The sequence below is a fragment of the Flavobacterium shii genome (assembly GCF_025847235.1).
Classification (GTDB): domain Bacteria; phylum Bacteroidota; class Bacteroidia; order Flavobacteriales; family Flavobacteriaceae; genus Flavobacterium; species Flavobacterium shii.
The window spans coordinates 1-57,671 of record NZ_JAOZEW010000017.1 but is presented as its reverse complement, the minus strand read 5'-3'; the positions used below and the strand labels follow the sequence as shown (position 1 = coordinate 57,671).

Sequence of the window (57,671 nt, the reverse complement as noted above, 5' to 3'; positions counted from 1 at the left end):
CTATTGGGAGTGCTTGTACTAGTAAGTTTCCAATAGTTTTAAGCAGGCTATTTTCTTTTTTACTCAGTTGAATTAGTTTAAGTCCAACTTCGTCCATTCTAACAATAACTGCAACAATACCGTAAACTCCAATTGTTGCAATTAATGCGATTATCGAAACCACAATAATCTGTGATGAAATTGGTTTCCCTATTACGGTTCCCAATGCAATAATTACTATTTCTACAGATAAAATAAAATCAGTTACAATTGCTGATTTTACTTTACCTTTTTCAGCTTCCAGAATTTCTTCTTCAGTAAATGTTTGTAATGCGAGTCCCTCCGATGCTTCATGTTTGTGAGGAAATATAAATTCGTATATTTTCTCTGCACCTTCATAGGCTAGAAAAAGTCCTCCAAGTACCAGAATTACAACAATAGCAATAGGAAAAAAAGCACTTAATAAGAATGCTATCGGTAAAATGATTACTTTATTAAGAAGCGAACCTTTACTGATTGCCCACAATACAGGAAGTTCTCGAGATGAAGCAAATCCCGAAGCTTTCTCAGCATTAACAGCCAAATCATCTCCTAAAATCCCTGCCGTTTTTTTTGCTGCAACTTTACTCATTACTGCAACATCATCCATCATTGCTGCAATATCATCTAATAGTACGAAAAAACCTGATGCCATTTATAATTGTTTTTTAAGAACGCGTTAATTCTTGGTAATGTGCTCCAAAATTAATCGACGTGTTTTGTTATTTTACGCGAATCTAATACTTTTTGATTAAATCTCTTTCTACTAATTTTATCAAATTTGTATTTTTGTTTTAAACATAAAAAAAACACCAGCCTTGCGACTGGTGCTTTATAAATAATAACTTTATTTTTAAAAAATTGATCATGAGTTAATCGGTCACAACATTATTTCCCTTACTTACTAAAATTTCTTTATCTATAATCCCCTGTCCTACAGGAGGAGCGGGTGGATTTTGACCTCCCAATCCAATATATTTCCCTCCTGCAGGGGAAATATTTAGCATTGTACCTAAAAGCAAATTAATTTGAGAACTTGGAAGTGCATTTCTATCAAAGGCAAGAGTAGTTGTGTAATTATAAACTGAAGATAAAACAGGTAAATCAATAGAAGTAAGAATGGCATTATTACTAAAATAAATGCTTTTGCATGTAGTCAACAAAGGAAGAAAAATAGATGTTAAAGAAGAATTACTAGAGATATTAGTTTGAGCCCCATATAATACTTTCAAAACAGGAAATGAAACTGAACTTAATTTTTTATTATCCTCTATAGTAAACTGACTATATACTTCGCCCAAATTACTTAAATTTATTGCAAATAAATTTAAATTACCGCCTATATTTAAGATTACCAACTTTTTTATTTGGCTTAAATCTAAAGTTGTTAAATTTGTTGTATTTAGAACGTAAATATTTTCGGTCTGAGGCCCAAACTCAGCTGCTACTTGTGCTGCTGCCTGTGCATCTGTAATATCACCAGTTATAATTATACTTGGTTTTCCTTGATTTTCACTACTTCCGGCATATAAAGCATAAGGTACACTTAAAAGCTGACTTGTACCGCTAATCGTGTAGTTGCTCCCTCCTGTTGGATCAATTTCGGTCTTAATAAAATGTGATCCCGCACCCCAATTTACACCTGCAAAAGTTCCAGTAACAGGAGTTCCACCTCCTATTTCTATTGTGGCTAATCCGTTATTGTTTGTTGTTGTTGTTTGTGTTTCTACATAAGTAGCTGTACCACTTGCTGAACCTAATAAAATACTAGTTTTTATACTTACTAAAGTACCTGTAACCAATGTTCCATCCGTTTTACGAATAACCGATTGGTAACTCATTTTCTGTGGAGTCTGTGCGAATAAAATTGTAAAAGAGCTTAATAATAGTAATGCCAGAGTAATTTTTTTCATATGTTTTCTGCTATTTGAATGTTATTTTTTTATGATTTTAAAAGTTTTTATTGTTTTGTTGCTATTATTTACTACTAGAAAATAAATTCCTTGATTTAATCCTTGCATTGGCACTCTTGTTTCCTGAGTTATTATTTTTAATTTTTTAGATACTACTTTCCCATTGATGTCAAGTAAACTACAGGATAAATCATCCCATTTATTATCAGTCACACTTAAATTAAGCATATCAATAGCAGGATTCGGGTAAGCAGTCATTACAAGATTAATCGCCGTAAGCTCATCTTTCCCTAATGTAGTTATCTCATAAGGCTGTTGGATACCTTGCAACACATATCCATCTGCCCCAGGTAAACTTGTATAAGCTATTTGTCCAATTGAATAACTCGATGTACCGCCTGCCCCTGTAGCACTTCCGCCAGCGACTACTACACTTTCTTGTGAATAACTACTCGTTATAAATGAAATACTAGTAATAAATAAAATTAAAAAAGTTTGTTGTTTTCCTTTCATATAAGTGATTTAGCCGTTGATTATTTTATTTGAATAAGGTCAAATTTTTACTCAAAAATCCAAATATATAATAATTCTTACGAAAAATATTATTCAAAAGAAGAGAATCCTAAAAATATAGACATAAAAAAAGCACCAGCCTTGCGACTGGTGCTTTCAAACTATTAAAATTAAATATTAATTAGCTTGTACTGGTGTTTGGTTTCTAAAAACCAATTGTCCATCAAAAGCATCTAATAAAATAATACTATCTGTTGTAATCTTTCCTGCCAAAATTTCTTTTGACAATTGATTTAAAACATCTCTTTGTATAACTCGTTTTACTGGTCTTGCACCAAATTGTGGATCAAATCCTTTATCCGATAAATAAGCAACTGCTTCTGGAGTTGCATCCATTGTAATTCCTTGCAAAGCCAACATTTTGGTTACACTTTTTAATTGTAAACCAACAATTTGTTTAATATTGTCCACTGTTAAAGGTGGGAACAACACAATCTCATCAATACGGTTTATAAATTCCGGACGTACTGTTTGTTTTAATAAAGCAAGCACTTCTACTTTTGCTGCCTCTGTAGCGGCTTCAATACCTCCTTTTAAATTCTCGAATTTTTCTTGTATAATCTGGCTTCCCATATTCGAAGTCATGATGATAATCGTATTTTTAAAATCGGCCAAACGCCCTTTGTTATCAGTCAATCGTCCTTCATCTAATACTTGTAATAAAATATTAAATGTATCTGGGTGCGCTTTTTCAATCTCATCTAACAAAATTACCGAATATGGTTTTCTACGTACCGCTTCTGTTAATTGTCCACCTTCATCGTATCCTACGTATCCCGGAGGTGCACCTACTAACCTACTCACACTATGACGTTCTTGATACTCACTCATATCAATTCTTGTCATGGCATTTTCATCATCAAAAAGATACTCCGCCAATGCTTTTGCAAGCTCTGTTTTACCAACCCCTGTAGTTCCTAAAAACAGGAATGTACCCACAGGTTTTTTCATGTCTTGTAAACCAGCTCTGCTTCGTCTTACAGCATCACTTACTGCTTCGATTGCTTCTTCTTGACCCACTACACGTCTGTGTAACTCATCTTCTAGATGCAATAGTTTTTCTCTTTCTGTTTGAAGCATTTTCATTACTGGAATACCTGTCCATTTTGCTACAACTTCGGCAATATCTTCTCTGGTAACTTCTTCTTTTATCAAAGAATGTCCAGATTGGTATTCATGCATTTGTTTCAATAAAACATCTAGTCTTTCTTGCGCTTCCTTAATTTTACCGTAACGAATTTCGGCTACTTTTCCGTAATCCCCATCACGCTCTGCACGATCTGCTTCATGTTTAAAGTTTTCAAGCTCTAATTTTACAGCCTGAATTCCATCTACTACATCTTTTTCAGATTTCCATTTGGCGTAGATTTCATTACGTTCTTCTTTCAAGTTAGCCAATTCCATGTGTAAAGCATTAAGCTTACTTTCTTCTTTCTCCCGTTTTATGGCCTCAATCTCAATTTCTAATTGCATTATTTTTCTATCCAAAACGTCTAATTCCTCAGGTTTTGAATTGATTTCCATACGCAATTTAGATGCAGCTTCGTCCATTAAATCAATCGCTTTATCCGGTAGGAAACGATTGGTAATATAACGTTGAGAAAGCTCTACAGCAGCAATAATTGCTTCGTCTTTTATCTGAACTTTATGATGTGTTTCATACTTTTCTTTGATTCCTCGTAAAATTGAAATCGCACTTTCGGTATCTGGCTCATCAATTATAATTTTTTGGAAACGACGTTCAAGCGCTTTATCTTTTTCAAAATATTTTTGATATTCATCCAAAGTTGTTGCACCAATCGCTCTTAATTCTCCACGAGCCAATGCTGGTTTTAGGATATTAGCCGCATCCATTGCGCCTTCTCCTCCACCCGCTCCTACAAGTGTATGAATTTCATCGATAAACAAGACGATATCACCTTCGGCAGCAGTAACTTCTTTTACTACCGATTTTAATCTTTCTTCGAATTCTCCTTTAAATTTTGCCCCAGCAATTAATGCTCCCATATCTAGTGAAAACACAATTTTATCCTTTAGGTTTTCTGGCACGTCACCATTAACGATTCTTCGTGCTAAACCTTCGGCAATTGCGGTTTTACCAACTCCGGGTTCACCAATTAACATTGGGTTATTTTTAGTTCGACGTGTTAAGATTTGTAATACACGTCTAATTTCTTCATCTCGTCCGATAACAGGATCTAATTTTCCTGAACGTGCTAATTCATTTAAGTTTTTAGCATATTTATTTAATGAGTTATATGTTTCTTCGGCAGATGCAGAAGTTACACGTTCTCCTTTACGTAATTCATCAATAGCTGCTTTTAAGCCTTTGTTTGTTACTCCTTGATCTTTTAAGATTTGAGCAACTTTGCTTTTTGAATCAAAAATTGCAAGCATTAAATGTTCGATTGAAACATATTCATCGTTCATTTTTTGTGCAATAATTTCTGCTTCGTTCAATGCTTTGTTTGCATCTCTGGAAAGCATTACATCTCCTCCCGAAACTTTCGGAAAGCTTTGAATTGTGCTATCTAGAATTTGAAGAAATAAAGGCACATTTACATTGAGTTTTTTCAAAATAAATGGTGCTACATTTTCATCAACTTCAAAAATAGCCTTGAAGATGTGTTCATTCTCTATTTGCTGTTGGCCATTTTTTTGAGCCAATTGCTGAGAGAGCTGAATTGCTTCTTGCGATTTGATTGTAAATTTATTTATGTTCATCTTTATTTGATTTATGATTTATGATTCTATTTTAATAAGTAACTTTGTTTATTATTTCTCAAATTATATTCCACAACAATAAAACAGACAAAATGACGCTAAAAACTTGATTTTTATCATTTTTAAATGTCAAAAAGTCATAAATAACGACAAAACATGAATTTTCTATCATCCCTATTTGGAGATTCTGATAAAAATGAATCATCAGAAACCAAAATAAACTGGATTCCATTAACAAGTTTAGACCAATTAGACGAAATCGTAACGGAGTCTAAAGATAAGCCAATTCTTATATTTAAACACAGTACTAGATGTAGTATTAGCAGAATGGCGCTAAAAGGATTTGAGAAAGAATTTGATTTAGACAATAAAGTTAAGGCTTATTTTCTTGATTTAATAGCACATCGTGATGTTTCAAATGAAATAGCCTCGCGTTTTAACGTTGTTCATCAATCTCCTCAATTATTGCTTATCAAAGACGGAAAATCAATATATGATGTTTCTCATAGCGATATTGATGCTGATGCATTGAAAGAAAAAGTGTAATTTTCAATAAAACTAAATGGATATCCAATCAATTTATCAAAAGACAATAATTTTTGCTGCCCATAAACATTCAGAGAATAATCAACTCATTCCTGATTCTCAACTACCCTATGTTGTTCATTTAAGCAATGTGGCAATGGAAATTTTAATTACCGCAAGTAATACTAAGGAATTTGACTTAAATTTTGCTACTCAAATTGCATTATTACATGATACATTAGAAGATACAACTACAACATTTCATGAATTAGAACTTGAATTTGGAATTGAAATAGCCGAAGGTGTTTCTGCCCTTACAAAAAATGATAATTTACCAAAAGAAGAAAAAATGCTTGATAGTTTGAACCGAATTTCATCTCAAAGAAAAGAAGTTTGGGCTGTAAAATTAGCAGATAGGATAACTAACTTACAAAAGCCTCCTAAAACTTGGGATAGTCTTAAAAAAAGAAAATACAAAAATGAAGCTGAAGTTATTTTAGAAAAGTTAAAAGGAGCAAATCAATATTTGGAAAATCGTTTGCAAGTAAAAATACAAGAATATGAATCATATATTCATTAAAACATTCCTGACTTAGTTAGGAATATTTCAATTATTTATCCGGTATTTGTTTTTAATTAAAAACTCCCTCCTGAACCTCCTCCACTAAAATCACCTCCACCAAACTCCATTGGTGATTCTTCGGGTTTTATTTCGGGTTTTAAATTAAATGTTGAAGCAATAATTAGTGCTTCGGCATTGAGTAATGAATTAGAGCTATCTATACGATCTGGTTTAAATGTTATTCCTTTTTCATTATCTCTTATCTTTCTTATCGCAAAATAAGTAAATGCAAAAAGTAATAATCCTCCAAAAGTCAAAGCTACTTCTGTTGGTAAAACATGATGATACGTTCTAAAAGTAAAAATCGAAAAACAAAAAGATAAAAAACCTATCCAAAGCAAGATTCTATCTTTATTACGTAATCCAAAAAACAAATAGAGAACTGGAACTATAAACGTAAAAATCCAAAAGATTACTCCAAATGGAATTTCTGGACTTATTTCATAATAGCCACCAGATAAACTGGCAGAAAGCTCTCTTACAACCAAATAATTCCCCGAAAAATAAAATAATATTAAACTGAAATTTTTCATCAGGAGAATTCCTTTATAATAAAAAGGCTCTGTCAAATTTTTAAGAAGCGTTCTACCAATATAATACATTCCAATTGCATAAATCATTAATACAAATGGCAGGAAAACACTACCTGACTCGATATAATTAAAGGTAACGAATCCTAATGTTGCAGTCAATGACAAACAAAAAATCAATACCGAAGATAAATGTACATAACGCAAATACAGTAAAAAGGAAACTATCGTTACAGCAATCATGCTAGCAAGTATATCTCCATTGCTTACATTTAAAATATTAGTTGTAAAAGATATGGCAATAGCTATTGCCAATGTTAATTGTGCTCCTAATACAAAAGCATCGTCTAAGCCGTACCCATAATATTTTTGTTGTGCTAAAAACTCTGTACCTGCAAACCCAACTATTGCAAAAAAATAAACTAAAACAATATAAAAATCACTGGAAGCAGCGCTTAGTCCTAATAAAGATATCACTCCACAAATAGATGAATATAAAAAAACACCTAATAGGAAGAAACCAATCCGAATTAATATATTATCATGGCTTTTAAGAACCGGTAATTCTTTAGAAATAGTATCTAATTGTTCTTTAGTTATAAAATTGGCTTTTTGTAAACTCTCTGCCTCATTAACCAAAAAAATATTCTTCAATAAATTCTTATCGTATACTATCATTTGCTTTTTGTTTATTGAAATTTTTAATTAATTTAATAAGTAAAATTATAGAACCTATTATATAAAAAGGCGTTATTAACATTATTAATTCATAAAAATCAGTTGCGTTTACAAACTCCAAAAATTTAAAAACTATTATATTAATTCCAACATATCCATATAAAATTGTAAACACAAATAATGAAATTGCAGTGATCTGATAACTTACTTTGTAGAAATAATAAGTAAAAGCTCCTAAAATTATTGCAAAAACCAACCAATATCCCTGAAGTAAATTATTGATTGTAGCAATGCTTATTAAATGCAACGCATAAGTAAGGTAAATAAAATTAAAATGTGTTTTCAAATTAATTTTAGAACTATAGATTGTCCAAAGTATTAATAACCCTCCCAATACAATTGCCGAATAACTTAAGGTATCTGTGGTATAAAAATCGTTGCTAAGCAATGTTTGCGGACTTACCGAAAGACCTATATAAGCTGCTAAACCAGTTACTGCAATTGTTAACACGCTTTTATTATCAAAATAATAAGCACAAAAGAAACTTATAATCGTAGGGACCAATGTTGCTAAACCATAATGGGTACCGAAAAGCTTATACTGAAACTGAATGTAACCAATAAAAATACAACTCAAAAGTGTTGCGGTAAGAACTAAATATTGCAAGACAGGATTCTCAAAACTAGAATCTTCTTTTTGAAATCCTTTTGATTTTTTAAAACAAAAGTAAAAACAGATTACTGTTACAATTAATAGCAAAGACAAAATAGCGACATGCCCTATTGTATCAATGTTCTGATATATTAAAATTCCGATTCCTGTAGTAAATAACAGTACCGATAAATAGAGGAACAATTTCAATTCGGTATAAAGTGAAAAAATACCTAAACCTCGATATTCCTTTATTTGACTTAATTGCTCTTCTGTAATTAGACTTTTCTCAAAAAGATCTTGAGTTGTCTGTTCTTCAAAATGTCCCATACTATTACTTTATGATAACTAATTATCAAATATATGTATTTAGTATGAATTTTCTGCTTTGGACAAAGAAGGATTTATTCTAAAAAAAATGCACTATGAAATCATAGCGCATTTTCCTGAATTAATAAGAACTCTTCATCTTATCTTTTATCGCATCTAAACATAAATTATTGATGCTTCCTTCGTGTGTATGTTTTGTTTCTTTAGGCGACTTAAATGTTCCGTTTTCTAATTGCTCGGCAACTTCTTTGTATGCATCTCTAAACGGCATTCCTGCTACGACCATTTCATTTAAGGTATCTACTGTAAATAGGTAATCGTATTTTTTATCGTCTAAGATATGGTCCTTTACTGTGATGTCTTTTATAGAGAAAATCGCAATATCTAAACAAGCTTTAAGGTTTTGGATTGCTGGAAACAATCCTTCTTTTAAAAGCTGTAAATCTCTATGATATCCACTTGGTAAATTATTTGTTATCAAAGTGATTTCGTATGGTAATGCTTGGATTTTGTTGCATTTTCCACGAATCAATTCAAATACATCTGGGTTTTTCTTGTGCGGCATTATGCTTGAACCTGTTGTAAGATGTGATGGCAAACTGATAAAATCAAAATTCTGACTCATATACAAACAAACGTCCATTGCAAATTTAGACAAGGTTGCTGCTACGCTACTCATCGCGAAGGCAACTGTTTTCTCAGCTTTACCACGACTCATTTGTGCCGCTACGGCATTGTACTTTAAGGTTTCGAAACCTAGTTCTTGTGTTGTAAATGTTCTGTTTATAGGAAACGAGCTTCCGTATCCTGCAGCTGAACCTAGTGGGTTTTGATCTACAATTTTGGCTGCAGCGTTTAGCATCGTAATATCATCGATAAGGCTTTCGGCATACGCAGAAAACCACATCCCGAATGAGGACGGCATTGCTATTTGCAAATGTGTATATCCTGGCAATAATACATTTTGATGTTTCTCGGCAGATTCCATTAACAAGTCAAAAAGGCTTTTTACTTGTTCTTTTAATGCTTTTACTTCGTCTTTTAGATATAAATGCACATCGACCAAAACTTGGTCGTTACGAGAACGGGCTGTATGGATTTTCTTTCCTGCATCACCTAGTTTCACTGTTAGCAAATATTCGATTTTAGAATGTACGTCTTCAAAACTATCTTCGATTACAAAATTTCCTTTTTCGGCATCGATAATGATTTCGTTTAATGCATCTACTAACGAATTGGTTTCATCAGCAGTTAAAAGCCCAATTTGTCCCAACATTTTTGCATGTGCAATTGAACCTAATGCGTCGTATTTTGCCAGAACCAAATCTAGTTCTCTATCGTTTCCAACAGTAAATTGTTCGATTTGTTTGTCTGTTGCAATTCCTTTTTCCCAAAGTTTCATAGGTAGATTTTTAGATTTTTAGATTTTTAGACTACTTAGATTTTTAGACCTTCCTAAATCTTTATATTTCTTAGTTATGGCTAAAGCCATGTTTTTTTATTATGTTGTTTCTAGCCCCGATAGCAGTGAAAATCCTTTTATTTTTTCCTTTAAAAAATAAAAGATTGGAACGGATAGCGGGAAATAACTCCTAATTATCCTTCGACTTCGCTCAGGATGACAAGGATTATATTTTAAAGAAATCGGTTAGTATTTTGATATACAATTCGATTCCTTCTTCGATTTCGTTAATAAAAATAAATTCGTCAGCCGAGTGTGAACGCAATGTTTCTCCTGGCCCTAGTTTTAATGATTGACAACTTAAAACCGATTGATCTGAAAGTGTTGGCGAACCATAGGTAGTTCTTCCTAAAGCGATTCCTGCCTGAACTAAACCATGCTCAACCGGGATAGATGAAGCATTAAGGTGCATAGACCGTGGTGCTACTTCAGCTTTTACATTTGCTTTTACAAGTTCAAGAATTTCGGTGTTAGAATAACAGTCGGTTACGCGAATATCGACTACCAAGTCACATTCTGACGGCACTACATTATGTTGTTTTCCTGCGTTTATTTGGGTTACAGTCATTTTTACTGGCCCTAAAACATCGGATATTTTATCGTATTTATAATTTCTGAACCATTCCATTACGGGAATAGCGTTGTATAATGAGTTGTCGTCGTTTTGGTGTGCAGCGTGGCTTGCCGTTCCTTTTACTTTTACATCAAGAACTAATAATCCTTTTTCGGCTACTGCTAACTGCATTAATGTAGGTTCTCCTACGATGGCGCAATCTAATTCTGGTAAATGCTGTAAAACGCTGTTTAACCCGTTTTTTCCGCTACTTTCTTCTTCACCCGAAGCTACAATTACTAGATTATAAGGTAAGTTTTGGTTGTTGTAAAAATGTACAAATGTGGCCAATAACGAAACTAAACATCCTCCTGCATCATTACTTCCTAACCCGAATAATTTGCCATCTTTTACAATTGCTTTAAAGGGATCGTTGGTATAGGCTTGGTTTGGCTTTACTGTATCGTGGTGAGAATTCAGTAAAAGTGTTGGTTTATTTTTGTCGAAATATTTATTGAAAGCCCACACATTATTGTTCTCTCTGTTAAAAGGAATCTCGTTTTGATTGAACCAATTTTCGATTAAAAGTGCCGTTTGATCTTCTTCACTTGAAAAAGATGGGGTTTCAATCAAACTTTTTAATAATGCTATTGCTTCTTGGGTAAGCGTTTCTATATTTTTCATTTTTTTATAGGTACTGAGATACTGAGGTTCTAAGCCACAACGTTTTTTTAATTAAATCTGTAACGATTTTAATTTGCGCAAATTTCTTAAATTAATATTTAAAATGCCTTGCGTAATGCTCTTTTTTTGCCACAGATTAAAAGAATTTTCACAGATTTTTAATCCTTTTAATCCGTTAATCTGTGGCTATATCTTTTATAATGTAATCGTTGTATGCAATATACTTGAATTTTGCAACATACTATGATGCCCGATTTTTATGGCCTGAACTCCTTTAGACAAGCTATTGAAACAATTGTCTAATTTTGGAATCATTCCGGAATGAATTACTTTTTCTGCTTTTAGTTTTTCGTATAATTCAGCGTTTATTTCGGTAATAACCGAATCATCATCTTCTGAATCCGACAAAACTCCTTGTTTTTCAAAACAATAGGTAAGCGTTACATCAAAATCTTGGGATAAAGCAATCGCTAACTCACTTGCAATTGTATCGGCATTTGTGTTTAGTAATTGTCCGTTTTTATCGTGTGTAATCGCGCAAAAAACCGGTACTATGTTGTTTTCCAGCAATGTAGCCAATAAACTTGTGTTTACTTGTTTTACATCGCCCACAAAACCATAATCGATTGTTGGGTGGTTTCTTTTTGTCGATTGGATTAAGTTTCCATCGGCTCCCGAAAATCCAATTGCATTATTGTTTTTTGCCTGCAATTGTGCTACAATATTCTTATTGATTTGTCCTGCATAAATCATCACGACTACATCGAGCATTGCTGCATCGGTTATACGACGACCATCTATCATTTGCGGAACTAGACCAATACTTTCAGCCATTTTTGTAGCCGATTTTCCTCCACCGTGAATCAATATTTTATGTCCTTCTATCTTAGAAAAATCTGTTAAGAATTTCTCTAATTCTGATGGATTATCGATTATATTACCGCCAATTTTTATTAATGATACTTTCATTTTTTTTGAGGTTCTAAGACGCTAAGGTTCTGAGGTTCTAAGTGACTTAGCATCTTAGTAACTCAGAACCTTAGCAACTTAATTTATAACTTCTTAAGAATCTTTTGCAACACCAATTGTGCAGCGTATGTTCTGTTATTGGCTTGCTCGATTACAATTGAATTTTCGCTATCTAAAACTTCATCGCTTACAATTACGTTACGACGAACGGGAAGGCAATGCATGAATTTCCCGTTGTTGGTTAATGCCATTTTATCGGCAGTAACGGTCCAATTTGGGTCTGAATTGGTTACTTTACCGTAATCATTAAAGTTACTCCAGTTTTTTACATAAACAAAATCGGCATTTTCGAATGCTTTGTCTTGATCGTATTCTATTTTTGAATCTTTCGTGATTTCTGGACTTAGCTCGTATCCTTCGGGGTGTGTAATTACAAAGTCGACATTTTTTTGCATTTGCATCATTTCTACAAATGAATTAGCTACTGCTTGTGGCAATGCCTTAGGATGTGGCGCCCAAGAAAGCACTACTTTTGGTTTATGCTTGGTCTTAAACTCTTCCATAGTAATTGCGTCTGCCAATGATTGTAAAGGGTGACGAACCGCACTTTCCATATTTACAATTGGAACTGTGGCGTATTTTAAAAAGCCTGAAATAACGGTTTCGGCATAATCTTTTTCTTTATCTAATAATCCTGCAAATGCTCTAATAGCAATAATATCGCAGTATTGCGAAACTACTTCGGCAGCTTCTTTGATATGCTCTGAAGCGCCTGAGTTCATTATTGCTCCGTCCTCAAACTCTAATGTCCATCCTTCGTTGGTAAAGTTCATTACCATAACATTCATTCCTAAGTTTATAGCGGCTTTTTGAGTACTTAAACGTGTTCTTAAACTCGGGTTAAAAAATAACATTCCTAAGGTTTTGTTCTTACCTAGGTGTTGGTTTTTTAGTGGTTTTTTCTTGATTTTTAACGCACCTTTTACCCATTTTGATAATGAGTTGATATCTTGAATTGAAATATAGTTCATGTTTTTTGTTTTATATTGTTGCACATTTTGGACGCGGATTAAACTGATTCGCTATCGCGAAGACGCAGATTTACACGGATTTCATTTGTTATTAAATCTATTCTATCGGCGTTTCTGTTTTTAACAAATCTACATCCGTCGCGTTCCTCTTTGGACAATTTTTGCAATTTGAATTGAAATATAGTTCATGTTAGTTTTTATTTAAAGATTTAAAAATTATAAAATTTAAAGATTATAATTCTCAAGAATAGTAAATATTAAAAAAATCTGTGTTTATCTGTGTTTTTGCTTTAGCAAATCCGTTTCATCTGCGTTCCATCACACTATTTTAGTAAAAGGAATTTCGTTTTTTAATACTTTTAGAATAAAATTATCTTCTAATCCGTTTACAATCCACGTTTCAATATTTGCTGCTTTGGCAATTGCCGCTGCTTCAATTTTTGATTGCATACCTCCTGTTCCGTGCGACGATTTAGATTCTCCAATTTCTTTTTCTAAAAGCTGTAAATCATTTACTAAAGCTATCGTTTCTGGCACCTCATTATGTATAGATGCTTTTGTATAAATCCCGCTTGTGTTTGTGGCAATTATCAAGATATCTACATTTAATAGAACTGCCGTTAATGCTGCTAATTTATCGTTATCTCCAAACTGAATTTCGTCGGTTGCAACGGTATCATTTTCGTTGATAATCGGAATGTAATTGTTCTCGACTAAAACATTTATTGTATTTACAATATTGATTTTGGATTGTTCTTTTTCAAAATCTGAATAGGATAACAAACATTGCGAGGTCAGTAATCCTAAATCACTAAAATTCTCATGGAAAATCCGCATTAAATGTGGTTGCCCAATCGATGCCAAAGCTTGTTTTACAATAATCTCTTTGCCTTTGCTCTCTAGTTTTACAAACTGTTTTGCAGCTGCAATCGCACCAGAACTTACAATTACAAATTCGTATTTCTCATTTAAAGCTGCGATTTGCATTCCAATATCTTCAATCTTTCCTCTGGAGATATGATTGGTTTCTTTGGTTAGCGTATTGCTTCCTATTTTTAATAAAATCCTTTTTTTTGCCATGTTTTGTTTTTTTACCGCAAAGGGCGCAAGGTTCTTTTTATATTGTTTGTGTTTACAAACGTTAAGTTCGCAAAGCTATATCTGAAATCTAAAATTGCTATTCATCAATCTAAAATCAAAAAATTTACCGCAAAGGGCGCAAGGTTTTTATGTTATAAACCTTTATAAATGCTAAGTTCGCAAAGCTATATCTGAAATCAAAAATCGTTAATCGACAATCTAAGAAAGTCTAATTATCTAATTTGCCCTTCTCCGTAAATATACCACTTATTGGTAACCAGATGTTGCAAGCCTATTGGTCCCCGTTGGTGTAATTTATCTGTACTTATGGCTAATTCTCCGCCTAAGCCTAATTGTCCTCCATCGGTAAATCGAGTTGATGCATTATGATAAACAGCTGCCGCATCTATAGATTCCATAAATTCTTGAGCAACATCTTTATTTCTTGTAATTATTGCTGCCGAATGTCCGCCACAATATTTATTTATTTTTGCAATAGCATCTTGTTCGGAATCGATTGTTCCTAGTACGATTTTATAATCTAGAAATTCTTCATACCAAATATCTTCATCTTTCAGGACACTTGTATTTGCAAAGGTTTCTAATGTTTTGTCTACAATAATCTCGACTTTGGACTCTTCTAGTTCTTCTATTAAAATAGCCAAGAAACCTTCAAAATTTGGTAATTGTGAATCTATCAAAACCTTATCAACTGCATTACATGCAGAGATTTTAGACGTTTTTGCATTAAGAATCACTTTTAATGCAATATCTGTATCTGCTTCTTTATGAACGTAAACAAAATTATTTCCCCGTCCGCTTACGATTACTGGACAAGTAGCATGGGCTTTTACAAACTCAATTAATTTTTCGCCACCACGAGGTACAATTAAATCTACTTTTTGTGTTGGTTTTTCTAAGAAAGCTTGTGTTTCCTGACGATTGAAGTTTAAATATTCAACCCATTCTGTCGAAACATTATTCTCTGCTAAAGCCTGATGCCATAAACTTACAATCTTTAAATTAGATTTTAGGGCTTCTTTTCCGCCTTTTAGCAAAATTTTATTCCCAGATTTAAAGGCAATTCCACCAGCTTCGATAGTTACATCGGGTCTTGATTCGTAAATAATTAATATCGTACCAAAAGCTGCCGTTTTATTACTGACTTTAATTCCGTTTTCATGCACAAAATGAAACCTTTCCACGCCAACGGGGTCTTCTTGAGACGCCAGTTGGTTTAATGATAAAATCATTTCATCAATCTTGGCGTTATCTACTTTTAAACGTTCTTCCATCGCTAAATCTGTGCCATTGTAAGCGGCCAAATCAGCTTGATTCGTCAGAATGATTTGGTTTCTTTCCTCTTCGACAAGCTTTGCCATCGAGAGTAAAACCAAATTTCGCTTTTCAATTGATAGGTGGTGGTTCATAATTTTTGTAGTTGGTTGTTTGGTAGTTGTTATGTGTAGTTAGCAATGAAAAACTAATGTCCTAATTCTTCTAAACTTTCTTTTAATGCAACGATAAATGTATCTATATCAGATTTTTTTACTGTAAGTGGTGGCAAAATTCTCAATAGATTTTTGTTGTTGGCACTTCCTGTAAAAATATGTTTCTCAACAATAAGCTTTTTACGAAGCGGTGCAATCTCAAAATCGAATTCTACTCCAAGCATTAATCCTTTTCCTTTTACTTGTTTAATTTGAGGAACTTGCTTGATTTGCTCAAAAAAGTAAGCTGAAACTTCATTTACATTATCCTGTAATTTCAATTTTTCGATTACATCCAGAACCGCAATTCCCGCTGCACAAGATAAATGGCTTCCGCCGAAAGTAGTTCCTAATAATCCGAAACTAGCTTCAAATTCAGGCGAAATCAAAATAGCTCCTACCGGAAAACCATTCCCCATTCCTTTTGCTACCGAAATAATATCGGCTTTTATATTGTGATGTTGGTACGCAAAAAACTTTCCGCTTCTTCCGTAACCTGATTGTACTTCGTCAAGAATTAAAACTGCACCATGTTTTTTACAAGCTTTTTCTAAAGCCTGAAAAAACTCAGTTGTACCTTCATCTAAACCTCCTACTCCTTGAATTCCTTCGATAATTACACTCGAAACATCTCCTTTTGCAAGTTCTGCTTCTACTAATTCGATATTATTAAGAGGTAAAAAAGTAACTACTTGTTGCGCATTTATTGGAGCAACAATTTTTTTATTGTCTGTTACTGCAACAGCTGCAGAAGTTCTTCCGTGAAAAGAGTTATCAAAAGCAACAACTCTTGATTTTCCGTTATGAAAAGAAGCTAGTTTTAAAGCATTTTCATTAGCCTCTGCTCCTGAGCTGCATAAAAACAATTCATAATCTTCTAATCCTGAAAGTTTCCCTAATTTATCAGCTAATTCTACTTGCAAAGGATTCTGAATTGCATTAGAATAAAAACCTAAATTATCTAATTGATTTTTAAGTTTTGCTACATAATCTGGTTGTGTGTGACCGATAGAGATTACTCCATGACCACTATATAAATCTAAATACTCTATTCCTTTATCGTCTGTAATAGTACAATCTAGTGCTTTTACAGGAGTTATGTCATAAAGTGGGTATACGTTAAATAAGTTCATAGTTATCCTCCCCCTAACCCCCTCCGAAGGAGGGGAATAAAAACTTACAACGGGGGGTGTTGTTTTTATATTTATATTTTTTTTCTCACTCTCTCCCTTCCCTTTGGAGAGGGTTGGGGTGGGGATTTAAAATCCGCTTGGTTTTAAATGTAAACCTGTCGTTTCTGGTAATCCAAACATCAAATTCATATTTTGAATTGCTTGTCCAGCAGCGCCTTTGGTTAGGTTATCAATTATTGAAGTAATCAATACCCGGTTTCCACTTTTGGTTAAACTTATAATACATTTATTAGTTTGTACGACCTGTTTCATATTGATATTAGTCGTAGTAACAGTTACAAACGGCTCGTTTTTATAAAAATCTTCGTATTTAGCAACGATTTCATCTAAACTTTCTTCGATAGTCGTATATAAAGTTGCAAAAATTCCTCTTGCAAAATCTCCTCTATTCGGAATAAACAACAATTCGTTTGAATAATCAGCTTGTAATTGATTTATACTTTGATTTATCTCACCTAAATGCTGATGATCAAATGCTTTGTAATGCGACATATTGTTTGATCTCCAACTAAAATGCGTAGTTTCCGAAGGGCTAACTCCAGCTCCTGTACTTCCTGTTGTTGCATTAACATGTACATCGTTTTTTAATAACTCATTCTTTGCCAATGGCAATAATGCCAATTGAATCGCTGTTGCAAAACAACCTGGATTAGCAATAAATTGTGCTTTTTTGATAGCCGTTTTATTCAATTCTGGCAATCCATAAATGAATTCTTTTCCATCAAAATTGGCATCTTTATTTAATCTAAAATCATTTCCTAAATCAATGATCTTGGTATGACCTGCAAATTTATTTTCTTCTAGAAACGAAACTGATCTTCCGTGTCCTAAACATAAAAACAACACATTTACATCTGGATTAAGAACATCTGTAAAATCCATTTCGATATCTCCCAATAAATCATGATGCGCAACCGAAAGTGGCTTTCCTGCATTGGTTGTGCTGTAAACAAAATCAATGTTTACATTAGGGTGATACATTAATATTCTTATCAATTCTCCAGCTGTGTAGCCTGAACCGCCAATTATTCCAACATTAATCATAATCTAGGTGATTTACAGATGAAAATATATTTTGAGCATTTCCTAAAATCTTAATAAATCCTTTGGCATCATCAGATGTCCATGCATTGTTCATTTCTCCGTATTGACCAAATCCTGTATTCATTAAATCATTATCTGATTCGATTCCGTCAAGCGAAAAATGATAAGGTTTAAGAGAAACGGTTACAACTCCATTAACCGTTTTTTGTGTGTCTTGCAAAAACGTTTCGATGTTACGCATTACTGGATCCAAAAACTGACCTTCGTGAAACAACATTCCGTACCAGTTCCCTAATTGTTCTTTCCAATATTGTTGCCATTTACCAAGTGTATGTTTCTCTAATAAATGGTGCGCTTTGATGATAATTAGTGGTGCAGCAGCTTCAAAACCTACTCTTCCTTTAATACCTATAATGGTATCACCTACGTGAATATCTCTACCTATTGCGTATGCATTTGCTAATTTTTCTAGCGCTACAATATTATTTGATGGTTTATCTGTTTTACCATTTATTCCAACTAATTCTCCTTGTTCAAAATGTAAAGTCACTTTTTCTTCACCTTCTTTTTGTAATTGCGAAGGATATGCTTCACTAGGTAATGGTTTACTAGAAGTTAAAGTTTCTTTTCCTCCTACGCTTGTTCCCCAAAGCCCTTTATTAATCGAATATTGTGCTTTTTCCCAAGAATAATGAACGCCATTTTTAGATAAATAATCTACTTCTTCTTGTCTTGACAATTTTAAATCTCTAATTGGGGTAATAATTTCAATCTCTGGAGCAATTGTCTGGAAAATCAAGTCAAATCTAATTTGATCGTTTCCTGCTCCTGTACTTCCGTGTGCAATTGCTTCTGCTCCTACTTTTTTAGCATATTTTATTGCTTCTATAGCTTGAAAAACACGCTCTGCACTTACAGATAATGGATAAGTATTGTTTTTTAATACATTTCCAAAAATCAAATATTTTATAGCTTTATCATAATACTTATCTACGATGGTAAGATTTGCATGTTGTGCACTTCCTAATTCGTAAGCTCTTTCTTCAATGGCATTTAATTCTTCTTCATCAAATCCTCCTGTATTAATAAGTACAGTGTGGACTTCATATCCTTTTTCATTTTTTAAATATTTAAGGCAATACGAAGTATCTAATCCTCCGCTATAAGCTAATACAACTTTTTTCATAATTTTATTTTTTTAAGAAAAGGGCTTGTTTAATTGATTTTAATCTATTGAGTACTTTTACGTTAAAGGGATGTTTTGGCGGATCTTTCTGTTTTTCTTTTGGATCGTACAACATTCCTGTGCATAAGCACATTTTATTATCTTTACTTTTTAATATTTCATAATTCGTACAAGTTTTGCAACCTGCCCAAAAGCTTGGATCACTTGTAAGTTCTGAGAAAGGAACCGGTTTATATCCTAAATCCGAATTGATTTTCATAACAGCCAAACCAGTTGTGATACCAAATATTTTTGCATCTGGAAACTTTTCTAATGAGTAATCAAAAACTTTCGATTTGATTTTTTTGGCTAAACCTAAATTTCTATAATCAGGATGTACTATTAATCCGGAATGAGCCACAAATTTGCCATGTTGCCAGCTTTCGATATAACAAAAACCTGCAAATTTACCATCTGCCAAAGCTATCAATGCATCTCTGTTTTCCATCTTTTTCTGGATATATTCAGGAGTTCTTTTAGCAATTCCAGTACCTCTCAATAAGGCAGACGACTCTATAGTATCGCATATTTCTTGCGCATATTTATAATGTTCTTCTTGTGTTACAACAATAGAGATCTTCATTTCAATAGTTGAAGTTAGGGTTAAAAAATGAGAAATGATTTTTTTTATGAAACCCAAGAGTTACTTCCGTAAAATTAAATAAAATATACGTAAAATACTCAATATCAAAAAGATGACATTCAGATAATTTTAAACAATATATACTTTTAGGATGTATTTGTCCAATGGACAACTTAAGTGATTTCAAAACAAAAAAATGAATATAAATAAAATACGACGTAAAACTCTTTTGAATACTATAGAGATAGCATCCGTACTTCGGGAGAAGTAACAGGCAAGTTTGTCCGTGAGATAGAAGTTATATGTAAACTTATTTTATTCATTGGTGCAAATTTACATATTTTTTTTAATTACAATACATCTTTGAGCATTTGTAACATTTTTTTAATATAATGTTGTTTTTATAATCTTATCGCATTAGGACAGCAATAAATCTATATAATTTTAAACTTTTAATAAAAAATCGGCTATTTAAGTTAAACTTAAATAGCCGATTTTAATTGTTTTTATTTTAATTAGCCTTCAAAAAGACTAAAAAACTTCAACTTTATTCTGAGTTTTTAATTCAAATTAATCTTTTGTGAATTCAATTACCTGCGAATTTTCCAAAATAGTCATGTTCATTCCTGTTTTAGTAAATACAAACCTTAATCCCGCTCTCGCAGATTCAAAAGTATCAACTGCATTAACAACAGGCTGAACTGGAAATTTAGGATAGTTAGGAAGTTCCACGGTTAAAGCACCATTCTTCTCCGTAAATGTTGCCTTCAAAGGAGATTTTTTATTAGAATAAGTTCCTAAATAAGAATCCAAAACAACATCTTTTTCTATTTTACCATTAGCAGCTGTCCATACATTGTTACTTTCATTACTGTCTGGGAAAGCATGATCTGGATCAATTGTAATGCTTTCTATTTCTTCTGTAGAGTCAAATTTGAAAGACCATTCAACATTTCTTTGCCAAATTTCAACTGGTAATTTCACTCTCGAAACTTTTCCGCTTTTAGTTTTTACATCTATTACAACAGGCATTACCATTTTTTCAAAGTTTTCAATAGTAATAATTACTCCTTTTTTAGGATCATTTTTCACATATTTAATAGAGTTTATTCCTTGATCAAAACGCCAGTTATTAACAAACCAACCTCTCCAGAACCAACTTAAATCTTCTCCCGAAACATTTTCCATTGTTCTAAAGAAATCATCTGGCGTAGGATGTTTATAAGCCCAACGGTCTATATAAGTACGGAAAGCGGTATCAAAACGCTCTTTTCCTAATACTTGTTCTCTTAAAATTACTAAACCTGAACTTGGTTTGAAATAACACAACATACCAATATTAGCCTCCTTCATATTATCCGGAGAACTCATAATAGTTTCTAATTTAGGATTTGTAAATGACTCAGCCAATTTATGTAAATCCTTTGGCGCGTCTTTATATTCTCCTTTATTAAATTCGGCAGAACTCAATGAATTAATAAATGTATTGAATCCTTCATCCATCCAACCAAATAATCTTTCATTTGAACCTACAATCATAGGAAACCAGATGTGACCAAATTCATGATCTGTAACTCCCCATAAATCCTCTCCTTTTGATTCCCAACTACAAAACACAATCCCTGGGTACTCCATTCCTCCTTCATTACCAGCAACATTTGTAGCAACCGGATAAGGATACTCAAGCCATTTATTTGAATAATTTTCGATTGCCCCTTTAGTATATTCCGTAGAACGTCCCCAAGCTGCATCTCCCGCACTTTCAACAGGATAAGCAGAAAGTGCTAATGATTTTTTTCCGCTAGGTAAATTTATTCTTGCACCATCCAGAATAAATGCAGCCGAAGATGCCCAAGAAATATCACGTGCATTTTTTATTTGATAATGCCATGTTTTCTCTTCATTTACAGCAGCATTTGCAGTAGTATTAACTTCTTCGGCAGAACGAATTGTAACCGTTTTATCACTTTGAGCAGCATCTTTAAAACGTTTTTGTTGTTCTGCAGTATATACTTCCGGAGCATTTAATAATTCACCCGAAGCAACAACAAAATGATTCGCTGGAACAGTAAGTCTTACATCAAAATCACCATATTCCAAATAAAATTCCGAAGCTCCTAAATATGGATGTGTATTCCAGCCTCTTACATCATCATACACACACATACGTGGATACCACTGAGCAATCGTGAATATTTTACCATTTTTAGTTTCCAAAACCCCAGTTCTATCCGACCCTTCATTAGGAGCTATATATGAGAACTCAATTTTTATTTTGACTTTACTTCCTTTTGAAGCCAATTCTTCTGGAAGAAAAATTTGCATTCTAGTATCGGTAACAACATATTTCGCATCAACTTCAACTGATTTCTTCTTACCCAGAACAGTTACTTTTACTGATTTAATTTTATTACCACCATCAAAAACTTGTCCTTGAGCACCGTTACGACTACCTGTTAATGGCACTACAGCATTTCCTCTTGAATCTTCTTTGAATAAATTTTGATCTAGATTCAGCCAAACAAATGACATTTTATCCGGACTATTATTGGTATATGTAATCTCATCTGTACCAATAATTTCATTCGTAACCCCATTTAATTTTGCAGATATCTTATAATCTGCTCTATTTTGCCAATATTCGGCACCAGGCTGACCACTCGCAGAACGGGTTGATGTTCCGTTTTTAGAATAGAATAATGGAGAGAATGCATCATAATAATCATATTTAGAAATAGGATTAGTTGCTGCAGGAGGAACTTGTTGTGCCCATGTGGCCGAAATTCCAAACAATAAAGCCATCGATAATACGGCTCTCAAAGAGTGTTTTTTCATTTTTGTTGCTGTTTATCTAGCAAATTAATGAAAAAAAAAGCTGTTTATGAATTAAATTCAATGGATTAATACAATTTTATTAAAATATTATTAAAAAAAATCATCCGCTTTTTCGCCTATAAATTAAATTTATAAATATATTTACAACTCATTCTTAAACCACTCAAAACCTAAATTTTGACTACAATAATTTCAAATTCAAAACTTACTGCAGTAATTAAACATTCTGGAGCCGAATTATCTTCATTAAAAAACAATCAAAACAAAGAATATATCTGGGAAGGAAATCCTGATTTTTGGGGTAAACACTCCCCTATTTTATTCCCAATTGTAGGTACTTTAAAAAACAACACCTATACAGTTAATAGTCAATCCTATCATTTACCTAGACATGGATTTGCCCGAGATATGGAATTTAATTTAATTGCTAAAACAGAAGAAAGCGCTACATTTTCGATTCAATCAAATGATGATACGCTAAAAGTATATCCTTTTGAATTTGAATTACAAATAATTTATACTCTGATAGATTCTCAATTAGACATTAAATATAAGATAATCAATAACACAGAAACTAAAATACCCTTTTCCATTGGAGCCCATCCTGCTGTAGCATTACCTGGGAATTTTGAAAATTATTCTTTAGGATTTGAAAAAAAAGAAGCTCTAAAATATTTTTTGCTTGAGAATGATTTGATATCTAATCAAACAAAACAATTAGAAACAGAAAACGGTCAAATTCAGCTAAATTATGAATTATTTAAAAATGATGCTTTAATATTTAAATCATTAGAATCAAACTCACTAACAATTTTAGAGAACAATAAACCTTATGTAAAAGTAGATTTTGCAGTTTTTCCTAGTTTAGGTATCTGGACAAAAGAAAATGCACCATTTATCTGTATTGAACCTTGGTTTGGTTATTCAGACACTAATGAGAACTCAGGAAATCTTTTCGAAAAAGAAGGAATCCAGACTTTAGATGCATATCAAACCTTTAATTCTAAATTTAGCATCGAAATTCTATAATCTTATCTTGATATTTTATGTTAACATTTAATTTTTCTCCATTTCCTGAACTCGAAACGGAACGTTTACTTATAAGAAGGGTAACCAATAAAGATATAAACGAAATCATAACACTTCGTTCTAATCCGGAAACGATGAAGTATATCCCAAGACCACTCATAAAAACAGATGAGCAGGCATTGGAACATATCGCTCTAATTGATAGTAACATTGAGACCAATGAAGGGATTAATTGGGGAATAACACTAAAAGGTAATCCTAAAGTAATTGGTCTTATTGGTTATTACCGACTAAAACCCGAACATTACCGCGCCGAAATTGGTTATATGTTATTACCCGAATTTCACGGAAAAGGAATTATTCCCGAAGCGGTAAAAACTGTAATTAATTATGGCTTTAACGATATGAAATTACACTCAATCGAAGCTGTCATTGATCCTGACAATTTTGCATCTGAGAGGGTTTTACAAAAAATTGGTTTTATAAAAGAAGCTCATTTTAAAGAATCCGAATATTATGAAGGACGCTTCTTGGACAAAGTGATTTATTCATTAATAAATAAAGAGTAATTACAAAAGAACTTTAAATTTTAACTAATACTTGTTAAAATTTAAAATTGTAACAATACAAATCATCACATTCCGTTATATTTGCAGCCAAAACTAGCCACCCACACTAACTTATTGCTAGTAATTACCAGTTTTATGAAAAATTTATTTGCCTTAATCGTTCTATTATTCTCAATTCAATCCCAAAGTCAAACTTATATAAAAGCAAATGCTGCTACAGCTTTAGTAGCAATTCCAGATATTGCTGTAGAAACAAGTATTGGCAAAAATCTAACTCTTAATGTTGATTTAATGGCTTCTTTTTGGGAATCATTTAACGGAAACAACCCTATGAAGTTTGCTACTTTCACACCTGAAGTACGTTATCATTTTAATGAAAAATTCAATGGTTTCTATTTTGGAGGTCACATGGGAGCTGATATTTATGAAATCCAAAAATGGAATTACTGGGACACGAATAAATATGAAAAAGGATTCGGATTTAGATTAGGAGCTACAATAGGATATGAAAAGAAAGTAAGTGATAAATTTATGCTTGATTTTTTTGTTAGCGGAGGATGGCATCAAGGATTTTACCACGGACATTATAATGACGGAACACCTGGACGTTATGAACCAACAGTTAACTGGAACAAAAGTGGCGAATGGTTACCTTATGGTGGTGGTGTAATGATTTCGTATAAATTAAATTAATTATACAGAAAATTTAGGAAGCGATCTTATATATAAATCTTCTACTTTTTTTCTAGCCCAATCTGTTTTTCTTAAAAAAGTCAAACTCGATTTTATACTAGGATTAGAAGTAAAACATTTAACCGGAATTAATTCACTCAAAGTATCAAAACCATAATAGTCGACTAGTTTTTCGAGTATTGCTTGAAGTGTGATTCCGTGTAAAGGATTTTTATCTTGATTTTGCATTTTATATTTTTTAAAATAAATAATAAAAAGACCGTACTTTAAAAAGCACGGTCTTTTTCTTTTTACAAAATTAGTAAATCTAAATCAATCAACTTCACTACAAGTTAGAATATAAATTTAAATCCGAAAGAAAGTGGTGAGGTCAAGTTTGGATTACTTCCTCCTAAAGCCCCATTATAATAAGAATCAATATTCGCAACGTGTGCTAAACCAAAATTAGTTACAGTAGTTTTAGAACCATCTTTTCTATCTAAAGTCGTAGAAGTAAAGTTGGCCAAATCATAAGAAAACTCAACTGAGAAATATTTCGTCACAAAGAAATCAAACCCACCTGATAAAGACAATCCAAATTGGTTTACTTTTAATTCACTTTCTTTTTCTTTCCCAGTGATTATTGGTGCTGCTAATTGTCCGAAGAAATATAAAGAACCAGCAACATTCCAATATTTTCTAGCTAAAGGCTGTATAACTATTAAATTAGAATTTGCTGCAGTACCTTTATCTGAATCTGCTTTTATATTAATATATCCAAGTCCTGCTCCAACAGCAACCGAAGGAGTAATAAATTTACCCACAACTGGCATTACTAATAAATTGGTGCTTTTTACGACATCTGTTTTAGTTTGCTGGTACCCAAATTGAGAAGTAACAAACCACGCTCCTTTTAAACCTTGATTTGCTTCCTGAGCTTTTACAGTTAAACTCACTAACACAATACTAACTAATGTTAAAATTTTTTTCATTTTTTTAAGTTTTTGTTATAAATTATTTAACAAACTTAAGAGTAAGATTTTTCCTGAAAAATGATTAAAATCATAGGTTAAAAAAATTCTTTAATTATCTTTGATTTCATTAAAGTTTTTCTTTTTTATTTTACATTTGCATACTATGTTAAAAACTGTCAATATACTCAACAAGAGAGCCCGCTTCGATTACGAAATAATAGATACCTATACTGCCGGAATTGTTTTAGCTGGAACCGAAATCAAATCAATACGCCTTGGCAAAGCAAATATCACCGAAAGCTTTTGCGAATTTAGCGGGGATGAACTTTTTGCTATAAATACCTACATTGAAGAATATACATTCGGAAATCAATTTAATCATAAATCAAGAAGCGAAAGAAAATTGCTCTTGAACAAAAAAGAATTGAAAAGCCTTCAAAAAAGTGTACAGGCAAAAGGATTAACAATCATTCCTTTAAAACTGTTTACAAATGAAAAAGGACTAGCAAAATTACAAATCGGACTTTGTAAAGGGAAGAAAAACTATGACAAGCGTGAATCTTTGAAAGAACAAGATACCAAACGTGATTTGGATCGAATTAAGAAGGCTTTTTAATTTAATCCACCTCAAAGAGATATCATTTCTCATTATTTATACTTATTTTTACTACAATTAATTCTAAATTTCAAGTTATGAAAAGAATATTTGTTGTAATAATTGCTGCTTTACTATATAGTTGCGGAACCAGCTCTACAATTGTTAGTAGTTGGAGAGATCCAAAAATAACAATTAGCTCGGAAAACTTCAAGAAAGTATTAATTGTAGCTTTAGTCAAAGATGAAGAGACTCGCAGGATTACCGAAAATAGAATTGCTTCCAGTAGCCCTATCTTCCATACTTCATATCAATTTTTGAATCAAATTAATAATGATCTCACAAACGATCAAAAATTAAAGATATTAAAAGACGAAAATTATGATGGTGTCATAACAATGCGATTGGTCAGTAAAGAGAAACAAACCGATTATGTTCCCGGCACAGACACCAGCATTTATTATGGTGATTACAATGGAATTTACGCAGGAGCTTTTGGAGGATGGTACGGCTTATACGCTACCGATTTTTATTCTCCTGGTTATTATGTAGAAAACACTTATTATATTGTAGAAACTAATGTTTTCTCCTTAAAAGAGAATAAATTAATCTGGACAGGAACTACACAATCCTCTGATGTTACAGATATAGGCGTAACTGTAGATGACATTATGAGAACAGTAGTAAATGAAATGAAAAAAGACGGAACTATTCCTAAAAAATAAATTCAGTTTAAAGATCTAACCCCTAATATTAAAGACAGCATTGAATTCGTTTTGATGCTTTTTTTATTTAAAAATTAATGACTAAACTTGTCTTGACAAATAATACTTTGTTTTTTAAAATGAAAACTATACTCAAAAATGCCCGAGAACAAAAAGGCTTCAAGACTCGTGAAGTTGCTCAGCTACTGGAAATAGATCAAGCTTTAATAAGTAAGTTTGAAAGTGGTTCTCGAAAACCCACACGAGAGCAAATCGTTAAACTTGCTGCTTTACTCGAAATTGATTTTGAAAGCTTATTAATCATTTGGCTAAAAGAAAAAATAATACACGAAATTGGTCATGAAGAACTTGCTTTAAAAGCATTGCATCTTGCCGAAATTGAAATTCAGAATAATAAAAAAATAATTACTTCTGTAATTTTATCATCACTTCAAAATATCTTGGATGAGATTGAAGTTTTAAAAAACAAAACACAATCATTTCAACAATTTGAATTACACCGAATTTCTAAAATATTAGAATTGCAATTTACATACGAAAGCAATCGCATTAATGGAAACTCACTTACATTACAAGAAACAAAAGCTGTAATTAATGAAGGATTAACAATTGCAGGAAAAACTATGCGAGAGCATTTAGAAGCGGTAAATCAGCACGAAGCAATTTCATACATAAAAGATTTAACTCAAAAAAACAGCTCCATAAATGAAAAGGAATTACTAACTATTCATAGTTTAATCTTGAGAAGCATAAAACCCGATCATGCCGGAAAATATAAAAATGATCCATTAATAGCGCGCGAAATGAATTCGCTTTTTAGTTGGTTTGAAACAAATAAAAATTCATTACATCCAATAATATTAGCTTCCGAAGTTCATTTAAAATTCATAACAATTAGTCCTTTTGAAAGTGGAAACATGCAAATAGCCCATTTATTAATGAATTGGATATTATTACAAAATGGCTTTGTTTTTGCAACAATACAAGGTGATCAAGAACATAAAAATGAATATCTAACTATTTTGAAAAAAAGTCAGGATCAAAATGACAACGCTGTTTTTATAAACTATGTAGCTCAAGTAGAAAAGGAAAATTTACAACATGCAATCCAATTAGTTTCTCAATAACTACTTCGCCAAAATCTAAAACATTCATTTTTCTTACCATTAAGAGATTAAAAAAAATTAAGTTTAACGAGTTATGTATGACTCGTATACTTAAACTACTAAACTGACAAACTTTCACAGCTTTAACCGTCCAAGTTTCCCCATAGCCTTATACAATTAAATTATTTTAAACATATAAGTGATAAAAACAAATATTAAGTACACTATTAACAGTAAAACTTAAATGAACTCATATAACCTACATGGTTAACTTTTTTGCTACAATCTTAAACTTATGTAGTCTAAATATTGAACTCAATAAGTTCAATTAAAATAAAACCAAACAGACGAAGTAAATCTGAGGCATAAAAAAACCATTAAGAAATTAAGTTTTATCAAGCTTTAAAATTCTTAATTTTTCTTAATCTCTTAATGGTTCAATTCTTTGTATTTAATTTATAATACTAAAATTTAATTTTTATCTTCTAATAAAGGAACGAATCTAAACTCTCCAAACTCATGTTTTTCAAATTGTGTTTCGTTTTTACGAATTAATAACGTCATTATCTGAACGTCTTCTCCTAGCGGAATCACTAATCTTCCTCCAATTTTTAGCTGTGCCATTAATGGTTGCGGAATAAAAGGTGCTCCTGCTGTTACAATTATACTATCAAATGGAGCATAGCTAGGTAAACCTTTATAACCATCACCAAAAGAAAGATGTTTAGGACGAATTCCTAACTTCGGGAACAAAATTGATGTTGTTTTAAACAACTCATTTTGTCTTTCAACACTATATACTTTGGCTCCAAGTGTAAATAATACTGCCGTTTGATACCCCGACCCTGTACCAATTTCCAGTACTTTATGGTCTTTTTTAACTTCTAACAACTGCGATTGAAACGCAACAGTGTAAGGTTGTGAAATGGTTTGCCCCGCACCAATCGGGAAAGCTTTGTCCTGATATGCATAATCTTCAAAGCTAGAGTTCAAAAAAAGGTGTCTTGGGATTTTTTTTATCGCTTCCAAAACAGCTTTATCGGTAATTCCCTTTTGTTGCAAAGTGCTTACTAATTGATTCCGAAGTCCTTGATGTTTGGCAGTGTCTTTCAATGTTTATTATTTAATTTTTGGTAAAAATAAGAAAGTAAATAGTAATTCAAATATTGATTCTTAAATATTAAATTACTAAAACTTTAAAGCATTCACTTTCACTTTCAACAAATAAATTATATTTTTGTTAAAAATACATTCTCATGTTAAAAGTAGGAGTTTTAGGTGCTGGTCACTTAGGTAAAATACATTTACGTTTATTACAACAATCTGATAAATATGAATTAGTTGGTTTTTATGACCAAAATCAAGAAAATGCCGAGAAAATTTCCAAAGAATTCGGATACAAAAATTTCAATACAATTGCCAAATTAATACATGCTGTCGATGTAATCGACATCGTAACTCCAACACTATCACATTACAAATGCGCCAAAGTTGCTATTAAATCAGGAAAGCACATTTTTATCGAAAAACCTATTTCGAATACTGTTGAAGAAGCCGAAGAAATTATTGCTTTAGCAAAAGAATATAATGTAAAAGGGCAAGTTGGTCATGTTGAACGTTTTAATCCAGCATTTACAGCAACAAAAAACATGATTGAAAATCCGATGTTTATAGAAACACATCGTTTGGCCGAATTTAATCCGCGTGGTACAGATGTCCCTGTAGTTTTAGATTTGATGATTCATGATATTGATGCTATTTTAAGCGTTGTAAAATCCAAAGTAAAAAGTATCAATGCCAGTGGAGTTTCTGTAATTAGTGATACTCCAGACATTGCCAATGCACGAATTGAATTTGAAAATGGATGCGTTGCAAATTTAACAGCAAGCAGAATTTCGATGAAAAATATGCGTAAAACACGCTTTTTTCAAAAAGATGCTTATATTTCAGTTGACTTTTTGGAGAAAAAATGTGAAGTTGTCCGTATGAAAGATGCTCCTGAAATTCCAGGTGATTTTGATATGATTTTGCAAAATGCTGAAGGAGTAAAAAAACAAATCTATTTTACAAATCCAGATGTTGAGCAAAACAATGCAATTCTTGATGAATTAGAGTCTTTTGCACATGCTATTAATACAGATACGACACCAGTTGTAACTCTTGAACAAGCAACAGATGCATTAAGAGTAGCTTACCAAATTATTGACTGTTTCGATAAATAAAATAATCTAAAAAAATTAGCCATGAATTCACAAATTAATTTGTGAATTCATGGCTAAAATTATAAAATATAGTACTTAAATAATATGAAAACAATAGCTGTAATCGGTGCAGGAACAATGGGTAACGGAATTGCTCATACATTTGCTCAAAGTGGTTTTGTTGTAAAACTAATTGATGTTTCCGAGAAATCATTGGATAAAGGAATGGCAACCATTGCCGCTAATTTAGACAGAATGCTTGCAAAAGGAAGCATTACAGAAGAAGAAAAAGCAAAAACAATAACAAATATCATTACTTACACAGATATCAAAGATGGTGTTGTAGGTGTTGATTTAGTTGTAGAAGCTGCTACCGAAAACATCGATTTAAAACTTAATATTTTTAAGCAATTAAATGAAGCTTGTTCTCATAATACTATTTTAGCAACCAATACTTCTTCTATTTCTATCACACAAATCGGAGCTATTGTAGCACATCCAGAGCGTGTTATCGGAATGCATTTTATGAATCCAGTGCCAATTATGAAATTAGTAGAGATTATTCGTGGTTATAATACTAGCGATGAAGTTACCAAAATCATCATGGAATTATCTGAGAAATTAGGAAAAACTCCTGTTGAGGTAAATGATTATCCAGGTTTTGTTGCCAATAGAATTTTAATGCCTATGCTAAACGAGGCTATTGAAACGTTATATAATAAAGTTGCTGGTGTTTATGAAATTGATACAGTAATGAAACTAGGCATGGGACACCCAATGGGACCTTTGCAATTAGCCGATTTTATTGGTCTTGACGTATGTTTAGCTATTTTAAATGTAATGTACGACGGTTTCAAAAATCCTAAATACGCACCATGCCCTTTATTAGTAAATATGGTAAGAGCAGGAAAACTGGGAGTGAAATCCGGTGAAGGATTTTATGATTATAGTGAAAGTAAAAAAGCAGAGAAAATCTCTAAGCAATTTATCATTTCATAAAAAAAACTAAAAAAGACAATGTCTATTAAAGCAAATTTAAATACCATAAAAGCTTCTTTACCAGAACATGTAACATTGGTTGCGGTTTCTAAAACCAAACCTGTTGCTGATTTAATGGAAGCCTACGAAGCTGGTCAACGCATTTTTGGAGAAAACAAAATCCAGGAAATGACAGACAAATGGGAAGAAATGCCAAAAGACATCCAATGGCACATGATTGGTCACGTACAAACGAATAAAGTAAAATTTATGGCACCGTTTGTAAGCTTAATTCATGGCGTTGATAGTTTAAAATTATTGCAGGAAATAAATAAACAGGCCTTAAAAAATAACCGTGTTATTGATTGCCTGCTTCAAATGCACATTGCCGAAGAAGAAACAAAATTTGGTCTTGACGAAAAAGAACTCACTTCACTCCTAGCCTCAGATGAATTTTATAACATGAAAAACATTCAAATTTTAGGCTTGATGGGAATGGCAACTTTTACCGAAAATCAAAACCAGATTAAAAAAGAATTCACGCATTTAAAGTCTATTTTTGACTCTTTACAAACTACAAAAACTGTAAATTGTAACCTAAATACTATATCTATGGGAATGTCCGGAGATTATAAACTTTCAATTGAATGTGGCAGCACCATGGTTCGCATTGGAAGTAGTATATTTGGAGGAAGATAAATCCCCCTAACCCCCAAAGGGGGAATAATAAAAATAAATTTATGGAAATCAACATATTTTTTAACAATTTTAATTCCCCCTTTGGGGGCTAGGGGGATATGTACGCAATACTCGACATAGAAACAACTGGGGGACAATTTAATGAAGAAGGAATTACCGAAATTGCCATCTATAAATTTGATGGTCATGAAGTAGTTGACCAATTCATTAGCTTGGTGAATCCTGAAATTCCCATCCAGCCGTTTGTTGTAAAACTCACAGGCATTAATAATGCTATGTTGCGTTCTGCCCCAAAGTTTTTTGAAGTTGCCAAAAGAATTATAGAAATCACCACCGATTGTGTTATAGTAGCGCATAATGCATCATTTGATTATAGAATCTTACGTACCGAATTTCGTCGTTTAGGTTATGATTTCGAAGCCCGAACGCTATGTACTGTCGAACTTGCCAAAAAATTAATCCCGGAACAACCTTCATATAGTCTAGGAAAACTTGTTCGTGCACTAGGAATCCCAATGGCCGACAGACACCGTGCCAATGGAGATGCCATGGCAACTGTCAAGTTGTTCAAAATGCTACTGGAAAAAGATACCGAAAAAACCATCATAAAAGATTTCATAAAACTAGAAATCGAAAAAGGTATCGCACCAAAATTATTAGATATTGTAGCGCAGGCACCCACAAAAACAGGTGTATATTACATTCATAACGAAAACGGAACCTTAATATACATTGGCAAAAGCCGAAATATAAAAAAACGCATCAATCAGCATTTTACAGGAACAAATATCAAAAGCAAAAAAATCCAAGCCGAGGTATTTACTGTAACTTATGAAGAAACTGGAAGCGAACTTATTGCGCTTTTAAAAGAAAGCGAAGAAATAAAAGTCAACAAACCCAAATACAATCGTTCGCAGAAAAAAACTATTTTTCCACTTTCTTTATATGCCGAAAAAGATAAAAAAGGATATTTAAACTTAAAACTTCAGAAAACCGATGGACGTAAAAAAGAAATTACATCTTACGGAAGCCTACAAGAAGGAAAAAATGCCTTATTTTTTATCACCGATAAATATAAACTTTGCCAAAAACTTACTGGTTTATATGTGACCAAAAAAGAATGCTTTCAATATAAAATAAAAGAATGCGATGGCGCTTGCATCGGAGAAATCACTCCCGAAGTATACAATGCAAGGGTTCAAGATTTTATTACAGATTATAGTTTCGAAAATAAAAACATGATTTTAATAGATCGTGGCCGAACTGTAAGTGAACGTAGTGCGGTAGTAATAGAAAATGGAGTTTATATAGGTTATGTCTTTTATGACTTAAACTATCAGATTACTAATATCGAAATCCTGAAAAACATAATTATACCAATGCAAAACAATCGCGATGTCAAAAGTATAATTCAGAATTATATGAGAAAAAGCAAATCATTAAAAGTAATTCATTTTTAATACATCTTAACTTTCCGTATCTTCGTCGATATGACAAAAATCAAATCAAAATACGATATTTTTAGACAAAAAACCCAAATAATTCTTTATGGTACCAATACCTTTTTAGGACGTTTGTTTGATTTGGTGCTTTTGGGTCTTATCTTATTGAGTGTACTTTTGGTCATGATGGATACAGTGGAAGGCATTAACCATAAATACCACACTTACCTTGTCGCCTTCGAATGGATCATTACAATTTTCTTTACTATAGAGTATATTCTACGTATTATTTCGATACAGAAACCTATAAAGTATATTTTTAGCTTTTATGGCATCATCGATTTAATGGCGATATTACCTATGTATTTGTCGATATTTTTTCCTGCAACAAATATCTTAACCATCGTAAGAGTTATGCGTTTCTTTCGATTATTCAAAATTTTACATATACCGCAAATCTCGCAGCAATCCAAACAACTTCGTGAAGCGATGGATGCCAGTAAAGAAAAAATCCTCGTCTTTATCTATTTTGTTATTATAAGCGCAGTAATTATTGGCGCATTAATGTATGTAGTCGAAGGCAAAGAAAGTGGCTTTACCAGTATCCCTGTAGGAATTTATTGGGCCATCGTAACCCTGACTACCGTAGGTTATGGCGATATCTCTCCCGCTTCTCCATTCGGGCAATTTTTAGCCTCACTGGTAATGATAATGGGATACGGAATCATTGCTGTTCCTACCGGAATTGTAACAGCCGAATTTGCAAAAAGTAGCTTAAGAAGCAATTCCATCAGCACTAAAAAAACGTGTAAAAAATGCAATTCACAAGTTCACTTTGATAGTGCTAAATATTGCTATGAATGTGGTGAAATATTACCCGATAATTAATTTATGAAGCTATTTCCAGCTGTACTCTACAACTCCTCCTTATATTCATAATTTTTTTAAGGCATAAAAGGAGCTTCTAAAGTCGCTCTTTTAGACCAAAAAAATAAACAAATATAAGTCCGGGGTTTACATTCCCATCTGGGCTAAAAAATATGAAATACCTAATCACCATCGTCGGACCAACAGCCATAGGAAAAACTGCCTTAAGTATTGCTTTGGCACAACATTTCGAGTGCGAAATCATATCATGCGATAGCCGTCAGTTTTTCAAAGAAATGACAATTGGTACAGCCGTACCAAATAAAGAGGAATTAGAAGCCGCCAAGCATCATTTTATTCAAAACATATCCATTTTCGAAAACTATACAGTTGGTGATTATGAAAAAGAAGCTATAACCAAATTAGAAGAATTATTTCAAAACAACGATTATGCAATTCTAGTAGGCGGATCTGGTTTGTATGTAGACGCCGTATTAAAAGGATTTGATGAATTCCCCGAAATTGACACATCTGTACGCGAACGAGTTGCCAAAGAATACGAACAGAACGGAATTACCTATTTACAGCAACAATTAAAGGAAGCAGACACTAATTACTACGACAAACTAACTATCGAAAACCCACAAACACTACAAAATCCACAACGGATGATGCGCTTTGTCGAAGTTTGTCTGGGCACAGGAAAACCATATTCTTCTTTTCTAAACCAAAAAAAGAACAACCGAAACTTCACTCCTATCCTCATTGGTTTGGAGGCTGACAGAGCTGTAATATACAACCGAATAAACCAACGCGTAGAAATAATGCTTTCTCAAGGTTTACTGGAAGAAGCACACAGTCTCTATCCTAATAAAGCGTTAAATGCACTACAAACGGTAGGTTATAGAGAATTATTTAGTTATTTTGATGAAGAATTCAGCCTTGCATTTGCGATCGAAGAAATCAAGAAAAATACCCGACGTTTTGCAAAACGCCAATTAACTTGGTTTAAACGCAATGAAAACACAAAATGGTTTGATTATCTAACTCCAAAAAGCGAGATAATGAACTTCATTGAAAAAAATATAAAAAAATAAGATCAGGACTCATGCCAATCTCACCAAATTTCACCTCTGTATTAAGCAAAGACTGGGAAATCAATTTTACACAATGCACACCAAATGGGTATTTAAAATATACCGATATGTGCAACCTTTTACAACTAACTGCTGCAGCACACTCAGAAGTTGGAGGAATTAGTTTTTCCGATATGCAGGAATTTGACCAAGCTTGGGTTTTAAGCCGAATGCGTGTAGAAGTTACTGCTTTGCCCAAATGGCAAGATGTAGTAACTGTAAAAACATGGATCAATAGCCTCGAGAATTCTCGTTCTGTTCGTGCATTAGAAATGTACGTAAATGGTAAAAAAATAATTGGTAGCGAAACGTTCTGGGCAGTTTTTAATACAAAAGCACGCCGTCCTGAGGGATTAGCACTCCCATATGACCATTTTGAGTTATATCCCGAAAATAGAGCTACAAAAGAAGGTTTCTCTAAAATTAATATTAATCCCGAAAAAGAATCTGTTTTTGAGAAAACAGTTTATCTATCCGATTTGGATATTGTAAATCATGCCAATAATGTAAAATATCTAGAATGGTGTCTGGATCATGTAGACCCAAAACATATTCTGAATCAGGAAATAGAAAGCTTCGAAATGAATTTCCTAAAAGAGCTATCTCTAAATGATACTGTTGTAATACATGAAAGCGAAACAGAAGACAATACAACTTTCAGCATTACAAAGGGTGATAAATCTTGTTTTGCATTACAACTCAACTGGAAGAAATAAGGTTTTCAAAACTAATATTTTTTTCTACAACAACATATTATCTATCCTACCTGTTATCCTAAAATAAGAAATATTACTCCAAATAATTAGTATTTTACTTTTACTCAATCTTCATCTTTTTCAATTGCCTCCTGCTTTAGCTGGAGTAACAAAATAGGCACATAAATGGCTTTAGCCAAAATCCTTTATTATTTCGGCTAAAGCCACATTTATTGGCAATTCATTACAAAAGAATACTTTTTTTCAGGATTTTAATATTGATATTAAAATCCTGTAAGGTCATTTCCTGACCTTGCAGGATTTGATAATAATAATAATAGATATCTAACAGGTTTTTAAAACCTGTCAGGATAGCAACACGAAATCTTTAGACATAATATCAAAGCATCAGAATACCTACAAGGCCAAAAGAAACCTTGCAGGATTGGATTGTACTCGGATTACACCAGAACGCAATTAATATATCTCGTTCCACATCACCTAACCCTGATTGTAGTGAAAAGCATTTTGAAATAAAAAAAGCATTTCCTGAGTAAAAACAGCGACCAACGGAAGCTCGTTTTTAATCATTAGAAATGCCTTTTTTATAAAAAATCTTGTAACGGAAAGCAGGAATAGTTACAAAAAAAAAGCTCCGATTTCTCGAAGCTTCATTATTTATGCAGTTACTTTGTTTTTAACAACTAGTCTAAAACCTTCACCGTGAATGTTAAGAATTTCAACATCTTCGTCTGGTTTAAGATACTTTCTAAGTTTGGCAATATATACGTCCATACTTCTTGAAGTAAAGTAATTATCATCTCTCCAGATTTTTGTTAAAGCCAATTCTCTTGGCATTAAGTCATTTTCATGAAGGATTAACATTTTCAATAATTCGTTTTCTTTTGGAGATAACTTTATTGGCTCTTCATTTTCAAAAGTTAAAAATCTAAGTTTAGAATTTAAATGAAATTTACCAATGTTAAACTCAAACTGAACTTGCTCAGCTTTTGTATCAGAAGATTTTCTTTGAATAATCGCTTTGATTTTCATAAGCAATACTTCAGAATCAAATGGCTTGTTCAAATAATCATCTGCACCAGCTTTGTACCCTTTTAACACATCCTCTTTCATAGATTTTGCAGTTAAGAAGATAATAGGCACTTCACTATTTTTCTCTCTGATTTCTTTTGCTAAAGTATACCCATCCTTGTATGGCATCATGACATCAAGAATACATAGATCGTAAACATCTTTCTTGAATTTTTCAAAGCCTTCCATTCCGTTTTTTGCCAATGTAACTTCAAAGTCATTTAGCATTAAATAGTCTTTTAGAACTGCACCAAAATTAAGGTCATCTTCTACTAAAAGAATTCTTTTATTGATATTTTCCATATTTTAATTTATTAGTGGTATTTTTATTATGAAGGTACTACCTTTCCCTTTTTCGCTTTCTACATATACTTGACCATTGTGATCCTCTACTATTCTTTTTACATAAGATAAGCCTAAACCATGTCCCTTAACATTATGTAAATCACCTGTATGTTCTCTGTAAAATTTCTCAAAAACTCTTTTTTGAGCTACTTTACTCATTCCTAATCCATTATCTTTTACTTTTATAAGGATCATATCCTTAATATTCTCTGTAAAAATTTCAATTTTAGGAATGCCTGGCGAATATTTTATCGCATTTTCTAATATATTAACCAATACGTTGGTAAAATGCACTTCATTAAGTAATACTGTAGTTCTTGCAGCATCATAGTGAGTTGTAACTGTTCCTTGTCGGTCTTCTAATATTAGGCTTACGTGCTCGATTGCATCATCAATAATATCATGAATCGCCGTAGGCTCTTTATTTATATCTAATTCTCTTTTCTCTAATTTAGAGATTCTTAATACATTCTCTACCTGAGCATGCATTCTTTTATTCTCGTCCCTTATCATTTGAAGATACCTAAATACCTTCTCCTTGTCTTCGATTATCTTAGGATTTTTTATGGCATCCAAAGCCAGATTTATTGTAGCAATAGGAGTTTTAAACTCATGCGTCATATTGTTTATAAAATCTGTTTTAATCTCTGATATATGTTTCTGACGAATTAACTGATTCAATGCACTTGTATAAGCTATAATGATAATAAGCGTAAAAATGATTGACAACACAGTAATACTAACTAACTCTGAGAGTAAAAATTTCTTTTTATGAGGAAATGTTACCAATAACTCGTATTTGTTATTCCCTTCATTATCTGTGAAAATTGGTATTGTATAGGTTGCCTCTTTATCAAATTGAAATCCATCCGATTTAATTTTAGTTGCAATACCACTACTGTAAATCCCAAATTCGAACTTAGTATTTACACCATATTCTTCTAATTCTTTCTTTAACAGTTTTTGTAATTTCTCTTTAGTAACCCTTTCATTGATTGGCATTGCCGAAGCAATATCTTTAAAAAATATTTCAAACTGTGCGTTGTCTAAAACATCTAAATTCCCTGATTTTTCTATTTTAACATCCGGAATTAAACTTTGTTGCAATCCCGAATTATCAATGTTGCTGTTATTATAAACTTCCGTTACACGTTTAGAATTAAAATTTTTAAACCTTTCATTATTAAACTTCTTATCAAAGAACGAGCCATTTATATTATAATCTTCTGATATAATGCTATTTGAATATACAATGGTTTTATTTGTTCGAGGGTTTTTTTGAACATAATAGAACTCTAATAGATCATTCTTTTTAGGAACTTTTCCTGTACTATCTTTATAATGATTGTATTTATCATAAAAACTATACGCTTCTTGTTGCTGCAATTTATCTGCAACATTGCCAATAACCTGTTTAACATGAAATTTAAACTGTTCATCATTATTATTAAATGAAGAAGTAAACCAATACACCTGAACAAGAATTATCCCAATTAAGGACAAGCTCATCAATAAAACAAGAATTCTAAAAAACAATTTATTCATCGAAACAAAATTAATATTTTAACAATATACTAAATAATACATTAACCAAATATTAACATTTAAGAGTGATTTTGTTTAATATTTAAAATTTTAAGAATTTTAACAACTTCTTCCTTTGCAATTTTATGATTCAAATTAGGAATAATATAATCACTCTTAGCGATTCGTTGCTCGTCGTTCCACTGCATATTTATTCTTTTTAAAACATGTTCGCGAGTAGTTTTATCGCGATTCATTACTCTTTCTATTCTGGTTTCCAAGGGGGCAGTAACCGTAATTATTATATCACATTCTTTATAACGACCACTTTCGAATAAAATTGCGGCTTCATAAATTATATATGGTTCAACTTTATGTTCAAATATCCAATTCTCAAAATCTGCTTTTACCGCAGGATGAACAATTGCATTAAGCAATGCCAATTTATCTGCATCATTAAAAACAATATCAGCCAATTTGGCTCTATTTAATGCATTATTCTCAAAAACTTCAGTTCCAAATACGCCCTTTATAGCCGTAACTATTTCATTAGACTGCATCACTTTTTTTGCGGCATCATCGGCTATGTAAACAGAAATTCCCATTTCATTAAAATAACCCGCTATCGTAGTTTTTCCACTACCGATACCTCCTGTTAAGCCAATTACTTTTGTCATATTTTAATTAAATCTTAAAAAATAGTCCTGGAAAAGCTTCTTGAGGTTTTCTTTTTAAGACAATAATCTTAATAAATGATTCTAAAAAACCTGTTCCATAACCATAAAATTGCTTCCAAACTGCAATTACTGACAGATAACCAATTTTAAGACTTTTATTTTGAATTGTAGCCACAATAAAAATCACAAAAAAGTAAACAAAATACAATTTCAACAATAAATCAATGTTAAAAATAAGCAATATAACTGCCATAACAAAACCCAGCATAAAGAATGTTGGGAAGAAAAAAGTAAGTTTATTATATTGTGGGTACCAACTATTAAGAATTGGTCTTGCTTTACCAAATTTATTTACCTGAATTGAAAACTTATCCCAATCTATACGTCGTTTATGATATACATAAGCATCCGAAAAAAGCCTGGTTTCAAATCCTAAATTCCACAAGCGTATTGACAAATCCGGATCTTCACCAGGATGGATATTTCCAAATCCTTTTGAAGCCTCAAAACCTTTTCTCGACAACCCCATATTAAAACTTCTTGGCTGAAATTTACCAATTTTCTCCGAACCACCTCTTATTCCTCCAGTGGTAAGAAATGATGTCATTGCAAAGTTGATTGCTTTTTGGATACTAGAAAAACTATCTAATGCTCTATCAGGTCCTCCAAAACAATCTACGTAATCTTGTCTTAAAGCCTTATCAACTTCTGTCAAATAATTTGGAGGAATAATACAATCTGAATCAAAAATGATGAAATAATCACCTAATGCTTTTCGCATTCCAAAGTTCCTGGAATCTCCAGGACCTGAATTTTCTTTAAAATAATAGGAAATATTTAGCTTATCTTGAAATTTCTGAACTACATCATTACACGGTAATGTTGAGCCGTCTTCTACCAGTACGACTTCAAAAGGTTCTTTATATTCAGATAGTAACAAGCTTTCCAAAAGCTCTTCGACTTCGTCAGGACGATTATACACTGGTATAATTAAAGAAAACACCATAGTTAGGTATGTGGTATTAAGATAGTATTTATTTTAACTGTAAAAATTTAACAAAGGTAAGTTATATCTATAAAAAAACCATCAACTTTGAGTTGATGGTTTTGAATATTATCTATATTTTACTAATTTATTTAATACTAGTAATTTCAACTACCTCATTTGCGTCAGCATTGTAATCTACACCTGCAAATTCAAAACCAAATAAGTTTAAAAAGTCATTTCTATACCCTGCCAAATCGCCAATTGCCGGTAAAGTTTCGGTTGTTGCCTCCAACCATAATTTAGCAACTTTTTCCTGAATATCATCACGCATTTCCCAGTCGTCAATGCGGATTCTTCCTTTTTCGTCTGTTGGAATTGGTTTTCCAGAATATAATCTGTCTTGAAATAAACGCTGAATTTGCTCAATACATCCTTCATGTACTCCTTCTGCTTTCATAATTTTATACAATAATGAAATATACAATGGAATTACCGGAATTGCAGAACTTGCTTGTGTAACCAATGCTTTATTTACAGAAACATATGCCTTACCACCCAGATCTTTTAAACTATCTGTAATAGTAAATGCAGTAGCTTCAAGATTATCTTTAGCACGACCGATAGTCCCTTTACGGTAAACTGCCTCGGTTAAAGAGGGTCCTATGTAAGAATAAGCAACTGTTGTAGCTCCAGGAGCTAGTAAATTTTCTTTTTTCAATGCATCGATCCACATTGACCAATCCTCACCACCCATTACAGCAACTGTATTGGTGATATCATCCTCATTTGCCGGCTCGATAGAAACCTGAGTTACATTTCCTGTATGAAAATCAACTGTTTTATTTGTAAATGTACTCCCAATTGGTTTCAAAGTTGAACGATGCAATACTCCTGTAACAGGATGCAAACGAACAGGTGAAGCCAAACTATAAATAATTAAATCAACCTGACCTAAATCAGCTTTAATTAAATCTAATGTTTGTCGTTTAATTTCATCAGAAAAAGCATCTCCATTAATACTTTTTGCATATAAACCTGCTTTATGAGCTTCACTTTCGAAAGCCGCAGAGTTATACCATCCCGGAGAAGCAGTTTTTCCTTCTGTAGGTGGTTTTTCAAAAAACACTCCAATTGTACCTGCATTAGATCCAAATGCACTTGTAATTCTAGAAGCCAAACCAAAACCTGTTGAAGCTCCAATCACTAATACTTTTTTAGCTCCTTCAATTGGCCCTTTGGATTTTACGTATTCAATTTGATTTTTAACATTTTGCTCGCATCCTTTTGGGTGAGATGTCAAACAAATAAATCCTCTCATTCTTGGTTCTATAATCATAATCTTGGAACTGTTTTTTTTTGTTTTTATTATATAAAATAATGGTAGCAAACTACCGATTTCACTTGGTAAAACATATTAATTTAATGGGCAAATATAACCCATTTTTTTAGTTAAGCAAGGCTTTGGCGTGATTTAAAGCTGAATCCGAAACAACTGCTCCTGAAAGCATTTGAGCTATTTCCATAACTCGTTCTTCTTGAGATAAAAGCTTTAATTCCGACTGTGTATCATCATCAACCGTAGACTTAAACACCTTAAAATGAGACTCTCCCTTAGCAGCAATCTGCGGTAAATGTGTAATAGCCAAGACCTGCATTTGCTCACTCATCTCTTTCATGATTTCTCCCATTCTAATAGCAATCTCTCCCGAAACTCCAGTATCGATTTCATCAAAAATTAAAGTTGGTAGTTTCGAGTATTGTGCCAGAATAGCTTTTACAGCAAGCATAATCCGCGACATCTCTCCTCCTGACGCTACTTTTTTAAGCAATCCAAAATCGGTTCCTTTATTAGCAGAGAATAAAAACTGAAGTTCATCTTTTCCGTTTTGGAAATAAGCCTCTCCTTCATTGACATCCATTTTAAAACGAACATTTGGCATTCCTAAAGTCTCTAAAATCGCAATTAATTTAGCCGATAATAAAGGAATCGCTTCAATTCTATTCTCATGGATTTTATTTGCAAAAACATCTAGATCTGTTGATTTCTGATCAATTGAAGTTGTTAATTTTGCTATCTCCTCTTCTATATTACCTAATTCCAAAACTGAATTCTCTAATTTAGTTTGAATTTCAATCAAATCATCAACAGTAAGAACTTGATGCTTTTTTTGCAAATTATAAATAACCTGCAACTTCTGACTAATAAAATCAAGTAGAGCCGGATCATTCAATAATTTCTCTGAAGCTTTTTGCAACTCTCCCGAAACATCATCAAACTCGATTACTAAACTTGTTATTCTTTCAGATAAATTTTGATATTCAGGTGAAAAAGGTGCTATTTTATGCAATGACGCTTTAATCTCATTAAGATTTTGAAGCACTCCAAATTGTTCTTCATTAGCTATAGCCAAAGATTTATCTATCGCTTCTTTAATAATTTCAACATTATTAAGCTTTTCAAATTCTTCTTCTAACTCTTCTTGTTGTCCCGATTTTAATTGCGCTGTAACTAATTCATTCAAGAGAAAGGTATTATACTCTTGTTCTTTTGCCGATTCACTTTGTTTTTTAAGAAGTGAATTCAACTTTGCCTTATCCGACTTATATTTCTTCAGTACATTTTGATAATCAACAATCACCTCCTGGTTAGCAGCAATTGCGTCAATTATCTGAAACTGAACATTTTCATCCGAAAGTTCCTGAGTTTGTTGTTGCGAATGAATATCTATTAAATACACTCCCAACTCTTGCAATTCTTGTAGATTCACAGGGCTATCATTTATAAAAGCACGTGATTTTCCCGAAGGTAAAATTTCGCGTCTTATTATAGTATCATCTTCATAATCCAAATCATTAGCTTCAAAAAAAGCATTCAGATTGTATTTGGAAATCTTAAAATGTGCTTCGATAACGCATTTTTCTTCCTTATTTTTCAATGAAGTCAAATCGGCTCTTTTTCCTAAAACTAAGCCTAATGCTCCCAATATTATAGACTTTCCTGCTCCTGTCTCACCAGTTATTATAGAAAATCCTTTTGAAAAATCAATTGATAATTTTTCAATCAGTGCATAATTTTTTATTGACAATGAAGTAATCATATCTCTTTTTGTAATGTATTTTTTTGGAAATAAGTAATTAACTTAATATTTAATCTGCGACCACTTAGTAGAATTCATTGGCGAAACTCTATTTAAATTTTCAACCAGATCTGTTATAGAAATACTTGGACCTCCTGAAAAAATAGAAACTATTTCGTCTGATTTAGCATCAAAAAACACACGGGCTAAGAATGAATTTGGCTTCGATGCATTTAGTTTCCCTAAAATTAATAATGACGCTTTAATTTTTTCCTTAGCAGCTTTTAAATCTTGATTCATCATATCTAAACCTGTATGATAACCATAAACACATTGTCTCAAATCATTATAAGCCGGAGAAAGCATATCATTAATTAAGAAATAACGATTTTGCACTCCATCTGCTTGACTCCAACCTTTATAACCACCTTGCTGAGCTACATTTGCAATATTTTGAGCTGTTTCGAAAAAAGGATTCCCAAGTGCTGGCATAAATGTATCTGCATCCATTCCTAAAATAATGTAACTATAAAAAGTCATCATAGAAATAAGATTCGATTCGAAGATATTAGGATTGTATAATAAATTCTCGAACTCTGTATATCTAAAACTTAAATCTTTATCATTAAAATTAAATACAGGAGAAGAATAAGTCGAATTATAAATTAATCGAGATGATTGTATTTGTATTGTTCCTGAAAACTGATCCGAATTATTCGATGTAATTGTTATATACATTGAACAATTTATTTTTTCATTCTGCTTTAACAAGCTACCAGTCCAATCGGTATTATTTATAAACTCCGTTAATGCGGTCTGCAATGTCTTAAAAACTTGCTGATTTGCATTAGGAAGCATTTGTGAATTTACCGTAACAGTACAATTTAGCTGTTGAGCCTGTGAAAGGCCAAAAGATAAAAACAATAAAAAAGTAAGTATTTTATTCATGAAAATGCTTTATCACCTTATTTAAAATATCAGTTGCAACTGCTTCTTTTGATTTTAATTCCATTGCTTCGATGGCAAAAAACTTATCTATAAAAGTTACTTTATTTGTTTTTCCACCAAAACCCGCTCCTTTATCCTGTAAAGAATTTAGAACTATCAAATCTAAGTTTTTTTTCTGAATTTTCAGCTTTGCATTCTCAATTTCATTTTCAGTTTCTAAAGCAAAACCAATTAAAAACTGCTTTCCCTTTATTTTACCTAGCGATAACAGAATATCTTTTGTTTTCTCAAGTTCAATTGTAAAATCTTCTGACGCCTTTTTTATTTTCTGTAACGCAACTGTTTTGGGCTTATAATCTGCTACTGCCGCTGCGGCAATCGCAACATCAACGTCTGAAAAATATTCATGACATGCATCATACATTTCTTGTGCCGAAGTCACCGAAATTACTTTTACAGATGAATTTGTTACTACACAATTTGTAGGTCCGGCAACAAGTACAACCGAAGCCCCCAAGTTTGCAGCTTCTGAGGCGATATCAAATCCCATTTTACCGGAAGAATGATTCCCTATAAAACGTACCGGATCTATTGCTTCTTGTGTTGGACCTGCCGTGATTAAAAACTTTTTTCCTTTAAGAGGCAATTTACTTTCTAAATCGGCTTCCAAGAAAGCAATAATATTTTCTGGCTCAGCCATACGTCCTTCTCCAGACAAACCACTAGCCAACTCGCCATTTTCGGCAGGAATTATTGTATTCCCAAATTTCTGCAAAGAGGAAAAACTAGCCAATGTAGAAGGATGCTTATACATATCCAAATCCATTGCAGGTGCAAAGTAAACTGGACATTTTGCCGATAAATATGCTGCTATTAAAAGATTATCGCAAGTACCATTTGCCATTTTAGACAATGTATTTGCAGTAGCTGGAGCAATTATCATCAAATCGGCCCAAAGTGCCAATTCAACATGATTGTTCCATTTTTCATTCTCATCTTCCTGATTAAAAAAAGTAGAATGTACAGGATTTTTAGATAGTGTGGATAGCGTAAGTGGGGTTACAAAATCCTTAGAAGCAGGTGTCATGATTACTTGAATCTCGGCACCTGCTTTTATAAAGAGACGTACTAATGATGCTGTTTTATAGGCTGCAATTCCACCAGAAACTCCTAGTAAAATTTTCTTACCGTTTAAAACTGACATGATGTACTAATTATTTATTTGAATTTCTGTGGTATGTTTTACCGTCTAACCATTCTTGAACTGCTAAAGCGTGTGGCTTAGGCAATTTTTCGTAAAATTTAGAAACTTCAATTTGTTCTTTATTTTCGAAAACTTCTTCAAGACTATCATTATAAGTAGCAAATTCTTCTAACTTCTCAGTCAATTCTTTTTTAATTTCAGAATTAATTTGATTTGCTCTTTTAGCCATAATCGTTATTGCTTCATACACATTCCCTGTAGGCTCTTCAATAACCGTTTTATTGTAGGTAATTGTATTTACTGGAGCATTTGTCTTTTTTAAATCCATGACTTTATTTATTTAGTAAAATTTTGTAACTCTTTTTCAACTCTCGCATTCATCTCATCAGCTTTCACTTTGTAATGAGTATCACTTTTATATTTCATTAAATTCGAATAAGCTGTTTTGGCAACTTTTAAACGATCTTCCATTTTAGCAGAAATACTATTAATTGCTAATTGGTAAGCTGAATCAAATTTATAATACAATGCATCTTCTTTGAATTCTGTTCCAGGATAATCGGCTACGAAATTATCAAATGCCACTATTGCTGATTTAAAATCAGAAATAGTATTATATCCTTTTGCATTTTCATATGCTTTTTTCTCTAATTTGGTAGTTAATACCTTAAGACTAGTATTAGCTTCTACTATATATTTTGAATTCGGATAATTATCTATAAAAGCCTGTAATTTATCAATCGCTTTATTAGTATCTGCCTGATCTAAGCTATATCTTGGCGATAGCATCGAATAACTTTTGGCTCCTAGATAAGCTGCTTCTTCTACTTTTTCACTTCTTGGATATCCAGAAACAAAACTTTCAAACTGGTATCCTGCTAAATAATACTGTTTTGTCTTATAATATGACTGTGAAAACATATAAAATAATTTCTCTGCCTGAGGTTTTCCTCTATAAGATGTTGCAAGTTGCTCAAACAATCGAATTGCTTTGGTATACTTTCCTGCGTCATACAATTTTGTTGCCACTTCGAATTTTGTTGCTACATCATCACTTTTTAGTGCTTTTTGATAATCACTACAAGAACAAAAAAGAACAACGACAAACAATACAGATATTATTTTTTTCATTTTTTTACTTTTATTATGATTCCCAGGATGTTTATATCCAAGTAAAACCACACCGAAGTTTCGGTGGCAAATTTAGTTATTAATTTAGCTACTACAAAATATTTTTTAGTATAATAAAATACCTCGTTTTTTATTTTTATTTAATGCTTTTTTTAACAAATTCATTAATACGATTAGCAAGCGACTCATCAACTGGCACAAGTGGCAATCTTACTATATTCTCAGCAATACCAAGTGATTTGAACACTTGTTTTATTCCTGCTGGATTACCTTGCTCAAAAATCATATCAATACAATCTGACAAAAAGTATTGTGTTTTAAATGCCTCATTTACTTTTCTATTCAACCCTAAACGAATCATTTCGGAAAATTCTTTTGGAAAACCTTGCCCAATAACCGATATAACTCCTGAACCTCCTGCTAAAATCATCGGCAAAGCAATCATATCATCTCCTGATATAACGAGAAAATCACTCGGTTTATTTTTAAGCAATTGCATTGCTTGTACAATATCCCCTGCAGCCTCTTTTATCGCAACTACATTTGCAAAATCATTTGCCAAACGTATCACTGTAGATGGCAACATATTACTAGATGTTCTTCCCGGAACATTATATAGAATTACCGGTATCGGTGATGCCTCTGCAATAGCTTTAAAATGCTGATAAATACCTTCCTGAGTTGGCTTATTATAATAAGGAGACACTGAAAGTATTGCTTCAAAAGCTGAGAAATCTCTAGTTTTCAATTCTTCTACAACCTGCATTGTATTATTACCTCCTACTCCAAGCACCAAAGGCAATCTTCCTTTATTTGCATTAATAACGGTCGATATAACAAGCTCCTTTTCGTCATGAGTCAATGTTGCATTTTCGGCAGTTGTACCCATAACCACAAGATATTCAATTCCTCCATCTACTGAAAAATTAACTATTCTTTGTAATGCTTCTGTATCAATTGAAAAATCTTCTTTAAAAGGAGTTACTAGTGCAACGCCTGTTCCTATTAATGATTGCATATTAAATTATATTTTGTTTAATGTTCTTTAAATATTTAAACAATTCATTCACGAAAACTTTATAGTCCCGAACATTGGTATTAATCATCAATCGATTTAATCTTTTATCAATTGATGCAAAACCAACTTTGAATTTAGCTTTTGAATTACTTGTCACAAACATCAACATTACTTTTTCGATATCATAATAACTTATTAGTAAATCGAACTTTTCATTCATAAAGTCATTCAAAAAAGGTTCCGTAATCGTTCCATTCCAATTTAAGTGTTCAATACCAAATGTAGGATATGAATACGTTTCTTTTTTATTGAATTTATCTTTATAAACAATCATTCTGATGTTCTTTTCAACAATTCCTTTTGATACCAACTCGGCTAACAAAGCTTCTTTTTCCGAAAAATAACTTTCATCTAAAAGTAAACCAACCGTTTGGATATCGGTAGTAAATGAACTGTTCTTTACATTATCAAGATTTTTCCTTAATGATTTTTTTACAAAAAAAACCTTTGTATAATTTAAAAACATAGTACTTTTACCAGATTACAAAATTAATTATTTAAGTCGCATTTAAGATGGTAAAACTAAAAAAGTATAACGGATTTTTAAAACTTTTTGTTATATTCTTAACACTTTTTTTCGGGGTATCCTGTAGCAAACAAAATTATCAGGTTTCTAAAATAGAAGGTAAACTAATTCCTATTTCCGGTACTCAAAGCCAAACTCCTGAAATAGAAAATTTCATCAAACCTTACAGAGATCATATCAATAAAGATCTGGATAGTGTACTTGCTTATTGTCCAGAAACATTAGATAAGAGTACTGGAAAATGGCAAACAACAATTGGTAACCTAATGGCCGATATCTGCTTACAAAGAGGTAACTTGGTTTTTAAAGCCAGAGAGAAAAAAGATATCGATATTTGTTTCCTTAATCACGGTGGTATTCGTGCAATACTTCCTAAAGGGAATGTTACATCGAGAACTGCATTCGAAATAATGCCTTTTGAAAACAGCCTGGTAGTTGTAGCTTTAAAAGAGCAACAAGTCCTGGATATGATTTCTTATTTTATTGGTGAGAAAAAACCACATCCTATATCTGGTATGACTTTTACAATAACCAAAGACAACACTGCAACAAACATCCTGGTTCAGGGAAAACCTCTTGAAAAAGACAGAATATATTATGTTGCAACAAATGATTATTTGGCTAATGGTGGCGATAACATGAATTTCTTTAAAAAAGGCGTTCAAAAATATGACCTAGATTATAAACTAAGAAACATGCTGATTGATTATTTTAAACAAGTTGATACAATTCCGGTACCTAAAGATGTACGTGTTACTGAACAACTAAAATAATTATTAGAAAAAAAATATTGAAGGACTTTAAGTTCGGGCGTTTTACCGCAAAATAAATTAAAATGAAAAGAAGAGATTTTATTGAAAAAACCGCTGCAAGTACAGCATTATTGAGTTTGGGTTTATCTATGAGTAGTTTTACATCTGCCGATGTTAAGCACATAACCATATTACATACCAATGATGTTCACAGTCATATTGATCCTTTTCCTGCAGATGATCCTCGTAATGCAAATATGGGTGGTGTATCTAGACGTGCTGCATTAATTGATGTTATCCGTAAAGAAAACCCTAATGTCCTTTTATTGGATGCTGGTGATATTTTTCAAGGAACTCCCTATTTTAATTATTATGGTGGTGAATTAGAGTTTAAATTGATGAGCATGATGAAATATGATGCTTCTACAATAGGTAACCATGATTTTGATAATGGTGTTGAAGGATTATATGCGCAAATGCCTCATGCAAAATTTGAATTCATTTCATCTAACTACGATTTTAAAAATACTGTAATGGACGGACTTGTAAAACCATACAAAATTTTTAATAAAGATGGTATTAAAATAGGTGTTTTTGGTTTGGGAATTCAGCTTGATGGTTTAGTAGACAAATTAATGTATAAAGAAACCATTTTTAATGATCCTGTAGAAACAGCTCACGATATGGTTCGCATTCTTAAAAAAGAACAAAAATGTGATCTTGTAATTTGCTTATCACATTTAGGTTACAAATACAGAGATGAACCTAATAAAATGTGTGATTTAAAATTAGCGGAACAAACTCAAGATATTGATTTAATAATTGGTGGACACACGCATACTTTTCTTGACAAACCTACTATTGTAAAAAATAAAGCAGGTGAAGATGTATTGGTTAATCAGGTAGGCTGTTATGGAATTAACTTGGGAAGAATCGATTTTTATCTTAATAATGATAAGACTAAATCGTCTCAGGGAAAATCAATTATTGTTTAACGAAAAGTTTCGATTCTTTAATAATTTTCGCCTACTTTCTCATATTGTAACCGAGAACAGATATAAAGGTATATAAAAATAAAACGACTATTGCTACTGGCAAATAGTCGTTTTTTATTAATTTTATTTTTCGATAATCATTCATTATTAGTCTTAACAATAACAAGTAAACTAATAAAAATGATGGTTATTAACTTTCATTTAATTTGGTTATAAAATCATCTTCTGAAATTATAGGGATATTTAATTTATTAGCTTTATCTAATTTAGCTGGTCCCATATTTTCTCCGGCAACAACAAAATCAGTTTTGGCAGAAATTGAACTTCCTACTTTACCTCCATTATCTTCGATAGTTTTCTTGATATCATCTCGTGAAAATTTAGAGAAAACACCCGAAACAACAAAAGTTTTTCCTTCGAATTTGGTAGTTGCATTTGGATTGATTTTTTCGACAATCTCAAATTGTACTCCATAACTTTTTAAGCGTTCAATGATTCTCTTATTTTCATCGTTCTCAAAAAATTCTATTACGCTTTTTGCAATACGCTCTCCTATTTCATCTACCAGAACTAAATCCATTAAAGTGGCTTGGCTCAACGCATCAATATTCTTGTAATGTTTAGCTAATTTTTTGGCAACAGTTTCTCCTACAAATCTAATTCCGAGTGCAAAAAGAACACTTTCGAATGGGATTTTTTTAGAATTCTCTACTCCTTTTACCAGATTTTCTGCAGATTTCTGAGCCATTCTCTCTAAAGGTAAAATCTGCTCTACTGTTAACTCATATAAATCAGCGTAATTATGAACCAACCCATTATTAAAAAGTAATGCTACGGTTTCTCCACCTAGCCCTTCAATATCCATTGCTTTTCTTGAAATATAATGCTGGATTCTACCTATAATCTGTGGCGGACATCCGTAAAAATTAGGGCAATAATGATTTGCTTCCCCTTCTGACCTAACTAATTCGGTATTACATTCCGGACAATGTGTAATGTATTTTGTAAGTTCTGCATCTGCTGGACGCTGTGTTAAATCGACTGCGATGATTTTCGGAATGATCTCTCCTCCTTTTTCGACAAATACTGTATCATTTATTCTAATATCTAATTTCTCTATTTGGTCGGCATTGTGTAAAGAAGCACGTTTTACAATTGTTCCCGCCAATTGTACAGGCTCTAAATTTGCAACTGGAGTAATTGCTCCAGTTCTTCCTACCTGATAAGAAATCGAATTTAATTTGGTTGAAACTTGCTCTGACTTGAATTTATATGCAATTGCCCAGCGAGGTGATTTTGCTGTATAACCTAATTCTTCCTGATGCTGAATGCTGTTTACTTTTATAACTACGCCATCTGTTTCATAAGGCAATTCATGACGGTGAACATCCCAATAATCTATAAAGTCAAATACTTCTTGTAAATTATTAGTTAGTTTTGCTTCGGTTGGCACTTTAAAACCCCATTTTCTTGCTAATTCAAGTCCTTCGAACTGTGATGAGAAAGGTAAATTATTTCCTGTTACAAAATAAAGTAAGCATTCTAATGGTCTTTTGGCGACTTCGGCACTATCTTGTAATTTTAAACTTCCCGAAGCTGTATTTCTTGGATTTGAATAAGGTGTTTCTCCTATTTCGATTAAATCCTGATTCATTTTCTCAAATCCGGAAAAAGGCAATATGATTTCTCCACGAATGGCAAAAACGGGAGGATAGTTTCCTTTTAATTGTAAAGGAATCGACTTTATTGTTTTTATATTATTTGTTACATCATCTCCTTGAAATCCATCTCCCCGAGTAACTGCACGTTTTAATTTTCCGTTCTCGTAAGTAATACTTATCGAAGCACCATCATATTTTAATTCGCAGGTATATTGTAAGTCAACATTTCCTAATACCTTTTGGATTCGGGTTTCCCAATCGATCAAATCTTCTTTTGAGTATGAATTATCCAATGAATACATACGATATTCATGAGGAACTGTCTGGAAATTTTTGGTTACTGTACCTCCTACTCGTTGCGTTGGTGAGTTTTCATCAAAGAACTCGGGATGCTGAGCTTCTAAATCCTGAAGTTGCTTTAATTTCAAATCAAATTCATAATCTGATATTGTAGCATTATCCAGCACATAATAATTGTAATTATGTACATTTAATTCGTCTCTTAAAGCTTGTATGGAATCCTGAATATTCATATTTTTTTGTAATTCGATTGTCTTTTTCTATTCTAAAAAAGTTTGTCTAAAATAAGCATTCAAAATTATAATTAAAAACAAAAAAACCACTCTTTTCGGAGTGGTTTTCATAAAGTATTTTAAGAATTATTTTTCTATTATAATAAAATCCGAACGTCTATTAGCAAGATGCTCTGCTTCAGTGCATTTTACGCCTTTTTTACATCTGTTCACTAATCTTCTTGCTCCATAACCAATAGCACTTGCAATTCTTGAAGGCTCTATCCCTTTTGAAAGAATATACCTTTCTGTTGATTTGGCTCTCTCATCCGAAAGTTTCAAATTATAAGAATCACTACCTCTTGAGTCTGTATGTGACTCAATTTTAATTCTAATCTTTGGGAATTTTTGCAACACAAAAACAACTTTATCCAGTTCGGTAGCAGCTTGAGGATTAATATTGTATTTATCGTAATCGAAGAAAATCGGATTAATATCTACTTTTTCGACGCCATCTTTTTTCACTACTAAATCATCATAATTACTAAGATAAAAATTAACGTCTTTTATTTCTCCATTATTATCTTTTGTAGTTTCAATATATTTTTCATCTCCACTAAAGTTTGGCTTAGATGCAGTTACTTTGATTCTTTTACTACAAGGAACTTCCAATGTATAATTTCCGTCTATATCGGTTCTTGTCTCATTAATAACAGCGTCATAAACATCATAAGCTATAATAAAAGCGTCATCTATACCTTTCTTGGTTTTAGTGTTTATCGCTTTACCGGAAACTATTTGATTACAGATAGGTTTTGCTTTGGTAAAATAATAAATATCATCATCTCCTTTTCCCTGAGCACGATTTGAAGAAAAATAACCGTAGCTATCTTTAGAATCAACTATATAGGCAAAATCATCTTTATTACTATTTATTGGAGCTCCTAAATTTCTTGGAACTGAGAAATTTAATTCACCTGTAAGTTTACTTTCATAGACATCCAAATCTCCTAATCCATAATGCCCATCTGAAGAAAAATAAAGTGTTCCGTTTCTATAAAAAGGAAAAACATCGTTACCAATCGTATTAATAGTAGGTCCTAAATTTTGCGGAGAGCTCATTGTACCATCAGCAGCAATCCTTACAAGATATAAATCTGTTTCTCCATATCCCCCTGGCATATCCGATGCAAAAAACAGCATTTTACCATCATCACTTAAAAAAGGATGCCCTACTGAATATTTATCACTATCAAAGAATACTTTTTCGGTTTTAATGAGCTTACCACCGTCTATTGTTCCTTTTATTATTTGAAAATTATTAACTTTTGATTCATCAATAACTAATTTTTTCTTTTTAAGAATGTTTGTGGTGTAATACATCGTTTTCCAATCTGGGCTAAACGTTGCCGTGGCCTCATGGTACTTGGACATCACATTGGGTATAAAAATAGTTTCATTAAATAAATTCCCATCGATAGCACTTCTTTCGGCTACGTATAAATTTAAGAATGGCTGTTTAGTCCAATTATATAGTTTTTTATCAAAATTGGCTGTATCTCTTGCTGATGCAAATACTATTTTATCTCCATAAAAAGTGGCTCCAAAATCGGATTTATCCGTATTAATATCAAGGTTCTTTATAGTATAAAGCGATTTTACTTTTGCTAAACTATCTAATAATTTCTTTTGATATACATACCTGTTAATCTCCTTTTGATCTCCTTTTTTATTTAGGTATTCTTTTGTGACTTTATCTGCACTTTGATAATCCATTACTCCTTTCATCGATTGAATATATCGCAAATAGTAAATATCTGCCATATTATCGCCTTGTATCTCATATAGTTTTTGATACCATTTTAATGCATTTCGATTATCTGAAATAAAATAATAGGAGTCGGCAGCATTTTTTAAGGTCTGTACCGATGGGTTTTTTATATTTTGCAAACACTCATCATAGGCTTTTGCAGCATCTACATAGGAGTAGTTTTTAAATAGAGCATCGGCTTTTTTCAAATTTGTTTGCGCTAATACAGACACGAAACTAAATAGTAAACTTAGTATATAAATCTTTTTCATAAGTCGGTTTTTTAGAAGAATCTTGGAGATTTAATTTTACTAGGGTCTTTATGAAACTGATAGCGTAATATAAATTCATGAGAACCATCATTATATTTATTCAAATTGGTTACGGTATAATCATACGAATATCCGATATAAAAACTTGGCGAAATTTGAAATCCTACCAATGCACTAACCGAATCATCAAAACGATAAGACACTCCCAATACTACTTTTTCCTGAATCATAAAATTGGCAGAGACATCTACTGAGATTGGCGCTCCACTTACTGCTTTGGCCAAAAATGTAGGCTTAAATTTCAAGCTTGGGCTCAAATCAAATACATAACCTCCCATAAGATAATAATGCAATCTGGCATAATCGATCGATTCCTGAACATCGTCATAATAATCACTTCTTATAAAACTAGGAACGGATGCTCCCACGTACCATCGATCTGTATAATAGTAAATACCTGCTCCTATTGACGGTTTAACAACATTATTGATATTAGTATTTAACAAAACATCATTATTATCATAATATCTCCCTTTTGACCAATCTATATTCATCATTCGCATCCCGGCTCTTAATCCAAATGCAAGTCTCTTTTCATACCCCAAAGCCAAAGAATAGGAGAAATTCCCATCCATATATAGTTCATTTGAAGGGCCAAGTTTATCATTAACTACGCTTAGACCTAAACCTATTTTTTCATTTCTTAATGGCGATTGTATAGAGAACGATTGTGTTTGAGGAGCACCATCAATACCAACCCATTGGGATCGATGTAATAATACTGCCTCCAGATAGCCTGAAGATCCTGCATAAGCTGGGTTAACAACCATTGTGTTGTACATGTACTGCGTATATTCTGGGTCTTGTTGCGCATTTGCAATGAATGATACAAACCCGCAAACTATCAAAAAACAGGACTCTATAAATTTTATACTTAGTTTCATACTATAACTATTTAGTTAATTTAATTTGATGATTTATGGTTACAGGAGGTTATCTTATTATAGATAACCAACCTGTTTTAGCTCCCCCATCTGCACCAATGTCTAGAACATAATAATATGTGCCCGCTGGTAATTTATCTCCTCTATTAATTGATCCTGAAACATTGGCTGTCCCGTCCCAATCATTATTATAATGGTCTTGTTTATAAACCAATACTCCATATCTGTTATAAACATTTAGGCTATTATTTGGATAATTCTCAATACAATCTATTTTGAAAACATCATTAGCACCATCATTGTTAGGAGTAAACTCATTATAAACTACTAAACATACAGGAGTTACAAATGCTTCAGCATGGTTATTTAATATATCAGAATCTATAGGATCTGAAATAAGAATTGATGCTACATTTAAATAATTTCCTGTTGGTAATACCTGAACTACTACAGTAAGTGTAGCACTTTCAGTTGCATTTAATGTTGGGATATTCCATTCTCCCGTTGTATTACTGTATATACCAGTACTAGTTTGTGCACTTATAAAATTATAACCAGTTGGTATAATTTCACTAACTATTGTATTTATAAAGTTTCCAGATCCAACGTTATTAACTGTAACTGTAAAAGTCACTTTATCATTAATGTTCGGAGTAGGATTATCTACTGTCTTAGTCATAGTTATATCCGAACAAGTCTGAACAACCAGGGCAAGTAATTTACTATTTATCTCATTACATTGATTAGAGTAAGCAACATTTACACTTGCTGGTCCTATTGCTGGCCATGAAACTGTTACAAAATTATCGGTAGCGAGACCACCTGCTGTAATTGTTCCACCTCCAGTAATTGTCCAATTATAGCTTGACATTCCGCTTGCAGTTGTATATGTAATCTCGTCAAAAACACAAGGAGCCGCTTTGCTTGAAGTTATTGTAACCGGATCATTACTTGTGAAATTAACTTGTACAACTAATCTCGATTTACTTTGACAACCTGTAATAGAATTTTGTAGTGCTGCATAATAAGCTCCGGCAACTAGTAAAGTTTGTAGCGATAATGGAGTTCCTCCCGTTGCAGCATTGTACCAAACTACTCCTATTTCATTTACCTGAAGATCCGAAATTTTAGGAAGAGCCGACAAACAAAAAGTTTGATTCGATGTTGTTGTTGTTGGAATTCCTGCATCATTAACCGTTACTGTAACTAGTAAACGAACTGAACTTTGACAATTGGTTACCGGATCAAGGATTGCTCCGTAATAGGATCCGCTTGCCAATGCCGTTGTTGGCGCTAAGGCTACTCCTCCTGTTGCTGTTGTATACCAAACTACTCCTGTTTCATTTACCTGAAGACTTGCTACTGTTGGCGCATTTACCAAACAGAAATCTTGCGTTGTATCTAAGGTTGTTGGTGTTGCAGGGTCTGTTACCGTTACGGTTACTAGTAAACGAACTGAACTCTCACAATTGGTTACTGGATCATGGATTGCTCCGTAATAGGATCCGCTAGCTAAAGCTGTTGTTGGCGCTAAGGCTACTCCTCCTGTTGCTGTTGTATACCAAACTACTCCTGTTTCATTTACCTGAAGACTAGCTACTGTTGGCGCATTTACCAAACAGAAGTCTTGGGTTGTGTCTAAGGTTGTTGGTGTTGCAGGATCTGTTACCGTTACGGTTACCAATAAACGAACTGAACTTTGACAATTGGTTACCGGATCAAGGATTGCTCCG

53 protein-coding genes (1 of these 53 running past the window's edge) are annotated in these 57,671 nt (G+C 32.5%); 17 read left to right on the top strand and 36 right to left on the bottom strand.

Translation table 11 applies throughout. From position 1 onward, the window contains the following. The 4 genes from OIU83_RS15955 to clpB all read right to left on the bottom strand — a co-directional run. On the bottom strand, positions 1-673 hold the 5' portion of the coding sequence (locus OIU83_RS15955; RefSeq protein WP_264207255.1) for a DUF808 domain-containing protein. The gene continues 203 nt to the left of window position 1, outside the view; the window shows 673 of its 876 coding nt (coding positions 1-673); it begins with the start codon at positions 671-673; its stop codon lies beyond the left edge, outside the window. A gap of 217 nt (positions 674-890) precedes the next feature. Next, positions 891-1,931, bottom strand: coding sequence for a hypothetical protein (locus OIU83_RS15950; protein ID WP_264207254.1), 1,041 nt, complete (start codon positions 1,929-1,931; stop codon positions 891-893). Between the two features lie 21 nt (positions 1,932-1,952). Further along, positions 1,953-2,444, bottom strand: coding sequence for a T9SS type A sorting domain-containing protein (locus tag OIU83_RS15945; protein ID WP_264207253.1), 492 nt, complete (start codon positions 2,442-2,444; stop codon positions 1,953-1,955). A 177-nt stretch (positions 2,445-2,621) separates the two neighbouring features. Next, positions 2,622-5,228, bottom strand: coding sequence for an ATP-dependent chaperone ClpB (gene clpB, locus OIU83_RS15940; RefSeq protein ID WP_264207252.1), 2,607 nt, complete (start codon positions 5,226-5,228; stop codon positions 2,622-2,624). A gap of 156 nt (positions 5,229-5,384) precedes the next feature. On the opposite strand from clpB, the gene ytxJ reads away from it, so the two are divergent. Continuing rightward, a complete protein-coding gene (gene ytxJ / locus OIU83_RS15935; RefSeq protein WP_264207251.1) occupies positions 5,385-5,774 on the top strand; it encodes a bacillithiol system redox-active protein YtxJ in 390 nt (129 codons plus the stop codon). A gap of 16 nt (positions 5,775-5,790) precedes the next feature. Further along, the gene (locus tag OIU83_RS15930; RefSeq protein ID WP_264207250.1) at positions 5,791-6,333 is read left to right on the top strand and encodes an HD domain-containing protein; all 543 of its coding nucleotides are present in this window, start codon (positions 5,791-5,793) and stop codon (positions 6,331-6,333) included. 56 nt (positions 6,334-6,389) lie between these two features. Here OIU83_RS15930 and OIU83_RS15925 read toward each other — a convergent pair whose 3' ends face one another. The 13 genes from OIU83_RS15925 to OIU83_RS15865 form a co-directional block, all read right to left on the bottom strand. Continuing rightward, positions 6,390-7,583, bottom strand: a complete 1,194-nt coding sequence (locus OIU83_RS15925) for a hypothetical protein (protein WP_264207249.1) — start codon at positions 7,581-7,583, stop codon at positions 6,390-6,392. Next, complete coding sequence (locus OIU83_RS15920) at positions 7,567-8,565, bottom strand: DUF2157 domain-containing protein (protein WP_264207248.1); 999 nt, start codon at positions 8,563-8,565, stop codon at positions 7,567-7,569. Before OIU83_RS15920 ends, OIU83_RS15925 begins: the two co-directional genes overlap by 17 nt. A 121-nt stretch (positions 8,566-8,686) precedes the next feature. Further along, positions 8,687-9,967 (bottom strand): argininosuccinate lyase, encoded by a 1,281-nt coding sequence (gene argH / locus OIU83_RS15915; RefSeq protein WP_264207247.1) that lies wholly within the window; start codon positions 9,965-9,967, stop codon positions 8,687-8,689. A 226-nt stretch (positions 9,968-10,193) separates the two neighbouring features. Beyond that, on the bottom strand, positions 10,194-11,264 hold the full coding sequence (locus OIU83_RS15910; protein WP_264207246.1) for a M20 family metallo-hydrolase: 1,071 nt from the start codon (positions 11,262-11,264) through the stop codon (positions 10,194-10,196). A 195-nt stretch (positions 11,265-11,459) separates the two neighbouring features. Continuing rightward, on the bottom strand, positions 11,460-12,233 hold the full coding sequence (argB, locus tag OIU83_RS15905) for an acetylglutamate kinase (protein ID WP_264207245.1): 774 nt from the start codon (positions 12,231-12,233) through the stop codon (positions 11,460-11,462). An 83-nt stretch (positions 12,234-12,316) separates the two neighbouring features. After that, a complete protein-coding gene (locus OIU83_RS15900; RefSeq protein WP_264207244.1) occupies positions 12,317-13,264 on the bottom strand; it encodes an N-acetylornithine carbamoyltransferase in 948 nt (315 codons plus the stop codon). A 318-nt stretch (positions 13,265-13,582) separates the two neighbouring features. After that, entirely contained in the window at positions 13,583-14,344 is a 762-nt protein-coding gene (proB, locus tag OIU83_RS15895) for a glutamate 5-kinase (protein WP_264207243.1), read from the bottom strand. Positions 14,345-14,577: 233 nt separating this feature from the next. Beyond that, positions 14,578-15,774 (bottom strand): glutamate-5-semialdehyde dehydrogenase, encoded by a 1,197-nt coding sequence (locus tag OIU83_RS15890; protein WP_264207242.1) that lies wholly within the window; start codon positions 15,772-15,774, stop codon positions 14,578-14,580. Positions 15,775-15,827: 53 nt separating this feature from the next. Then, positions 15,828-16,967, bottom strand: a complete 1,140-nt coding sequence (locus OIU83_RS15885) for an aspartate aminotransferase family protein (RefSeq protein ID WP_264207241.1) — start codon at positions 16,965-16,967, stop codon at positions 15,828-15,830. Positions 16,968-17,093: 126 nt separating this feature from the next. Beyond that, complete coding sequence (gene argC, locus OIU83_RS15880; protein WP_264207240.1) at positions 17,094-18,071, bottom strand: N-acetyl-gamma-glutamyl-phosphate reductase; 978 nt, start codon at positions 18,069-18,071, stop codon at positions 17,094-17,096. Further along, complete coding sequence (locus tag OIU83_RS15875) at positions 18,064-19,257, bottom strand: argininosuccinate synthase (RefSeq protein WP_264207239.1); 1,194 nt, start codon at positions 19,255-19,257, stop codon at positions 18,064-18,066. Before OIU83_RS15875 ends, argC begins: the two co-directional genes overlap by 8 nt. Positions 19,258-19,261: 4 nt before the next feature. Then, positions 19,262-19,879: a GNAT family N-acetyltransferase gene (locus OIU83_RS15870; RefSeq protein ID WP_035621015.1), complete on the bottom strand. Its 618-nt coding sequence runs from the start codon at positions 19,877-19,879 to the stop codon at positions 19,262-19,264. Between the two features lie 570 nt (positions 19,880-20,449). Then, on the bottom strand, positions 20,450-22,714 hold the full coding sequence (locus OIU83_RS15865; protein ID WP_264207238.1) for a M1 family metallopeptidase: 2,265 nt from the start codon (positions 22,712-22,714) through the stop codon (positions 20,450-20,452). A gap of 177 nt (positions 22,715-22,891) precedes the next feature. On the opposite strand from OIU83_RS15865, the gene OIU83_RS15860 reads away from it, so the two are divergent. The 3 genes from OIU83_RS15860 (at position 22,892) to OIU83_RS15850 (ending at position 25,005) form a co-directional block, all read left to right on the top strand. Next, entirely contained in the window at positions 22,892-23,743 is an 852-nt protein-coding gene (locus tag OIU83_RS15860) for an aldose 1-epimerase family protein (protein ID WP_264207237.1), read from the top strand. Between the two features lie 17 nt (positions 23,744-23,760). Next, the gene (locus OIU83_RS15855) at positions 23,761-24,312 is read left to right on the top strand and encodes a GNAT family N-acetyltransferase (protein WP_264207236.1); all 552 of its coding nucleotides are present in this window, start codon (positions 23,761-23,763) and stop codon (positions 24,310-24,312) included. Between the two features lie 135 nt (positions 24,313-24,447). Further along, positions 24,448-25,005 (top strand): DUF3575 domain-containing protein, encoded by a 558-nt coding sequence (locus tag OIU83_RS15850; RefSeq protein ID WP_264207235.1) that lies wholly within the window; start codon positions 24,448-24,450, stop codon positions 25,003-25,005. On the opposite strand, the gene OIU83_RS15845 is transcribed toward OIU83_RS15850, so the two are convergent. After that, entirely contained in the window at positions 25,006-25,233 is a 228-nt protein-coding gene (locus OIU83_RS15845) for a VF530 family protein (protein ID WP_264207234.1), read from the bottom strand. A gap of 104 nt (positions 25,234-25,337) precedes the next feature. Further along, positions 25,338-25,976, bottom strand: a complete 639-nt coding sequence (locus tag OIU83_RS15840; protein ID WP_264207233.1) for a hypothetical protein — start codon at positions 25,974-25,976, stop codon at positions 25,338-25,340. 145 nt (positions 25,977-26,121) lie between these two features. Here OIU83_RS15840 and smpB point away from each other — a divergent pair, with 145 nt between their 5' ends. The 3 genes from smpB to OIU83_RS15825 all read left to right on the top strand — a co-directional run bounded on the left by smpB (position 26,122) and on the right by OIU83_RS15825 (position 28,405). Then, positions 26,122-26,574 carry an SsrA-binding protein SmpB gene (smpB, locus tag OIU83_RS15835; protein WP_229990991.1) on the top strand — a complete coding sequence of 151 codons (453 nt, stop codon included), beginning with the start codon at positions 26,122-26,124 and terminating at the stop codon, positions 26,572-26,574. A 77-nt stretch (positions 26,575-26,651) separates the two neighbouring features. Then, a complete protein-coding gene (locus OIU83_RS15830) occupies positions 26,652-27,278 on the top strand; it encodes a hypothetical protein (protein ID WP_264207232.1) in 627 nt (208 codons plus the stop codon). Positions 27,279-27,397: 119 nt separating this feature from the next. Then, on the top strand, positions 27,398-28,405 hold the full coding sequence (locus OIU83_RS15825; protein WP_264207231.1) for a helix-turn-helix domain-containing protein: 1,008 nt from the start codon (positions 27,398-27,400) through the stop codon (positions 28,403-28,405). Between the two features lie 450 nt (positions 28,406-28,855). Here the strand turns inward: OIU83_RS15825 and OIU83_RS15820 are convergent, their stop codons facing one another. Next, positions 28,856-29,497, bottom strand: coding sequence for a protein-L-isoaspartate(D-aspartate) O-methyltransferase (locus OIU83_RS15820; protein WP_264207230.1), 642 nt, complete (start codon positions 29,495-29,497; stop codon positions 28,856-28,858). Between the two features lie 143 nt (positions 29,498-29,640). Between OIU83_RS15820 and OIU83_RS15815 the strand changes: the two genes are divergently transcribed. The 7 genes from OIU83_RS15815 to OIU83_RS15785 all read left to right on the top strand — a co-directional run bounded on the left by OIU83_RS15815 (position 29,641) and on the right by OIU83_RS15785 (position 36,423). Continuing rightward, entirely contained in the window at positions 29,641-30,606 is a 966-nt protein-coding gene (locus tag OIU83_RS15815; RefSeq protein ID WP_264207229.1) for a Gfo/Idh/MocA family protein, read from the top strand. An 84-nt stretch (positions 30,607-30,690) separates the two neighbouring features. After that, the gene (locus OIU83_RS15810) at positions 30,691-31,584 is read left to right on the top strand and encodes a 3-hydroxyacyl-CoA dehydrogenase family protein (RefSeq protein ID WP_264207228.1); all 894 of its coding nucleotides are present in this window, start codon (positions 30,691-30,693) and stop codon (positions 31,582-31,584) included. Between the two features lie 18 nt (positions 31,585-31,602). Beyond that, a complete protein-coding gene (locus OIU83_RS15805; RefSeq protein WP_264207227.1) occupies positions 31,603-32,262 on the top strand; it encodes a YggS family pyridoxal phosphate-dependent enzyme in 660 nt (219 codons plus the stop codon). Positions 32,263-32,360: 98 nt separating this feature from the next. Then, on the top strand, positions 32,361-33,722 hold the full coding sequence (locus OIU83_RS15800; RefSeq protein WP_264207226.1) for an exonuclease domain-containing protein: 1,362 nt from the start codon (positions 32,361-32,363) through the stop codon (positions 33,720-33,722). Between the two features lie 30 nt (positions 33,723-33,752). Next, positions 33,753-34,592: an ion transporter gene (locus OIU83_RS15795; RefSeq protein WP_264207225.1), complete on the top strand. Its 840-nt coding sequence runs from the start codon at positions 33,753-33,755 to the stop codon at positions 34,590-34,592. A 152-nt stretch (positions 34,593-34,744) separates the two neighbouring features. Then, entirely contained in the window at positions 34,745-35,668 is a 924-nt protein-coding gene (gene miaA, locus OIU83_RS15790; RefSeq protein ID WP_264207224.1) for a tRNA (adenosine(37)-N6)-dimethylallyltransferase MiaA, read from the top strand. Positions 35,669-35,679: 11 nt separating this feature from the next. Next, positions 35,680-36,423: an acyl-[acyl-carrier-protein] thioesterase gene (locus tag OIU83_RS15785; RefSeq protein ID WP_264207223.1), complete on the top strand. Its 744-nt coding sequence runs from the start codon at positions 35,680-35,682 to the stop codon at positions 36,421-36,423. Between the two features lie 657 nt (positions 36,424-37,080). Here OIU83_RS15785 and OIU83_RS15780 read toward each other — a convergent pair. From OIU83_RS15780 to OIU83_RS15725, 12 genes are all read right to left on the bottom strand, one after another. Then, positions 37,081-37,797, bottom strand: a complete 717-nt coding sequence (locus OIU83_RS15780; RefSeq protein ID WP_035620894.1) for a response regulator transcription factor — start codon at positions 37,795-37,797, stop codon at positions 37,081-37,083. Between the two features lie 3 nt (positions 37,798-37,800). Continuing rightward, entirely contained in the window at positions 37,801-39,384 is a 1,584-nt protein-coding gene (locus OIU83_RS15775) for a sensor histidine kinase (RefSeq protein WP_264207222.1), read from the bottom strand. Positions 39,385-39,443: 59 nt separating this feature from the next. Further along, on the bottom strand, positions 39,444-40,040 hold the full coding sequence (gene coaE / locus OIU83_RS15770; RefSeq protein ID WP_264207221.1) for a dephospho-CoA kinase: 597 nt from the start codon (positions 40,038-40,040) through the stop codon (positions 39,444-39,446). A gap of 7 nt (positions 40,041-40,047) precedes the next feature. Further along, positions 40,048-41,046 carry a glycosyltransferase gene (locus OIU83_RS15765; protein WP_264207220.1) on the bottom strand — a complete coding sequence of 333 codons (999 nt, stop codon included), beginning with the start codon at positions 41,044-41,046 and terminating at the stop codon, positions 40,048-40,050. Positions 41,047-41,173: 127 nt separating this feature from the next. After that, positions 41,174-42,364, bottom strand: coding sequence for an enoyl-ACP reductase FabV (gene fabV / locus OIU83_RS15760; RefSeq protein WP_264207219.1), 1,191 nt, complete (start codon positions 42,362-42,364; stop codon positions 41,174-41,176). 109 nt (positions 42,365-42,473) lie between these two features. Continuing rightward, positions 42,474-44,126, bottom strand: coding sequence for a DNA repair protein RecN (gene recN / locus OIU83_RS15755; protein ID WP_264207218.1), 1,653 nt, complete (start codon positions 44,124-44,126; stop codon positions 42,474-42,476). A gap of 42 nt (positions 44,127-44,168) precedes the next feature. Next, on the bottom strand, positions 44,169-45,053 hold the full coding sequence (gene porD / locus OIU83_RS15750) for a type IX secretion system protein PorD (RefSeq protein ID WP_264207217.1): 885 nt from the start codon (positions 45,051-45,053) through the stop codon (positions 44,169-44,171). Continuing rightward, a complete protein-coding gene (gene coaBC / locus OIU83_RS15745; protein ID WP_264207216.1) occupies positions 45,046-46,257 on the bottom strand; it encodes a bifunctional phosphopantothenoylcysteine decarboxylase/phosphopantothenate--cysteine ligase CoaBC in 1,212 nt (403 codons plus the stop codon). Before coaBC ends, porD begins: the two co-directional genes overlap by 8 nt. A 10-nt stretch (positions 46,258-46,267) precedes the next feature. Continuing rightward, positions 46,268-46,585, bottom strand: coding sequence for a DNA-directed RNA polymerase subunit omega (locus tag OIU83_RS15740; protein WP_012025451.1), 318 nt, complete (start codon positions 46,583-46,585; stop codon positions 46,268-46,270). 8 nt (positions 46,586-46,593) lie between these two features. Beyond that, positions 46,594-47,388, bottom strand: coding sequence for an outer membrane protein assembly factor BamD (locus OIU83_RS15735; protein ID WP_264207215.1), 795 nt, complete (start codon positions 47,386-47,388; stop codon positions 46,594-46,596). A gap of 136 nt (positions 47,389-47,524) precedes the next feature. Beyond that, a complete protein-coding gene (gene dapA / locus OIU83_RS15730; protein WP_264207214.1) occupies positions 47,525-48,406 on the bottom strand; it encodes a 4-hydroxy-tetrahydrodipicolinate synthase in 882 nt (293 codons plus the stop codon). 1 nt (position 48,407) lies between these two features. Then, complete coding sequence (locus OIU83_RS15725; RefSeq protein ID WP_264207213.1) at positions 48,408-48,932, bottom strand: DUF6913 domain-containing protein; 525 nt, start codon at positions 48,930-48,932, stop codon at positions 48,408-48,410. Between the two features lie 47 nt (positions 48,933-48,979). On the opposite strand from OIU83_RS15725, the gene OIU83_RS15720 reads away from it, so the two are divergent. Next, on the top strand, positions 48,980-49,765 hold the full coding sequence (locus OIU83_RS15720) for a 5'-nucleotidase C-terminal domain-containing protein (protein ID WP_264207212.1): 786 nt from the start codon (positions 48,980-48,982) through the stop codon (positions 49,763-49,765). 62 nt (positions 49,766-49,827) lie between these two features. Next, the gene (locus OIU83_RS15715; RefSeq protein ID WP_264207211.1) at positions 49,828-50,739 is read left to right on the top strand and encodes a bifunctional metallophosphatase/5'-nucleotidase; all 912 of its coding nucleotides are present in this window, start codon (positions 49,828-49,830) and stop codon (positions 50,737-50,739) included. A gap of 190 nt (positions 50,740-50,929) precedes the next feature. On the opposite strand, the gene ligA is transcribed toward OIU83_RS15715, so the two are convergent. The 4 genes from ligA to OIU83_RS15695 all read right to left on the bottom strand — a co-directional run. After that, positions 50,930-52,933, bottom strand: a complete 2,004-nt coding sequence (ligA, locus tag OIU83_RS15710) for an NAD-dependent DNA ligase LigA (RefSeq protein WP_264207210.1) — start codon at positions 52,931-52,933, stop codon at positions 50,930-50,932. 126 nt (positions 52,934-53,059) lie between these two features. Continuing rightward, positions 53,060-54,994 carry an OmpA family protein gene (locus tag OIU83_RS15705; RefSeq protein ID WP_264207209.1) on the bottom strand — a complete coding sequence of 645 codons (1,935 nt, stop codon included), beginning with the start codon at positions 54,992-54,994 and terminating at the stop codon, positions 53,060-53,062. Between the two features lie 11 nt (positions 54,995-55,005). Beyond that, entirely contained in the window at positions 55,006-55,938 is a 933-nt protein-coding gene (locus tag OIU83_RS15700) for a PorP/SprF family type IX secretion system membrane protein (protein WP_264207208.1), read from the bottom strand. A 49-nt stretch (positions 55,939-55,987) separates the two neighbouring features. Further along, positions 55,988-57,671 (bottom strand): T9SS type B sorting domain-containing protein (locus OIU83_RS15695; RefSeq protein WP_264207207.1); only part of this gene is annotated, 1,684 nt, incomplete at its 5' end.

Excerpts from the sequence above, each read along its gene's own strand:
- OIU83_RS15805 (WP_264207227.1), top strand. The coding sequence starts at position 31,603 with ATGTCTATTAAAGCAAATTTAAATACCATAAAAGCTTCTTTACCAGAA.
- OIU83_RS15945 (WP_264207253.1), bottom strand. The coding sequence starts at position 2,444 with ATGAAAGGAAAACAACAAACTTTTTTAATTTTATTTATTACTAGTATT.
- OIU83_RS15740 (WP_012025451.1), bottom strand. The coding sequence starts at position 46,585 with ATGGATTTAAAAAAGACAAATGCTCCAGTAAATACAATTACCTACAAT.
- OIU83_RS15950 (WP_264207254.1), bottom strand. The coding sequence starts at position 1,931 with ATGAAAAAAATTACTCTGGCATTACTATTATTAAGCTCTTTTACAATT.
- OIU83_RS15855 (WP_264207236.1), top strand. The coding sequence starts at position 23,761 with ATGTTAACATTTAATTTTTCTCCATTTCCTGAACTCGAAACGGAACGT.
- OIU83_RS15850 (WP_264207235.1), top strand. The coding sequence starts at position 24,448 with ATGAAAAATTTATTTGCCTTAATCGTTCTATTATTCTCAATTCAATCC.
- argC (WP_264207240.1), bottom strand. The coding sequence starts at position 18,071 with ATGATTAATGTTGGAATAATTGGCGGTTCAGGCTACACAGCTGGAGAA.
- OIU83_RS15875 (WP_264207239.1), bottom strand. The coding sequence starts at position 19,257 with ATGAAAAAAGTTGTATTAGCTTATAGCGGAGGATTAGATACTTCGTAT.
- porD (WP_264207217.1), bottom strand. The coding sequence starts at position 45,053 with ATGAATAAAATACTTACTTTTTTATTGTTTTTATCTTTTGGCCTTTCA.
- OIU83_RS15845 (WP_264207234.1), bottom strand. The coding sequence starts at position 25,233 with ATGCAAAATCAAGATAAAAATCCTTTACACGGAATCACACTTCAAGCA.
- smpB (WP_229990991.1), top strand. The coding sequence starts at position 26,122 with ATGTTAAAAACTGTCAATATACTCAACAAGAGAGCCCGCTTCGATTAC.
- OIU83_RS15930 (WP_264207250.1), top strand. The coding sequence starts at position 5,791 with ATGGATATCCAATCAATTTATCAAAAGACAATAATTTTTGCTGCCCAT.
- OIU83_RS15725 (WP_264207213.1), bottom strand. The coding sequence starts at position 48,932 with ATGTTTTTAAATTATACAAAGGTTTTTTTTGTAAAAAAATCATTAAGG.
- OIU83_RS15830 (WP_264207232.1), top strand. The coding sequence starts at position 26,652 with ATGAAAAGAATATTTGTTGTAATAATTGCTGCTTTACTATATAGTTGC.
- OIU83_RS15865 (WP_264207238.1), bottom strand. The coding sequence starts at position 22,714 with ATGAAAAAACACTCTTTGAGAGCCGTATTATCGATGGCTTTATTGTTT.
- dapA (WP_264207214.1), bottom strand. The coding sequence starts at position 48,406 with ATGCAATCATTAATAGGAACAGGCGTTGCACTAGTAACTCCTTTTAAA.
- miaA (WP_264207224.1), top strand. The coding sequence starts at position 34,745 with ATGAAATACCTAATCACCATCGTCGGACCAACAGCCATAGGAAAAACT.
- OIU83_RS15920 (WP_264207248.1), bottom strand. The coding sequence starts at position 8,565 with ATGGGACATTTTGAAGAACAGACAACTCAAGATCTTTTTGAGAAAAGT.
- ytxJ (WP_264207251.1), top strand. The coding sequence starts at position 5,385 with ATGAATTTTCTATCATCCCTATTTGGAGATTCTGATAAAAATGAATCA.
- OIU83_RS15700 (WP_264207208.1), bottom strand. The coding sequence starts at position 55,938 with ATGAAACTAAGTATAAAATTTATAGAGTCCTGTTTTTTGATAGTTTGC.
- OIU83_RS15765 (WP_264207220.1), bottom strand. The coding sequence starts at position 41,046 with ATGGTGTTTTCTTTAATTATACCAGTGTATAATCGTCCTGACGAAGTC.
- recN (WP_264207218.1), bottom strand. The coding sequence starts at position 44,126 with ATGATTACTTCATTGTCAATAAAAAATTATGCACTGATTGAAAAATTA.
- OIU83_RS15815 (WP_264207229.1), top strand. The coding sequence starts at position 29,641 with ATGTTAAAAGTAGGAGTTTTAGGTGCTGGTCACTTAGGTAAAATACAT.
- OIU83_RS15705 (WP_264207209.1), bottom strand. The coding sequence starts at position 54,994 with ATGAAAAAGATTTATATACTAAGTTTACTATTTAGTTTCGTGTCTGTA.
- coaBC (WP_264207216.1), bottom strand. The coding sequence starts at position 46,257 with ATGTCAGTTTTAAACGGTAAGAAAATTTTACTAGGAGTTTCTGGTGGA.
- OIU83_RS15715 (WP_264207211.1), top strand. The coding sequence starts at position 49,828 with ATGAAAAGAAGAGATTTTATTGAAAAAACCGCTGCAAGTACAGCATTA.
- coaE (WP_264207221.1), bottom strand. The coding sequence starts at position 40,040 with ATGACAAAAGTAATTGGCTTAACAGGAGGTATCGGTAGTGGAAAAACT.
- OIU83_RS15925 (WP_264207249.1), bottom strand. The coding sequence starts at position 7,583 with ATGATAGTATACGATAAGAATTTATTGAAGAATATTTTTTTGGTTAAT.
- OIU83_RS15775 (WP_264207222.1), bottom strand. The coding sequence starts at position 39,384 with ATGAATAAATTGTTTTTTAGAATTCTTGTTTTATTGATGAGCTTGTCC.
- OIU83_RS15785 (WP_264207223.1), top strand. The coding sequence starts at position 35,680 with ATGCCAATCTCACCAAATTTCACCTCTGTATTAAGCAAAGACTGGGAA.
- OIU83_RS15885 (WP_264207241.1), bottom strand. The coding sequence starts at position 16,967 with ATGAACTTATTTAACGTATACCCACTTTATGACATAACTCCTGTAAAA.
- clpB (WP_264207252.1), bottom strand. The coding sequence starts at position 5,228 with ATGAACATAAATAAATTTACAATCAAATCGCAAGAAGCAATTCAGCTC.
- OIU83_RS15910 (WP_264207246.1), bottom strand. The coding sequence starts at position 11,264 with ATGAAAAATATAGAAACGCTTACCCAAGAAGCAATAGCATTATTAAAA.
- OIU83_RS15870 (WP_035621015.1), bottom strand. The coding sequence starts at position 19,879 with ATGAAGATCTCTATTGTTGTAACACAAGAAGAACATTATAAATATGCG.
- OIU83_RS15890 (WP_264207242.1), bottom strand. The coding sequence starts at position 15,774 with ATGAACCACCACCTATCAATTGAAAAGCGAAATTTGGTTTTACTCTCG.
- OIU83_RS15810 (WP_264207228.1), top strand. The coding sequence starts at position 30,691 with ATGAAAACAATAGCTGTAATCGGTGCAGGAACAATGGGTAACGGAATT.
- OIU83_RS15840 (WP_264207233.1), bottom strand. The coding sequence starts at position 25,976 with ATGAAAAAAATTTTAACATTAGTTAGTATTGTGTTAGTGAGTTTAACT.
- fabV (WP_264207219.1), bottom strand. The coding sequence starts at position 42,364 with ATGATTATAGAACCAAGAATGAGAGGATTTATTTGTTTGACATCTCAC.
- proB (WP_264207243.1), bottom strand. The coding sequence starts at position 14,344 with ATGGCAAAAAAAAGGATTTTATTAAAAATAGGAAGCAATACGCTAACC.
- OIU83_RS15720 (WP_264207212.1), top strand. The coding sequence starts at position 48,980 with ATGGTAAAACTAAAAAAGTATAACGGATTTTTAAAACTTTTTGTTATA.
- OIU83_RS15780 (WP_035620894.1), bottom strand. The coding sequence starts at position 37,797 with ATGGAAAATATCAATAAAAGAATTCTTTTAGTAGAAGATGACCTTAAT.
- OIU83_RS15900 (WP_264207244.1), bottom strand. The coding sequence starts at position 13,264 with ATGAACTATATTTCAATTCAAGATATCAACTCATTATCAAAATGGGTA.
- OIU83_RS15735 (WP_264207215.1), bottom strand. The coding sequence starts at position 47,388 with ATGAAAAAAATAATATCTGTATTGTTTGTCGTTGTTCTTTTTTGTTCT.
- ligA (WP_264207210.1), bottom strand. The coding sequence starts at position 52,933 with ATGAATATTCAGGATTCCATACAAGCTTTAAGAGACGAATTAAATGTA.
- argH (WP_264207247.1), bottom strand. The coding sequence starts at position 9,967 with ATGAAACTTTGGGAAAAAGGAATTGCAACAGACAAACAAATCGAACAA.
- argB (WP_264207245.1), bottom strand. The coding sequence starts at position 12,233 with ATGAAAGTATCATTAATAAAAATTGGCGGTAATATAATCGATAATCCA.
- OIU83_RS15825 (WP_264207231.1), top strand. The coding sequence starts at position 27,398 with ATGAAAACTATACTCAAAAATGCCCGAGAACAAAAAGGCTTCAAGACT.
- OIU83_RS15795 (WP_264207225.1), top strand. The coding sequence starts at position 33,753 with ATGACAAAAATCAAATCAAAATACGATATTTTTAGACAAAAAACCCAA.
- OIU83_RS15800 (WP_264207226.1), top strand. The coding sequence starts at position 32,361 with ATGTACGCAATACTCGACATAGAAACAACTGGGGGACAATTTAATGAA.